We start from the raw sequence: 57,671 nt of genomic DNA on the forward strand, positions 1-57,671 counted from the left end.
CTAGACAGCTCCACCACACCGGAGGTCTTCGCCATGATCAAGCCCCACCGGTGTCAACAACGCTCGTGATCAATACACCTAGCCCAGCTCCAGCGTGGTGATGCCGAAGACGCGCTCCTCGGCGAACGGCCGCACGGGGCCGGTGTACATGCGGGCCGTCTCGAAGGAGGGCGTGAAGCCGGCCTCCTCGGCGAGGGCGACGGCCGCCGCGTTGGTCTGGGGGACGTCGACGGCGACCTGCCGGCCTGCCGCCCGAGCGGTCAGCGCGGCGAACAGGGCGCGCGCGTCGTCCGCGGTGTCGGCGAAGAGCGGGCCGATCCGGGGGCAGTCACGGCCGGGGCGGATCACGCCGTAGCCGGTGACGCGGCCCCCCGTGCGCCGGACGACGGCGTGATGCCCGGGGCCGGTGAGCCACTGCGCGAGGAAGCGGGGGCGGTCGGCCGGGGTGCAGCCGGAGTCGTAGGCCGTGATGTCGGCAAGGTCCTCGGGCCGTACGGCATGGACGTCCGCCGGGGCGTCGAAGGCGGGCGCGGTTCCGGTGAACCGGGCGGTGCGGTGGGCGAGTTCGAAGCCGGAGCGGCGGTAGTTGTCCTGTTGGGCGACGACGCCGTCGAGCCCGATCGTGCGGTTTCCGGCGTGGGCGAGGGCGGTCTTCCACGTGGTCAGGCCATGGCCGCGGCCCCGCAGGTCGGGGCGGACCAGGTAGTGGCCGAGGAAGGCGTAGTCGCTGTCGTAGGTGACGACCGAGATCGCCGAGACGGGCTCGCCGTCGATCCGGCCCACGAAGAACCCGTCGGGGTCCTGAGCGAAGAACGCCGGTGCGTCGGCGAGCCCGGGGTTCCAGCTCTCGTCCGCGGCCCATCCCGTGATCACCGACCAGTCGTCGAGTCCGGCTCGGGTGACGACGAGGTCCTCGGGGGCCGGAGAGGCCATGGGTGCGCTCCATTCGGGGGTGAAGGTCCGTGCGCGCGGTGATCGACCGCGCCCTCAGCATCCTTGCGGATCACCGGGAACGGCGTCACGGCGCGATCAAGCCGTTGCCGCGGCCCGGGGGGCAATGAGCGAACGAGTGTTCGCAAGCCGAGGGGCCCCACCATCCGCCGCCCGGTGGGGCCCCTCGTGCCGCACGCGAGGCGCGGTCAGCGCACCGCCTGAGGGCGGAAACGCCGGTACAGCACGGCCCCGCTCAGGACGAGCAGCGTGCCGCCCGCCACGCCGGCGAGCGCCTGGTCGGATCCCGTGTGGGCGAGGGTGGGCTCGGGACCGTGCGGAACGTACGCGGGCGGCTCCTCCCGCGGCCGGGGGTCGTGCGTCCTGGGCTCGGACGGCTTCGGGGCCGGCTTCGCGGCCGGGGGCTGCTCGCCGGGGCCGTTCACGGACTCGTTGCCGGTGGCGGGGTTGCCGACGCCGACCACGTTCACCGAGTTGCCGCTGACGTTCACGGGGACGTGGACCGGGAGCTGGATCGTGTTCCCGGAGACGATTCCGGGCGAATCCTTTCCGCTTCCCTCGGCGGAGGCCCCGCCGCGCGCGACGTCCTTCGACGTGGCCGCGCCGTCCTTCTTGGCCGCGCCGTCCCTGTTGGTGCAGCTGTTGCCGACGGCGGGGTTCAGGAGCCCCACCACGTTCACGGTGTTCCCGCACACGTTCACCGGCGCGTGCACCGGGAGCTGGATCGTGTTCCCGGAGAGCACCCCCGGCGAGTCGGCCGCGGCACCATCCGCCGCGGAATCGGCGAACGCCGGCATCGTCACGGCCATCGCGCCCGAGGCGGCGACAGCGATCACACCGTATCGGGTAACCCGTCTCATAGGTTCCCTGCCTTCCAGACATGGTCGCGGGCACTCACCCGCACCGGATAAAACGCAGGCGAACCATCCGAGTTATGGCTTATCGGCCATTCACCCCATCGAGCGTCAGGGTTGTCGAACTAGCGGTAAAAACATCCGAGCGTCACGCAAGGGGCGCAGGGTACGCCGCCCCGGACCGCCCCGGCATCTCGGGAGGCGGGCCTCCCGGGGCCCGCATATCGTGAGCGAGGGCGCCGATCCCGGTCCGCGACGGGCGTCCCTGGAGGCATCGATGCTGGCCAAGCTGTCTACGCGGCCCGCGCTGCGGCGCTGCGCGGTCACCGGTGCGGTCGGACTGGCCGTGCTCGGCACCGGCCTGCCCGGGGCCCGGGAGGACACCGAGCCCGGCCTCTCCCGTTTCTATGAGCAGAAGATCAGCTGGACGAAGTGTCCGGGTGAAGGGCTGCCCAAGGATCTCCAGTGCGGCAAGGTCACCGTCCCGCTCGACTACTCCCACCCCCGGGACGGCACTTTGGATCTTGCGCTCGCCCGCTACCGGGCCACGGGCGAGAAACAGGGCTCGGTGCTGCTGAACTTCGGGGGGCCGGGCGGCGCCGGGGTCCCCGAGTTCGCGGCCGGTGGCAAGGAGTTCATGGAGCTCACGGACGGCTACGACATCGTGACCTTCGATCCGCGCGGCGTCGGCAGGTCCTCGCCGGTCAGCTGCGGCGAGTTCGAGGAGAACGTCGATGTGGCGGACGACGGCACGGAACTCGGCCGCGATCCGCGCTCCGTCCTCGATCAGCTGAAGAAGGCGGCCGACGAGTGCACCCGGCACTCCGGGCCCGTACTCCCGCACATCGGCACGGTCAACGCCTCCCGCGACATGGATGTGATGCGCGCGGCCCTCGGCGACAAGAAGCTCAACTACCTCGGATTCTCCTACGGCACGCGCCTCGGCGCCGTGTACGCCGCCCAGTTCCCCGACAAGGTGGGCCGGCTGGTGCTCGACGGCGTGGACACGCTGACCGAACCGCTGACCGAACAGGGAGTCGCCGGCGCCAAGGGACAGCAGCAGGCGCTGGACGAGTTCATCGACTGGTGCGTGCAGGACATCGCCTGTCCGTTCGGGCAGGACGCACGGGTGGCGAGGAAGGAGGTCGTACGGCTGGTCGACTCGCTGGACGCCGATCCGGTGCCGTCGGCCTTCGGAGAGCCGTTCACCGGGCAGGACCTGGTGGGCGCCATCGGACAGGGCCTCTACAGCGAGGAGTTGTGGCCCTCCCTGGAGCGTGCCCTGGCCTCGCTGGTCGAGGACGGCGACACACACGCCATCGAGTCCTTCGCCACCGGCGGGGCCGCGCCCGGCCGCCGGGAGGAGACCGAGGATCCCGACGCCGGCCTCGTCGACGAGGAGGACGTCCCCCTCGACAACCTCCCGGCGGCACTGATGGCGATCAACTGCGCGGACGATCCCGACCGCCCCACCGCCGACGAGATCGTCGACAACCTGGACCGGCTGCGCGCCGAGTACGACGCGGCCTCGCCCGTCTTCGGCCCGTACCGGCTGACCGGGGTGCTGATGTGCTACGGCCGCCCCAAGGGCACGGACTTCATCCGCGACGACGTGAAGGACGTCCACACGCCGAAGATGCTGCTCGTGGGCACCCGCGGTGACCCGGCGACGCCGTACCGCTGGACCGTGCAGACGGCCGAGCGGCTCGGCTCCTCGGCCGTCGTCCTGGACAACAGGGGCAGCGGCCACACGGGATACGCCTCCTCCAAGTGCGTGCACCGCAAGGTCGACTCCTTCCTGCTGTACGGCACACTGCCGGCCGACGGCAGCTCGTGCGGTCCGGAGGAGGACCGGGACTAGATCCGGACCAGATCCCTGGGCGGGGTGATGGATTGCCCCTAATGCCCGATCGGTGAATCGGCCCTATCGTGCTGTTATGGAGCACGCACTCAGTCCCACGACCCTCTCCGAGCTGCGGCGCCCGCGCCCCTATCCGGCCGTGTCCGTACTGACGCCGACGCATCGCCGGGAGCCCTATCGAGCTCAGGACCAGGTCCGGCTGCGCAATGTCGTGGCCGAGGCCAAGAAGCAACTGGAGGCCGATCCGTCGGTCACCCGGGAGCGACGGGTGGATGTCGAGCGGCAGCTCGACCAGGCCCTCGCCGAGGTCGATCTCACGTACGCCGAGGACGGCCTGGCCATATTCGCCGCTCCGGGCGAGCACCAGGTGTGGTCGCTCGCGCGCACGGTGCCCGAGCGCGTCGTGCTCTCGGACACCTTCCTGACCCGCAACCTCGTCTCCGCGCACGCGGCCCAGCGGCCGTTCTGGGTGCTCTCGGTCTCGGCCGACCGCGTCACGCTGTGGAACGGCAGCCCGGACCGCGTCACCGAGGCCCGCGTCGGCGGCTTCCCGCTGACCCGGGGCATCGAGAACTTCGACGCGGAGCGCATGGAGCGGATCGGCGACAACCCGAGCACCTTCCGCGACGAGGGCACACGTCACTTCCTCAAGGACGCCGACTCCGCGATGACCACGATCCTGCGGGACGCGCCGCGCCCGCTCTACCTCACCGGTGAGCAGGCGGCGCTGTCCTTGATGGACGAGATCGGCGGCGTCAGCAAGGAGGCCACGCACGTCCCGCACGGCGGGCTCGCGCACGGCACCCGCGAGGCCGTGTGGCAGGCGATCCTGCCCAGGATCACCGCCGAGGACCGCAGGCACACCGATGCCGTGGCCCGTGAACTCGTCTCCGCACGTGGCCGCAAGGCGTTCGCCGCCGGTGTCGACGAGGTGTGGCACAGCGCCCGCGAGGGCCGGATCCGGCTGCTGGCGGTCGAGGAGAACTACCGCGTCACGGTGCGGGACGAGGGCGGCGATCATCTGATCCCGGCCGACAGCGGCGAGCTCGACTCCCGCGAGGACATCGTGGACGAGATCGTCGAGCAGTGCCTGGAGACCGGCGCCGAGGTCCGCTTCGTCCCGGACGGGACGCTGGACGACGCCCACGGGATCGCGGGCGTGCTGCGCTACTGACGCCGGGGCGGTGGACACAGGGCCGACGGGGCGGCGGCCGGCTGTCCGCGCACCGGTTCACACACCGGTTCCCACCCGATTCACACACCGTCGAAGAGCGCGCTCAGGCCGCGTTCGACCACCGCCCCCAGGTCCTCCTCCCCGGCCGCGACCACGGCGTACGTCCGCAGCAGGAAGCGGTCGAGGGCGGGGGTCTCGAACTGGAGCAGTGCCATGCCGTGGGGCGAGTGCAGCTCCACCGCCGTGCGCTCCGGGCCGCACGGCCAGATGTGCACGTCCCCGTCGCCGGCCGGCCCGCGCAGCCCCGTCTCCAGCAGACCGCGGGCGAACGTCCAGGTGGCACCGCGGCCGTCGAGGGAGACCGCCCCCGGGAAGTCGATGTGCACCGCCAGCGGGTCCGTGGAGGCGTACCGCAACCGGGCGGGAACGGGGAGTTCGCGTTCCTCACCGGTGATCAGACGGGCACGGGCGGGCTGCTCGAGGGCGATGTCCATGGGCGTCTCCCCTGCGGTTCGTCGGACGGTTTTGCCGCTGTGCCTGTTACGACCCCGCAGAAGCCGTTTGCATTACACCGAAGCACCCATCAATTGTGTGAGGTGCGTCACTTCGCGCGAGTGCAACCATCCGACGGCGAGCGGCTCGCGACGCCTGCCGCCTCACCTCTGGAACGTACGGTCGACGAACATGCGATTGAGCGCGGTGCGGCGACCTCGCCGGACCCTCAAATCACGTACTCTGCCTACGACTTGCCCTCTTCGGCGACGTACTGCATCGGCATGACCGAGACCCTCCCTGAAGACTCTGGCATATGCCGGACGCACCACCGTATCGGGTGTTGCCAAATCCCTTACAGGGCGTCGCGGGCTGTGCCAGAGTCGTAACGGTCCTTCCGTCAGCCTTGGTCGTACCGTCCTTGCATCGGAGTGCGTCATGCCGCCCCATCTCTCCGCGGACCGCCCCGCCGCGCAGCCGCCCGGACGCGGCTCGGTCGACGCCCTCATATCGCAGACCCGCCGTCTCAAAGGCGAGGTCGACGCCGTACGGCGGGACACGCAGAGCGACGACGCACACCCACGCGAACGATGGCAGCGAGCTCTCTACGACCTCGCCCTGCACCAGCTCGACGACCTCGACGAGCATCTCGCCCAGCTGCGCGACGGCCCCGCCCCCACACCCCCGCCCGCACCGGTCGAGCCCGCGCCTCCCGGTCCACGGCACGACTCGCTGCTCAGCCGGGTCGGCAGCGCGGAGTGGAACCTGCTGACGGACGAGGCCAGTTGGTCCGGCGAGCTCTATCAGATCCTCGGGCGGGAGCCCGCCACCGCCCCGCTCACCCTCGACGAGCTGCCGTCGGTGGTGGTCGACGAGGACCGGCCCGCGCTGACCGCGATGGTCACCGGCTGTCTGATCGACGCCAAGCCCATCGACGGGGAGTTCCGGATCGTACGGCCGGACGGCGAGGTCCGGACCGTGCACATGATGGGCGAACCCGTGCTCGACACTGACGGCAGCACCGCGTCGATGTGGGCCGTGCTGCGGGACGTCAGCGAACTGCGCCGATGCCGGCGGGCGGTGAGCGAGACCCGTGACTCGCTGCGGCGTCACCGGCACGAGGAGCAGACCGAGCACCGGCTCGCGGTCGAGTTGCAGGAGGCCGTGCTGCCGCCATGGCGCGGTTCCCTGCGGCTCCCGCACTCAGGCCCGGAGACGCTGGATCTCGCGGCCCGCCATCTGCCGTCCTCGACGAGCGCACTGATCGGCGGCGACTGGTACGACGTCCTCGAACTGACGGACGGTGAAACGTTGTTGAGCGTGGGCGGCCTCACGGGTCACGGCGTCGCCGTGGCCTCGGGCATGGCGACCCTCCTGGGTGCCGTCCGGGGCATGGCGATGGCCGGCACCCAGCCGGGTCAACTGATGTCCTGGCTCAACCAGTTGCTCGACGCCACCGTCCAGCCGGCCCTCGGCAGCGCCGTCTGCTGCCGCTACCGGCCCGAGGTCCGCACGCTGACCTGGGCACAGGCCGGACACCCCGCCCCGCTGCTGTTCCGCGACGGGACGGGGCGCAGGCTGGACTCACCGGACGGTGCCCTGCTGGGCGCCACCTCGGGTGCCGTCTACGCACAGGCCGAGGAGACCCTCGAGGTCGGCGACCTGCTGGTGCTGCATACCGACGGACTGGTGCCGGGGCACAGCGCCGCGGACTCGGTGCCCCACCTTCTCGACCTCGCCCCCCGTCTGAGCGAGGCAGGGACCGCACAGGACTGCGTACGGCTGGTCGTCGAGGCGGTCGGTGACAGCGAGCGCACGGACAGCGCCTGCGTGCTCGTGGCCAGGGTGACGTCCTAGCACTGGGACGCCCCAGCACCCATGCCCCCGTACTCAAGGCCCCCGTACTCAAGGGGAATCAATTACTCACAACGGTCGGGCAGGCGCACAGTCCCCTTACGCCTGTGCACTGTTGCCGCGGCCCGGCTTCCTCACCTTGGGCAGTGCCGACTCGATCTCCTCCCGTAGTTCGCTGATCTTCGGGTAGCTGGAGTACTCGGCGGTGAGCCGGTACATCTGGCGCAGCCGGTCCCAGGTGCGGCCGGACGAGTTCGAGCCCATCGACATCAGGGCCAGCCGGGCGTACCGGTCCGCCTGTTCGGGGTCGTCCGCGATGAAGCAGGCGGACGCCATGGACAGATGGTCGAAGATCTTCGACCGCTCCCGGCCGTCGTTGCGCAGGGACAGGGCCTTCTCCGCGTAGTGCTGGGCATGTACCGCCGCGCCCGGCTCGAACTCGGCCAGGGTGCGGTAGGCCAGGGCCTGCATGCCGTACAGATCCTCGTCCTTGAAGGTCTGCATCCAGCTCGGTGGCGGTACGTCACGCTTGTCGGAGACGAAGAGGTCCTCCGCCTGGCCGAGGGTGCGGCGCATGGCCTGGCCCTTGCCCATCGCCGCCTGCGCCCAGGCCTCGATGGTGTGGAACATGGCCTTGGTGCGCGGAAGCACCTTGTCGCCGGAGCCGGACTGGGCGAGTTTCATCAGGTCGAGTGCGTCGTCGGGCCGGCCGAGGTGCACCATCTGGCGAGCCGCCCGGGAGAGCGCCTCCCCGGCGCGCGGCCGGTCGCCGCCCTCCCGGGCCGCATGGGCGGCGATGACGAAGTACTTCTGGGCCGTGGGTTCCAGGCCGACGTCGTGCGACATCCAGCCCGCGAGGACGGCGAGGTTGGCGGCGACGCCCCACAGGCGCCGCTGGAGATGATCGGGGTGACGGTAGGCGAGCATGCCGCCCACTTCATTGAGCTGGCCTACGACTGCCTTGCGCTGAAGCCCGCCGCCGCGGGCCGCGTCCCAGGCCCGGAACACCTCGACCGAGCGCTCCAGTTCCTCGATCTCCTGCGACCCGATGGGGGCGGCCTCATAGCGGTCGAACCCGGCGGGGTCGGCGTGCAGGGGGTCGTCGAACTGGGGGGCGTCGGCCTTGAGGGCCGGATCGGTGTGCAGCCAGTCGTACATGGCGCTGCTGAGTGCGGATCCCGCGGCGAGCGCGGCACCCGCGCCCACCAAGCCGCGTCGGTTGAGCATGAGGTCCATTCCCGTGAATTCGGTGAGGACCGCGGCGGTCCGTTCGGGCGCCCACGGCACACCGTCGGGATGCTCCACATTCCCGGCGTCCTGCCGTTTCCCTGCACGCCCGTGCCGGACCAGACCGAGGTCCTCGATGGTCACGACACGGCCGAGACGCTCGGTGAACAGGGCCGCCAGCACCCTCGGCACCGGATCGCGCGGGATCTCTCCCATGTCGATCCACCGCCGCACGCGCGAGGTGTCGGTCGCCAGCTGGGGGTGGCCCATGGCCGCCGCCTGCCGGTTGACCAGCCTCGCGAGCTCACCCTTGGACCAGCCGGCCAGGCCGAACAGGTCCGAAAGGCGGGTGTTGGGTTCTCCGCTCACGTCAAGCCCCCAGGTTCTCGGCTGAGTTGACAGTAGCCCGGTGAGAGTTGCCTCGGGACTATTCGCCAGGGTTCGCCAGGGTGCGCCAGATGGTGTGCCACTGGGCATCGGGTGTCAGGTAGGAACGCGCCACCCCGACCCGGTCGCCCCCCAGCTACGGCTGACGCATTCCCCAGGGTGCACCCGGGCGGCCGGATCGGGCAGCGCTTTGTCGTCGCAGGCACACGAAGGGATCTGTCTCTCCCATGTACGCAGCATCGTCCTCCGTGTCCGCCCCGCCCCGGTCGCTGCACCCCCGCCCGGTGGGTGGCGGCCCCTACCTCGCCCCCGCGCGGCCGGCCGCCGCGCCCACGCTCGGTGCGGGCCGGACGCTGCGCCCCGCGGGGCTCGGCACCCAACCGCTCAGCGGGAGACTCGACTTGTCCGGTCCGCAGGGCACCCAGCTGCGCACGGCGATCGCGTCGGTGCACCGGATCTGCCCGGAGTTCGCCCCGGTGCAGGTGCTGCGCCGCAGCGGGCGGTCCGTGCTCCTGGTCGGCACGACCGGGCGCAGCACGGCCGTCGCCAAGTGCTTACTCGACCACTCCGCCGTCTGGGCCGAGCGCGTCCGGCACGAAATAGCGGCATACCGCTCGTTCGTCCGGCACCGCCCTCCGGTGCGCGTGCCGAGACTGATCGCAGCGGATCCGGACAACTGCACACTGGTCATCGAGCGGATGCCCGGCCGGGTGGCGGCACTTCAGCGACATCCGTTGGAGACACCGCCGCGCGCGGACATCAGAACGGCGCTCGGGGCGATCTGCCGGCTCAATGCCTGGCGTCCGCCGGCGGGCACCTTCGACGCGCCGCTCGACTACGCCGCCCGGATCTCCCGATACCACCAACTGGGGCTGCTCACCGACCGGGACATGGGCGATCTCCAGAAGCTGCTGCACGGCATCGCGGCGAGCGCGGGCCGCCAGGGCATGGGCCAGTTCTGCCATGGCGACGCACTGCTCTCGAACATCCTGCTCTCACCGGCCGGTCCAGTGCTGGTGGACTGGGAGCACGCGGGCTGGTATCTGCCGGGCTACGACCTGGCGACGCTGTGGTCGGTGCTCGGGGACGCACCGGTGGCCCGTCGTCAGATCAGCCAGATCGCCCAGTCGGCGGGCCCGGCCGCGCGGGACGCCTTCCTGGTGAACCTGATGCTGGTGCTGACCCGTGAGATCCGTACATATGAGACGGCCGTGCAGCGTTCGATGCACGACTCGACCCCGGCGGCACCGGGAGTGGCCCACCCGGGCGCTGCGCCGTCCGGCGAGGAACAGCGGCTGCTGCTGAGGCGGCTGCACGACGACTGCCAGCTGGCCCGGCGGGCCGTACGTGCGGCGGTCGGCACTCGCTGACGGGGACGGTGGTCCGCGGTGCGCAGCGCGCACCGCGGACCTTCGTATGTCCGACCGCCCATCGGCACACGCCCATTGGTGTACGCCACTGATGCCCCGCAGGCCCGGGCTGCACCACCGCGAAACTCCCGGGAACCCCGATTGACAAGGGATTTCACCAGCCTCTTGGCATGATTGACGGATCGTCGGACAGCCGGTACCACTGACGCACGCCCGGCCACCGCACGGCTCATCGCGACCGACCGTCCCAGGAGGCTGCCATGCGAGGATCCGTCACCGACCCCTGCAGAGCGGCCGGACACCCACATCGGCGGGCAACGGTGCGTACGGTGGCCACCGCGGCGCTGCTGCTGCCGCTGATCGGCGCGGCCCCCGCCGACTCGGGCTCCTCGACCACCGGCCTCCAGTCGGCCTTCGCCTCCGCCGCCGACCGGTACGACGTGCCGCAGAGTGTCCTGCTCGGCGTCTCCTATCTCCAGTCCCGCTGGGACACACACGCCGGAGCGCCCAGCGTGACCGGCGGCTATGGCCCCATGCACCTCACGGATGCCCGCACCGCGCTCGCGCAGGCGGCACCGCACCACAGCGAGGGCTCGGAGGATCCACGCGGCGACAGCGCCCGCCCGCCGCTGCTCCCCAAGGCCCGGCTGCCGGAGCTCTCCCGGCTGCCGGCGCGTCTGCGGACCTTGCCGAGGGCGGCTGAACTGACCGGACTGAGCACTCAGGAGCTGCGGACGGACCCGGCCGCCAATGTGGCCGGCGGCGCGGCTCTGCTCGCCGCCGCACAGCGGGAACTTGGCCGTCCGTTCAGCTCGGATCCGGCGGACTGGTACGGCGCGGTGGCCCGCTTCTCCGGTGCCGACGACCGAGCGACCGCGGTGGCGTACGCGAACGACGTGTTCGACGTGCTGCGCAGCGGACAGGAGCGCCGGACGGACGCGGGTCAACGGGTCGTCCTGGCCGCCCGGCCGGGCCTGGCCCCCGATCCGGGGCAGTTGCGGGGGGCGGGTCTGCGGGCGGCCCGCGCCGCCGGTACTCAGTGTCCGCCGACGGTGTCCTGCGAGTGGATCCCGGCGCCGTACGAGCAGTTCGGGGACGGCGACTACGGCAACCACGACCTGGGCAACCGCCCCGCCTCCCAGAGCATCGAGTACATCGTCGTGCATGACACGGAGGGTGCCTGGGAGGGCGTCCTGAAGATGGTGCAGGACCCGGCCTATGTGTCGTGGCAGTACTCGCTGCGCTCCACCGACGGGCACATCGCCCAGCATGTGAAGGCCAAGGACGTGGCCTGGCACGCGGGCAACTGGTTCGTCAACGCCAAGTCGATCGGCCTGGAGCACGAGGGCTTCCTGGCGCGGCCGGACGCCTGGTACACGGAGGCGATGTACCGGTCCTCGGCCCGCCTGGTCACCTATCTCGCCAAGAAGTACGGCATTGAGCTGGACCGGCAGCACATCCTCGGCCACGACACCGTGCCGGGCCCGACCGCGTCGACGATCAGGGGCATGCACACCGACCCCGGCCCGTACTGGGACTGGCGGCACTACTTCGAGCTGCTCGGCCGCCCCCTGGTGCCCGCGGCGGGGCGGAACGGTGGTCTGGTGACGATCCGCCCCGACTACGCCGCCAACCGGCCCGAATACACGGGCTGCGTCACCGCGGGCAAGCTCTGCGACGCCCATGGTTCGAGCGCGGTACGGCTGTATTCCGGGCCCGGTGAGTCCTACCCCCTGATCAAGGACATCGGCCTGGGCACGACCCCGACCACGGGGGTGAACGATCTGTCCTCGCGGGTGTCGACGGGCCAGCAGTACGCGGTCGCCGGCCGGGACGGCGACTGGACGGCGATCTGGTACCTCGGTCAGAAGGCGTGGTTCAGGAACCCGGCGAAGAGACCGGCCGCGGTGAACGCGACCGGTCTCGTGGTGACGCCCAAGGCGGGGCGCGCTTCCGTCCCGGTGTTCGGGCGCGCCTATCCCGAGGCCGCCGCCTATCCCGCCGACGTGCCCGTGCAGTCGGTGTCACCGCTGCCGTACAGCGTGCTCGCCGGTCAGCGTTACGCGGTGGGCGGCAGCACGCCTGGCGAGTACTACTACGCCGTGAGCTTCGACGAGGGCTCGCACCGGGTCGTGGTGGGCAAGGACGTGTACCACCAGATCCAGTTCGGCCACCGGGTGGCCTTCGTGCGGGCGGCGGATGTGCGACTGGTGCCGTCGCGCTCCTGACGGCACATCCGGGTGAGGGTCTCGGTGCCCTCCGCCCGGCCCAGAGATCCGCGCCATGAATCCGCGCCAGAGACCCGCGCCAGAGATCCGATGAGTCTGGCGCCAAGGGTCATGAACACAGCAAACGCCCCCCGTCCGGGGGGCGCGGCCTTCGCAGGGAGCGATTCAGCCCTGCTGGAACAGCTCCGCCGGCAGCGGCTTCAGGAGGGCGTACAGATCGTCGGTGATGGGGCGGTCCCAGGCGGCGATCGTCACCAGGACGTTGTCGCTGCGGTCGAACTGCACGCACGAGATCCGGCCCTCGGAGAGCTTCAGCCGCCGCACGATCAGGAGATTGTCGCCCTGCATCACCGGTACGTCCTCGCTGCCGACGACGGTGACCTCCTCGTCGTTCTCCAGTGCCAGCAGCAGCTGCGCGACCTCGAACGGGATCTCGCCCTCGGCGACCTCACGGGCCGGCGAGCCCTCGGGAAGGTTGCCGATGATCATCGCGGGGCCTCGGCCACCGAAGAGGTCGTAGCGCAGGAAGACGCCCTGGCAGCTGCCGTCGGGGGCGGGCAGCAGCCCGGCGCCCAGATTGCCGGGCCAGTCGCCCGGGTCCATGGCCAGTACGTCGAAGTCGGGCCCGGCGGGCGTGGCGCTGCGGCGGCGGAGGAACGACATGTCGCCATGGTACGTGGCCGTGCCCGTTCCGTGACGTGCGGGCATCGGTTCGAGGGCTGCCCCGGACCCGTCGGCGTGGGGCCCCGAACGCGCCCTCGTGCAGGCGCGCGGGAGGACGCCGGGGTGCCGAAATCGCGTTGCCCTCCCCGCACAGCCGTTCTACGGTCCCGATCATGCTGCCACCGGTGGAAACGGACGAGGAATGGGACGCCGTCGTCCCGGACGAAACGGTGATGAGGCCCGGGGCGCAGGACCTGTGCGCCCGCCTCGGGCTGGCCGGCGCCCCGCTGACCCGGTTCCCGGACGGGTCGCAGCCGGTGTACGCCGTGGGCGACGAGCACGTCCTCAAGCTGTTCCCGGGTGCCGCCGCTCTGGACGGCGAGGCGGAGGGCCGCGTCCTGTCGCACGTCCAGGGGCTCCTGCCGGTGCCGACGCCACGGGTGCGGGACGCCGGTGCGTACGAGAACGGCTGGCGGTACGTCCTGATGTCCCGGCTGCGGGGTGTGAACCTCGCAGCCGCCTGGGACCGCGTCCCGCGCGCCGACCGTGAGCGGCTCGTCGCCGAGATCGGTGCGGTCCTCGCCGCGCTGCACGCCGTGGATGTCACATCGCTCGATGACGTCCTCGGTCCCGGGGACTGGGGCGCCTTCGTGGACCGGCAGCGGGCGGGGGCCGTGGCGCAGCAGCGTGGACACGGTCTGCCGGCCGCCTGGCTGGAGCAGATCCCCCGGTTCCTCGCCTCGGTGCCGCTGCCGCGGGCGCCCCGTCCCGCCCTGCTGCACACCGAGGTCATGCAGCAGCATTTCCTCGTCGATCCCGACGGCTGGCGGCTGACCGGCCTCTTCGACTTCGAACCCGCCATGATCGGCGACCGGGCCTACGACTTCGTCGGCGTGGGCCTGTTCGTCACCCGCGGGGACCCACGGCTGCTGGCCCGCCTGACCAAGGAGTACGGCACCGCCGTCGACCCGGCCGAGGTGATGGCGTACACCTTGCTGCACGTGTACAGCAATCTCCCCTGGTATCTACGGGAGTTGGGGGCGCCGGCCGACGCTACGCCGGAGTCCCTGGCCGAAGCCTGGTTCGGTACCTGCTGACCCGCCTCGGCGCTGGACGACGGCACATGGCGTCCGCTCACTCCTCGGGCGGGGCGGGCGGGGCGGGCGGCACCACCGCCACGGGGCTCGCGGCGTGCAGCAGGACCGCCTGTGCGACCGAGCCCATCATGCGGGCGGGCGCCAGCAGTCGGCGCCGGTGCCGGCCGACGACGACGAGTTGCGCGTCCTTGGAGGCGGAGACGAGGAGACCGGCGGCGTCGCCCGGGGCGACATACGGCTCGGCCCGGACCTCCGGGTGCCGTTCGCGGTACGGGGCGAGGTGGCCCTCGGCGAGGGCGCGGGTGTCGCCCTCTACGGCGTCCTGGTCGACGGACGGCGGCAGGATCTGCGCGGGCGCCGCCGTCCAGATGTGGGCCGGCCATGAGTAGGCGGCGACGACCTGGAGCCGGGCGCCGTACGCCGTGGCCTGGGTGAAGGCGAAGGACAGCGTGGCGTCGTCGGGGCTGTCGACCTGGAGGCCGACGACGACTCTCGGTCCCGGTTCGACCTGCGTGTCCTCGACGACTCGGCTGCCCGGCTTGGGCACCACGACGACCGGGCATGCGGCGTCGCGTGCCACGGTCATGCCGGTGGAGCCGAGCAGCAGACCGGCGAAGCCGCCGCGGCCCCGGGATCCGAGCACCAACATCCGGGCCTCGGCGCCCAGTTCGGGCAGCAGCACACCGGCCGCGCCGTCCAGGGCGCGGTACTGCACCTCCGGCTGCTCCACCCGGCCGGCCAGATACCGGCGTACGTGGTCGAGCACCGGATCGTCCTCCGGTGCGGTCCGCCCGGCGGGCAGCATGCCGGGCCGGGCCCAGGCGGGGTACTGCTGCACATGGACCACGCGCAGCGGCGCTGCGTGCAGCAGGGCGGCGTCGAAGGCCCAGTCCAGGGCGACCAGGCTGTCGTCGGAGCCGTCGACCGCCACGACGACCGGCAGGGTGCTCATGGGTTCCTCACCTCCGGAGTACGACCTTCCCCCTCCCGGGGCCAGCCTGGCCCAGGCATCGGCTCCAGCGGCGTTGTCGACGTCGCGTGTCCGGAAAAACGGGCGGAACACACCCGGATCGGCTCGCAGGTGAGCCGGCGTGCGGAGAGACCCGCCCGCCGGCTCACCTGCGGCCTCGCATCACGTCAGGTCGAACTCGCCCTCCCTCGCGCCCGACACGAAGGCACCCCACTCGGCGGGGGTGAAGATCAGGGAAGGGCTCTCCGGGCGGCCGCTGTTGCGCATCGCGATGAAGCCCTCGACGAAGGCGATCTGCACATCGCCCTTGCCGCGGCTGCTCGAGTGCCACTCGGCGTTGCTGAGGTCCAGCTCCGGCTTGTCCCAGCCCGCGAGCCGCGGCTGCTGCTGGATCGTGCTCTCGGCCACGTCCGTGCTCCTCCCGATTCGTCGTCCGCGGCCAGCCTAGCGATCGGTTCCGGGTGCCGACAGGCCACGTGAGGGGGACCTTTGCGGAGAGGTCTTCACCACGGTGCGGCGGTTCCGTCAGGCGTCCGGGGGCTCCGCGCCCACGAGCCACATGGAGAAGAACTGCGATCCACCTCCGTAGGCGTGCCCGAGCACCTTGCGGGCCCGATCGATCTGGTGTTCCCCGGCCAGCCCGCGCACCTGGAGGGCGGCCTCCGCGAACCGGATCATGCCGGAGGCCCCGATGGGGTTGGTGGACAGCACACCGCCCGACATGTTGACGGGCAGGTCCCCGTCGAGTTCGGTGACCCCGGACTCGGTGAGCTTCCAGCCCTCGCCCTCGGCGGCGAAGCCGAGGTTCTCCAGCCACATGGGCTCGTACCAGGAGAACGGCACATAGATCTCCGCACCGTCGATCTCGCGGCGCGGGTCGGCGATACCGGCCTGCCGGTACACATCGGCCGCGCAGTCCTTGCCCGCCTGGGGCGAGACGAAGTCCTTGCCCGCGAACATGGTGGGTTCGCTGCGCATGGCGCCGCCGAGCATCCAGGCGGGCCGGCGGGGGGCGCGGGCAGCGCCGGCCCGGTCGGTGAGGACCATCGCGCAGGCGCCGTCGGAGGACGGGCAGGTCTCGGAGTAGCGGACGGGGTCCCAGAGCATGGGCGCGGCCTGGACCTTCTCCAGGCTGATGTCGTGCTCGTGGAGGTGCGCGAAGGGGTTCTTCAGCGCGTTGCGCCGGTCCTTGTACGCCACCAGGGAGCCGACCGTGTCCGGCGCGCCGCTGCGTCGCATGTACGCCCGTATGTGCGGCGCGAAGAACCCGCCGGCCCCGGCGAGCAGGGGTTGCTGGAACGGGATGGGCAGGGACAGTCCCCACATCGCGTTCGACTCGGACTGCTTCTCGAAGGCGAGCGTCAGCACGGTGCCGTGCACACGGGCCGCGACCAGGTTGGCGGCGACGAGGGCGGTGGAGCCGCCGACGGAACCGGCCGTGTGCACCCGGAGCATGGGCTTGCCCACCGCGCCGAGCGCGTCGGCGAGATACAGCTCCGGCATCATCACGCCCTCGAAGAAGTCCGGCGCCTTGCCGATGACGACGGCGTCGACGTCGGCCCAGCTCAACTCCGCGTCGTCGAGCGCCCTTCGCGCCGCCTCACGGACGAGTCCGGCGATCGACACGTCCCGGCGTGCCGCGACGTGCTTGGTCTGGCCGATGCCTACGACGGCCACGGGCTCCTTGCTCATCGCGGATCCCCTTCGAGTACGGCGACCAGGTTCTGCTGGAGACAGGGGCCGGACGTGGCGTGCGCGAGCGCCCGGTCGGACTCGCCGCGGTGGACGCGGGCGGCGGCCTCGCCGAGGCGGATGAGCCCGGCGGCCATGACCGGGTTGGCGGCGAGGGCCCCGCCGGACGGGTTGACACGCACGCCGCCGTCGAGTCGGAGCGCCTTGCGCAGGACGATCTCCTGGGAGCTGAAGGGCGCGTGCAACTCGGCGGTGTCGACGGGCCGTCGGAAGGCTCCGGCCCGCTCGGCGGCCAGGCGGGTGGAGGGTGAGTCGGTCAGGTCACGGACGCCCAGGCCGTGGGCTTCGATGCGGTGGTCGATGCCGCGGATCCAGGCGGGCCGTGCGCACAGCTCGCGAGCCCGCTCCCCGGCCGCCAGGATCACGGCGGCGGCCCCGTCGCCGATGGGCGGACAGTCACCGGTACGCAACGGTCGTACGGCGTACTCCCCCTGCGGCACCGAACCTCGCAGCTGGGCGTGGGGGTTGGCGGTGGCGGCGGCGCGGCTGCGGGCCGCGACGGCGGCGAGCGCGGGTTCGTCCGTGTCGCCGGCGTCTATGAGGGCCTGTGCCTGGAGTGCGGCCAGGGCGACGGAGTCGGGCCACAGGGGGGCGAGGTAGTACGGGTCGAGCTGGCGGGTGAGGACATCGCGCAGGGGGCCGGGTGAGGACTTGCCGTAGGAGTAGACGAGCGCGGTGTCGGCGTCCCCCGTCAGCAGCTTGGTCCACGCCTCGTACAGGGCCCATGCCCCGTCCATCTCCACATGCGACTCGGAGATCGGCGGCCAGGCTCCGACGCCGTCGAGGGCGAGGGTGAAGGAGAAGGCGCGGCCGGCCAGGTAGTCGCTGGAGCCGGAGCAGGTGAAGCCGATGTCGGCGGTCTTCAGGCCGGTCTGAGCGAGCACGTCGTGCAGGACGGGCATGAGCATCTCGACCTCGGACAGCTCCTCGCTGGTGCGCCGGTGGTCGGTCTGGGCGAAGGCGACGACGGCGATCTCGCGGTTCACAGCAGCTCCCGGTAGGTGTCGTAGTCCGCGTCGGGTTCGCCCGTGGGCCGGTAGTGGTCGGGGTAGCGGGCGCCTTGCGTCCACACCGGTTCGACGCGCAGGCCCATGCGCACCTGGTCGTAGGGGATGCCACCGATACGGCCGTGCAGGGCGAGATCGGCGCCGTCGAGGGCGATGTGGGCGTAGACGTACGGCACTTCGATGTCCAGGTTCTTCGCCTTGATGTTGACGATGCAGAACGTGGTGACTGTGCCGTGGGGACCTACTTCGACCTGTTCGGATGTGGCCACCCCACATGTGGGACACGCACCTCTCGGCGGGACGTACACCTTGCGGCAGGAGGGGCAGCGTTCGCCGACGTTGCGGTGTTCGGCGAGGGCGTTGATGTAGGCGGTCTGTGCGCGGCCGGGTGAGTAGGTGTAGTCGAGGCGGGCGGCGGCGATTATGCCGGTGACGGGGTCGGTGAACTCGCCGGTGTGGGCGATCGGTTCGGCCGGGCTGCCGACGTCGTGGCGGTCGCGGTCGGGACTGTTGCCGTCGAGGCTGTCGACGTCGGGACCATCGTCGTCGGGGCTGTCGTCGTACGGCTCGAAGCAGGCGATGTCGGTGATGGCCCCGGTGCGTTCCTCGGCCCAGCGGATGCGGACCCGCATGCCGGTGTGCACGGCGTCGGGGCCGGGGGCGTCGAGGGCGTGCAGGAGGGCGGTGTCGGCGCCGTCGAGGCGGACCAGTGCCCAGGCAAAGGGGGTGTCGAGGGGCTGGTCGCGGCGGGGGGCGTGGTTCCAGGCCCAGGTGGTGACCGTGCCGGTGGGGGCGACCTCGACCAGGTCGCGGATCTCCTCGGCGGTGACGGGGTCGTATTCGACGGGTGGGACGAGCGTGCGACCGTCGCCGGTGCGCACGCCGAGGACCACGCGTTCGCGCAGGCCGGTGAGGAAGGCGCTCTGGACGGGGCCGACGGAGCGGGTGAAGGGGAACTCGACGACCAGGGGGGCTTTGAGTACGTCCGGCACGGTGACTCCCTCGTCAGGCACGCTTGTAGTCGGGCGGCCGCTTCTCCGCGAAGGCGCGGGCGCCTTCCTTGGCGTCGGCGGTGTCGAACACCGGCCAGCCGCGCTTCAGTTCGGCGGCGAGGCCGTCGGTCTCGGTCATCTCGGCGGTCTCGTACACGGACGCCTTGACGGCCTCGACGGCCAGCGGGCCGCAGGCATTGATCTGTTCGGCGATCTCCAGGGCCTTGGCGAGGGCGGTGCCGTCGGGGACGACATGGCCGATGAGACCGATGCCGGCGGCTTCCCGGGCGCTGTAGGGACGGCCGGTGAGCAGCATCTCCAGGGCGTGGGTGCGCGGGATCTGGCGCTGGAGGCGGACGGTGGAGCCGCCGATGGGGAACAGTCCTCGTCGGACCTCGAACAGGCCGAACACGGCGGACTCGCCGGCGACGCGGATGTCGGTGCCCTGGAGCATCTCGGTGCCGCCCGCGACGCAGGCCCCCTCGACGGCGGCGATCACCGGCTTGCGGGGGCGATGGTGGCGCAGCATCGCCTTCCAGTGCAGGTCGGGATGGGCCGTGAGCCGGTGGCGGTACTGCTCCCCTTCCAAGCCGTTGCCGGCGAGGGCCTTGAGGTCCATCCCGGCACAGAAGCAGCCGCCCGCGCCCGTGAACACGATCGAGCGGATCGAGTCGTCGGCGTCGGCCTCGACCCAGCCGTCGTACAGGCCGACCAGCATCGGCAGCGAGAGCGCGTTCTTCGCCTCGGGCCGGTTGAGCGTGAGCACCAGTGTGGCGCCCTCGCGGCGCACAGTGAGGTGTTCGGTGCCACCCATGAGCCGTCTCCCCTCTGACAGAACGAGAACAGGTTGCAGTAGGTGGCAGAGCACTTCAAGAGTTTTCTGACAGCCAGTCAGATTCTTTTGCGCGCAGGCTTCACAGTTGTGCCGCCCTTTGCTCTGATGACCGGCGAACCGTCAACGAGCCAGGCCCTGCCGAGGTCAGGAGGAGCGGTGGAGTACAACCTTGCCGACCTGTTCGAATCGGTCGTCGACGCGGTGCCCGACCGCGAGGCGCTCGTGTACGTCGACCGCCCCGGGTCGGGCGCGGAACGCCGGCTGACCTACGCGCAGCTCGACGCGGCGGCCAACCGCATCGGCCACCACCTGATCGACAGCGGGATACGCCCCGGCGAGCACCTCGGACTGCACCTCTACAACGGCATCGAGTACCTGCAGACGGTGCTGGCCTGCCTGAAGGCACGGATCGTGCCGGTCAACGTCAACTACCGCTATGTCGAAGAGGAATTGGCGTACCTCTACCGGGACGCGGATCTGACCGCCCTGGTCTACGACGCGGAGTTCACGGACCGGGTGGCCGCGGCGCTGCCTCGGGTGCCGGGGCTGCGGCATCTGGTCCGGGTGGGCGGCGTGGCTCCGGATGCGTCCGGGGCGGCGGTCGTGCCCGCGGTGGCGTTCACGGACGCCGAGGCCGCCGGGTCGCCCGGGCGCGGGTTCCCGGCGAGGTCAGGTGACGACCAGTTCATCATCTACACCGGGGGCACCACGGGCATGCCCAAGGGCGTGATGTGGCGCCAGGAGGATCTGTTCTTCTCGGGGCTGGGCGGCGGGGCCCCGACGGGCGAGCCGGTGCAGAAGCCGGAGGAGCTCGCCGAACGGGTCGCGGCCGGCGGAGACGGGATCACGTTCTTCCCCACCGCTCCGCTGATGCACGGGACGTCCACACTGACGGCCTTCATAGGCTTCAACTTCGGCCAACGCGTCGTGATCCACCGCAAGTTCGTCCCGGAAGACGTCCTGCGGACGATCGAGAAGGAGAAGGTCACCAGCGTGTCGCTGGTGGGCGACGCGATGCTCCGGCCGCTGGTCGACGCCCTGAACGGGCCCATGAAGGGCACGGACTGCTCGTCGATGTTCAGCGTGTCGTCCTCCGGGGCGATCATGTCGGACACGGTGCGCAGGCAGTTCCAGGACCTGGTCCCGAACGTGCTGCTGCTGAACAACTTCGGCTCCTCGGAATCCGGCTTCAACGGGACGGCCACCGAGGACTCCGGGCCCCGGCGCGGCTTCCGCATCCGGGTGAACTCCCGTACGCAGGTCGTCGACCCGGCCACGCACGAACGGGTCTGTGTGGGCGAGGTGGGCCGCATCGCCCAGTGCGGCCATGTACCGCTCGGCTACTACAACGACCCTCGGAAAACCGATGAGACCTTCTTCGAGAAGGACGGCGAGCGGTGGGTGCTGCTCGGCGACATGGCCACCGTCGACGAGGAGGGCGTGGTCACGGTGCTCGGCCGTGGCTCGCAGTGCATCAACACCGGCGGCGAGAAGGTGTACCCCGAGGAGGTCGAGCAGGCCCTCAAGTCCCATCCCGACGTGTACGACGCGCTGGTGGCCGGGGTGCCGGACGCGAAGTGGGGACACCATGTGGCAGCCGTGGTGCAGCTGCGCGAGGGCGCGGTACGGCCCTCCCTGGAGGACATCCAGTCGCACTGCCGCTCCCAGCTCGCCGGGTACAAGATCCCCCGCCAGCTGGTGATCAAGGATTCGATCCGGCGCTCGCCCAGCGGCAAGGCGGACTACCGGTGGGCGAGGGAGGTGGCGGTGTCGGCGGACCGGTGAATTCCGGTCCGCCGCGATTGAACCTAAGGTGACGTGCGGACGTACTGGTGGTGGCAGCCCCCGTCACAGGGCGCTGTTCGCCATGCCATCGCAAGACCGCACGGAAGGACCGCCGGGTGTCGCTCTTCACTCGCTCCCACCAGCACACGAACGCCGCTGAGGGAGGAGCGGGAGCCGGGGACGCGGGTGCGGGGGGTGCGGGCGACGAGGACGCGGGCGGGGCGGGAACGGGCGGCGCGGCCGATGTCCCCACCGAGGAGGCCGACGCGGCGGACGTAGCCGGGGAAGCCGACTCGACCGACAGTCCCTCGGCCGACGCGAGCGGCGCAACCGACTCGACCGAGAGTCCCTCGGCCGACCCCGCTGCGGAGCAACGCCCCCCGGAGCCACCCGCTCCCCCGTCCCCGGGTTGGTTCGGCTGGCGGCGCCGCTGGCCCCGTACCGCTCGCGGCGTCACCGTGGGGACGACCGTGCTGGCTGCCGGGTTCGTGCTGTTCGCGCTGCTGGTACCCAACCGTCTCGAACGGCTCGGCCCCGAGTCGTTCTTCCGGCTGCCGGCCGAGGGAATCCTGCTGGCGGGCCTCCTGCTGGCGCTCCCGACCCGGTCACGGCGGCTGATGGCGGTCGTCTCCGGCGCACTGCTCGGCCTGCTCACGGTCCTGAAGTTCGTCGACATGGGCTTCTACCAGGTATTGGCCCGCCCCTTCGACCTCGTCCTGGACTGGATCCTGCTCGACGACGCGGCGGAGTTCGTGCGGGAGTCGTTCGGACGCAGCGGACAAGTGCTCGCGGTGGCCGGCGTGATCGTCCTGATCGTCGCCGTACTCGTCCTCATGACTCTGGCGATGGTGCGGATGACGAACCTGCTGGTCCGCCACCGTGCCGTCGCCACGCGCACGACGCTGATCCTGGGCACCGCGTGGATCACCTGCATGACGCTGAGCATCCAGATCGCCGGGGTCCCGCTGGCCACCAAGGGCAATGCCGAGTTCGTGAACAACCGGATCGACCAGGTGCAGGCGGGCCTGAAGGACGGACGCGTCTTCCAGAAGCAGGCAGCGGTGGACGCCTTCGCGAAGACGCCGCCGGACGAGCTGCTGACGGGGCTGCGCGGCAAGGACGTGCTGTTCACGTTCATCGAGAGCTACGGCCGGGTGGCGATCGACGACCCGGCGATGGCGCCGCAGATCGACGCGGTGCTGAAGGAAGGGACGAGCAACCTGAAGGCGGCCGGGTTCCAGTCGCGCAGCGCCTGGCTGAAGTCGCCGGTGACGGGGGCCGGCAGCTGGCTGGCGCACTCCACGTTCCTCTCCGGTCTCTGGATCAAGAACCAGCAGCGGTACCGGAGTCTGACCACCAGCGACCGCGCGACGCTGAACAGCTACTTCCGCAAGACCGGGGCATGGCGCACGGTCGGCGTCGTACCGGGCGTGCGGCGGGCCTGGCCGGAGGGCAAGTACTTCGCCCTCGACCACATCTACGACTCCGAGCATCTGGGCTACCACGGCCCGTACTTCAGCTGGACCCCCGTGCCCGACCAGTTCAGCCTGGAGGCCTTCCAGCGTCTGGAGCACGGCAAGAAGAACCGTGAGCCGATCATGGCGGAGATCATCCTGGCCTCCAGCCACAACCCCTGGTCCCCCATCGCCCGCATGATCGACTGGGACGACCTCGGCGACGGCTCGGTCTTCCACCGGATCAAGAAGGAGGGCACGGATCCCGCGGAGGTCTGGAAGGACCCCGAGCGCGTCCGCACCGAGTACCGCCGTGCCATCGAGTACTCACTGCGCAGCCTCACCGAATGGGTCGAGCGCTACGGCACCGACGACACGGTCCTCGTCTTCCTCGGCGACCACCAGCCCGTCCCGACCGTCACTGCAGGCAGCACCAGCAAGGACGTGCCCGTCACCATCGTCGCCCGCGACCAGAAGGTCCTGGACAGGATCGCCTCCTGGAACTGGACCGACGGCCTCAAGCCCGCCGAGAACGCCCCTACCTGGGGCATGGACCGCTTCCGTGACCGCTTCATGACGGCGTACGGACCCCGGAAGGGCTGAGCTGCGGTGAGCTGCGGTGAGCTGCGGTGAGCTGCGGAGGGTGCCGGCTCGGACGCGGGTCGGCTTCCCGAGGCGGCTTACCTAGCCGCCGCTATCAGTCGCTCAAGCCGATCGTCGGCGCGCCCGATCCGTCCGGTCCCTCGGCACCACCACCGCGGTTCGGCGAAGACTCGCCTCGAGGTCGTCGAGGGCCCAGGTCTGTCGTTTCCCTGCCGTCGGCCAGCTCGTTGGGCCGAACGAATGAAGCCGGGAGCGAGAAGGCCGGTGAACCGGAGCAACACCGCCGCCCGCGTCGCGACCACCCGCACCCTTCCATGGACGTGATCCAGGCGGGAGCATCCTGGTGACGGCGGACGGGGGCGGCAGGCCATGGGGCGTGGACGGGGTGCGTGGGCCGGGTCGGCGGTAGCGGGAGGGGCCGCATTGGTGGCGGCTGTGCTGGGGCCGGTGACCAACTACGCCAGTGCCGCGGTGCCTGGCTGGGCGGCGCAGGCGTGGGTGATCTGGTCGGTGTTCGCCGTGCTGGTGGCGGTCAGCATCGGGCTGTTGCTGTGGGGTCGGCATCTGGATGCCGCAGCAAGGCCCCCGGCGCGGCTGGCACCGGTGAGCCGACTGGCCCGAGGCCAGCAGGCTTCGTTACGCCCCCCGCATGTTCAGCGCGTGCGGGGGCGTGAGGGAGAACTCGCCGTGCTGGCAGGCATGCTTCGGCGGCCACAAGGCCGGTTCGCGGTGCTGTGCGCGGTCGGCGGGATGGGCAAGACGACGGTGGCCGCGCAACTGGCCGCCCAGGCCGAGGCGACGGGCTGGCGAGTGTTCTGGGTGCGCTGGCGCGACGGCGCCGAGCTGGCGCAGCAGATGGTGCAGGCGGCGCTGGCCTGCGGCCTGCCAGAGGCAGAGCTGGAGGCCGCGCGAGCGGGGCAGGCGAGCCTGCCGGATGTGGTCTGGCGACAGTTGGGCCGGGTGCGGCGGTGGCTGCTGGTGGTGGACAACGCCGACGAGCCGCACGAGATCGGCCCGGCAGGGGAGCCGGTGGCCGACTACCGCGGCTGGATCCGTCCGCACGGCCGGGGCCTGCTGGTGGTGACCAGCCGGGATGGCAGCGAGCAGACCTGGGGTCCGTGCGCACGGCTGCTGCCGCTGGAGCCGCTGCCGGTGCGACCTGCGGGGCAGGTCCTGCTGGACGCTGCTCCCGCGGCCGGCACCGCCGAGCAGGCCCGGGAGCTGGCGGCGCGACTCGGGGGGCTGCCACTGGCGTTGCACGCGGCCGGCACCTATCTGGCCGGACCCACCAGCCGCTACCGCACCTTTGCCGCCTACCGCCAGGCCCTGGAACAGGAACTGCGGTTCTTGTTGGGAGCGGCGCACCCGAACGCCTCCCATCCGCAGGTCGCCCGCGCCGTGGTGCGGCACACCTGGGAGGTGTCCTTGGACCAGCTCGCCGGGAAGGGCGACGCTTTGGCCCGCCCCTTGTTGCGACTGCTGGCCCTGCTGGCTCAGGCCCCCGTCCCACTGTCCCTGATCACCCCGGACCTGCTGTCGGTCGTCACTGGACACGACGTCACCGCGGTGGCCCTGGAGGCCGCGTTCGCCGGCCTGCACCGCTACGGTCTCCTCGGCCTGCCTGATTCTCCCGGCAGCACCGGCCCGGCGTCGGGCAGCAGTGAGGGGGCGCAGGTGGTGCTGCATCCCCTGATCCGAGAGATCAACGCTGTCGCCCTCACGGCCGAGACCTCCGAGCTCGCCGTGTGGCACCGGGCCCTTGCCGAGCGGCTGACCACGGCCGTGCACGAGGCCATCCAGCGCGGCCGCGCCGGTTGGCCCGCAGCCGTGCTCCTCGCCCCTCACCTGCCTCTGCTGCTCGACTACGCGGACCCGCGCACCGCCACACTCCACCGCACCACTCTCAACGTCCTGGCGCAGGTGCTGCAGAAGGCCGGCGCTTTCGGTGCGGCGCGCCTGCTGGATGAACGGGTCCTCGACGTCGCGACCCGCATGCTGGGCCCCGAGCACCCCGATACCTTGACCAGCCGCAACAACCTGGGCAATGCCTTGTTCGGACTGGGAGAGCCGGCCGCGGCAATACGCCTGCTGCGGCAGACGCTGGAGGACCGCGCCCGCATCCTGGGCCCCGTGCACCCCGATACCTTGACCAGCCGAAATGACCTCGCATGCGCTTTGGACGGGACGGGTGAGCATGCCGAGGCGGTGGGTCTGCTGCGGCAGACCCTCAACGACCGCACCCGCGTCCTGGGCCCCGAGCATCCGCACACGCTGGCCAGCCGTGACAGCCTCGGTCTCGCCCTGGACGGGATGGGCGAGCACGCACAAGCAGTGCGCATGCACCGGCGCACCCTGGAGGACCGCATCCGTGTCCTGGGCCCCGAGCACCACCTCACCCTGCTCAGCCGCCACAACCTCGCCGGCGCCCTGACCAGGGCGGGTGAGCAGACGGAAGCGATACAGCTGCTGCGGCAGGCGCTCGACGACCACGCCCGCATTCTGGGCGATGAGCATCCGCACACGCTGGCCGGCCGGGACAGCCTCGGTCTCGCCCTGGACGGGATGGGCGAGCACGCACAAGCAGTGCGCATGCACCGGCAGACCCTGGAGGACCGCACCCGCATCCTGGGCCCCGAGCACCCGGACACCCTTGGCAGTCGCCACAACCTCGCTCTCGCTTTGACCAGTGCAGGTGAGCAGGCCGAGGCGATACAGCTGCTGCGCCGAACCCTCGATGACCGCGTCCGCATCCTGGGCGAGGAGCACACGCATACCTTGAGCACTCGCAACGCGCTGGAGACAGCGCTGGCCATGTCCACCCAACGGCCACGGAGCCAGTGGCGGTTGAGGAGGCCAGAGCGATCTCGACGGTGAAGGCGGCCAGGCACAGATGCTCGGCGAGGCGCAGCCACTGGTGCCACTCCCCGACCAGACTCCGGTAGGTCTCCGCGCCCAGCAGTGCGGCGTTGGCCAGGATGAGGGTGAGGACCGCGAGGGCAAACCAGCGGGCCTCGGTGATGGCCGGGGCGCGTTTCGCGAGCGCCCGGCGGGCGGGGCTCGGTCCGTGGTCGATGCGCTTGTGCCGGCGGGCGGGCCTGGGCGTGCCGCCCGCGTGTTTGTGATGGTCGGTCATCGGGGGGAATCTGCTTCGACGGACCGCCGGGTATGCGGAGGGGCGCCCACCTCGCCCACCCGGCTGTCCGTTCGAAACCCCCGGCGTAGCTCAGGGCCGGCCCACCACGTCCTGCCCCTCGACCGCGTCGTGCGGTGCGTCCCCGGTGGGCCCCGCCTCGGTGCCGCCGCCCTCACCGACCGCCCGCTCCGCCGTCGCCGGGCGGCGCAGGCGCTGCGTCAGACGGGTCGCCAGGGGCTCGGTGTAGCGGGCGGTGAGCGGCCCGAGGATCACCAGGATGAGTACGTAGGCCGTGGCGAGCGGACCCAGCGACGGCTCGATGCCGGCGGTGACGGCGAGCCCGGCGATGACGATGGAGAACTCGCCGCGGGCGACGAGTGTGCCGCCCGCGCGCCAACGGCCCTTCGCCGAGATTCCGGCGCGCTTGGCGGCCCAGTAGCCGGTGGCGATCTTCGTCGAGGCCGTGACGAAGGCCAGGGCGAGGGCGGGCAGCAGCACCGGCGGGATGCTGGCGGGGTCGGTGTGCAGACCGAAGAAGACGAAGAACACCGCGGCGAACAGGTCCCGCAGCGGCGCCAGCAGGTTGTGGGCGCCCTCGGCCACCTCGCCGGACAGGGCGATGCCGACCAGGAACGCCCCCACCGCGGCGGAGACCTGGAGCTGCTGGGCGAGTCCGGCCACGACCAGGGTCAGACCGAGGACGACCAGCAGGAGTTTCTCCGGGTCGTCGCTGGAGACGAAGCGGGATATGTGACGGCCGTAGCGCACCGCGAGCAGCAGGACGAGGCCGGCGACGCCGAGGGCGACGGCGAGGGTGGCGCTTCCCGCGGCGAGTCCGGCGCCGGCGAGCAGCGCGGTGACGATCGGCAGGTAGACGGCCATGGAGAGGTCCTCGAGGACCAGGATGCTGAGCACGACGGGGGTCTCGCGGTTGCCGAGCCGCCCGAGGTCGCCGAGGACCTTGGCGATGACACCGGAGGACGAGATCCAGGTGACACCGGCCAGGACGACGGCCGCGACCGGGCCCCAGCCGAGCAGCAGGGCCATGGCGGCACCGGGCAGCGCGTTCAGGGTGGCGTCGACGAGTCCGGCCGGGTACTGGGACTTGAGGTTGGAGACGAGGTCGCTGGCCGTGTACTCGAGGCCGAGCATCAACAGCAGCAGGATCACCCCGATCTCGGCGCCGATGGCGACGAACTCCTCGCTGGTGCCGAGCGGCAGCAGGCCGCCCTCACCGAAGGCGAGCCCGGCCAGCAGGTACAGGGGGATCGGTGAGAACTGGAACCGCGCGGCGAACCGGCCGAGCAGGCCCAGGCCGAGGATGATCGCGCCGAACTCTATGAGGAAGACCGCGGAGGAGTGCATCGCGGTCACTCCCGTCCGAGTATGTCGGCGGCGGCGTCCACGCCTTCGCGCGTGCCGATCACGATCAGGGTGTCGCCGCCGGCCAGCCGGAAGTCCGGCGTCGGGGACGGGATCGCCTCGGCGCGACGCAGCACGGCCACGATGGACACACCGGTCTCGGTGCGCATCCGGGTCTCGCCGAGCAGCCGGCCGTTCCAGTGCGATGTGGCGGACAGCTCGACCCGCTCGGCCACCAGGCCCAGTTCGGTGGTGGACAGCAGGCTGGGGCTGTGGTGCGACGGCATGAGCGCGTCGATCAGGGTGTCCGCCTCACCCGGGCTGAGCCGTACCGACAGGGCACACGCGTCCGGGTCGTCCTTGCGGTAGGCGCTCAGCGTCCGCGATCCGTCCCGGTGGGCGACCACCGAAAGGCGGCGCTGTTCGCGGGTGGTGAGGTCGTAGCGGACTCCGATGCCGGGCAATGGTGTACTGCTCAGGCGTGGCGCGCTCACGGTCGTCCCCTGTCTCGTTCAGGCATCCGGTTTCTCACCGAACCCTAACTATCCCCAGTGCCCGAGCCCGTAGAGGCTCCTGTGGTCAGCGACCCGCGGGTGTCGCGTCTGGGCCTCGGCCCGGACGGTCGCGCTCCGACGCCCGCGGAAAAGTGCGCGCCACCCTCTTGCCTGATCAACCCCCGCCTGGATTACTGATCCCGAACACCTGGACCGAATGATCGGTCGCCCGAATTGACACGGTTGGCGAGGGAGAAGTTCCCATGGCGGACGCGACGGAGCTGCTGGACTCGGGGGAACGGCTCGACCCGGAGGAGTTGCGGGCGTTGCAGCTGGAGCGGCTGCGCACATCGCTGCGGCACGCGTACGACAACGTGCCCTTCTACCGGGCGTCCTTCGACAAGGCCGGCGTACGGCCCGACGACTGCCGTTCGCTCGCCGACCTGGCCCATTTCCCGTTCACGACCAAGGCGGACCTGCGCGAGAACTACCCGTACGGGATGTTCGCCGTGCCTCAGGATCGTGTTCGACGCATCCATGCCTCCAGCGGCACCACCGGCCGCCCCACGGTCGTCGGCTACACGGATGCCGACCTTTCGCTGTGGTCGGACATGGTGGCCCGCTCCCTGAGGGCAGCGGGCGCCCGTCCCGGGGACAAGGTGCATGTGGCGTACGGCTATGGGCTGTTCACCGGTGGGCTGGGCGCACACTATGGGGCCGAGCGGCTGGGCTGTACGGTCATCCCCGCCTCCGGCGGCATGACCGCGCGCCAGGTCCTGCTGATCCAGGACCTGCGGCCCGAGATCATCATGGTGACGCCGTCGTACATGCTCACCCTCCTCGACGAGTTCGAGCGGCAGGGCGTCGATCCGCGGAGCACCTCCCTGCGCGTCGGTGTGTTCGGCGCCGAGCCGTGGACCGAGCAGATGCGCCGGGAGATCGAGGAGCGGTTCGCGATCGAGGCGGTCGACATATACGGGCTGTCGGAGGTGATCGGGCCGGGGGTCGCACAGGAGTGTGTGGAGACCAAGGACGGGCTCCATGTGTGGGAGGACTACTTCTTTCCCGAGATCGTGGATCCGATCAGTGGTGAGGTGCTGCCCGAGGGTGAGAAGGGGGAGCTGGTCTTCACCTCCCTCACCAAGGAGGCGATGCCGGTGATCCGCTACCGGACCCGGGACCTGACGCGGCTGCTGCCGGGTACGGCGCGGGTGTTCCGGCGGATGGAGAAGGTGACCGGCCGCAGTGACGACATGGTGATCCTGCGCGGGGTGAACCTCTTCCCCACACAGATCGAGGAGATCGTGCTGCGCACTCCCGGGGTCGCCCCGCACTTCCAGCTGCGCCTCACCCGCGAGGGCCGCCTCGACGCGCTCACCGTGCGGGCCGAGGCCCGCCCCGACGCCTCTCCCGAAACGCGGGAGGCCGCGGCGCGAGCCATCGCGGCTGCGGTGAAGGACGGCATCGGGGTGTCGGTCGCCGTGGAGATCGTCGAACCGGACTCCCTGGAGCGCTCGGTGGGAAAGATCCGGCGGATCGAGGACCTCCGGCCGCGCTAGCGTCCGGCCGCGCTAGCCGCCGGGGGCACCGGCTTCGGGGGCCGGGTCCGGTCGACCGCCCGAGAACCGGTCCCGCAGCTCACGCTTCAGAATCTTCCCGCTGGCGTTGCGCGGAAGCTCGTCCACGAACACCACCCGCTTCGGCGCCTTGAAGGGGGCGAGCTTCTGGCGAGCGTGGTCGATCAGTTCGGCCTCGGTAGGCCGTCCGCGCGGTACGACGACCGCGGTGACCGCCTCGATCCAGCGCTCGTCGGGCAGGGCGATCACGGCGACTTCGGCGACGCCCTCGTGCGTGTACAGGGCGTCCTCGACCTGACGGGAGGCGACCAGTACGCCACCGGAGTTGATGACGTCCTTGACCCGGTCGACGACCGTGAAGTAGCCGTGTGCGTCCCGCACCGCGAGGTCGCCGGAGTGGAACCAGCCGCCCCGGAAGGCTTCGGCGGTCTCCTCGGGCTTGTCCCAGTAGCCCTCGCACAGTTGGGGGGAGCGGTAGACGATCTCGCCGGGTGTGCCGTCGGGGACCTCTTCGCCGTTCTCGTCCACCACCCGGGCGTCGACGAAGAGGACGGTGCGGCCGCAGGAGTCCATCCGGCCCTTGTGCTCGTCCGGTGCCAGCACGGTGGCGAGCGGGCCGATCTCGCTCTGCCCGAAGCAGTTGTAGAAGGCCAGCTTCGGCCATCGCTCACGCAACCGCTCCAGCACGGGCACCGGCATGATGGAGGCGCCGTAGTACGCCTTGCGCAGGCCGTCGAGGTCACGGGTCGTGAAGTCGGGACGGTTGGCCAGGCCGATCCATACCGTCGGCGGCGCGAACAGGCTGTCCGCACGGCCCGCTTCGATCAGGTCGAAGAGCCGGTCGCCGTCGGGCGCGTCCAGGACGACGTTGGTGGCCCCGACCGCCAGGTAGGGCATCAGGAACACGTGCATCTGCGCCGAGTGGTACAGCGGCAGTGAGTGGACGGGGCGGTCGCCGGCGCTCAGATCGAGGGCGGTGATCGCGCTCAGGTACTCGTGGACCAGGGCGCGGTGGGTCATCATCGCGCCCTTGGGCAGGGCCGTCGTGCCCGAGGTGTAGAGCAGCTGCGCCAGGTCCTCGCCGCGCGGCTCGGGGCCGTCGTACGCGGGTGCCGCGGCCTGCCGCGTCAGCAGTGAGTCGTCCCTGTCGCGCAGCGGCAGCGTCCGCACGCTGTCAGGGAGCCGTCCGGCCAGGTCGGGGTCGGCGAGGACGAGGGTGCTGCCGGACTGGTCGACGATGTAGGTGAGGTCGTCGCCGGTGAGGTTCTGGTTGACGGGGACATGGACGAGGCCCGCGCGGGCGCAGGCCAGGAAGGCGATCAGATAGGCGTCGGAGTTGTGGCCGTAGGCGCCGACCCGGTCGCCGGCGGTGAGGCCCTGTTCGAGCAGGACGCTCGCCGCGCGGGACACGGCCTCGTCGAGTTCCTCGTACGTCCAGGAGCGGTCGCGGTAGTCGATCGCGACGCGCGCCGGGGTGCGCCGGGCGCTGCGCCGCAGCACCCCTTCAACCGTGCTGCCGTGTGCAGGCGTCATGGCACATGATCCTCGGCCGCGTCGGACTCACAGGTCAAGCACCACATCACGCCGGACATCTCATGGGACACACCGAGCGGACATACATGTGGTGGCGTCTCCCATGGGGCGGGGCCACATGTGAGTGACAAATAGCGATCACCGCCTACCTACGGTGCATCACCCCATGTTCGCCGAATGCTTCTTGTTGCTTCTTGTTGCTTCTTTTTGCCGATTTCACTTCGACGTGCTTCTTTGCGCCCCTTTGGAGAAAGGTTTCGGGAAACCTGGCGCCGCCCGAACTGGGCAGGTGTGACTCGAGCGTCAAGTCCGTGGCACGTTCACCCATTTCGCGTGCCATGTCGACCGGTCGACCCGGAGGCTTTCATGAATCGTGCTGTTCCTGAACGCGAGCGAGTATGGCGGACAGGTACTGCTCCAGGCATATTCCCCATCCTCGGCCACGGTATCGCTTTGTTCCGTCAACCGCTTGTGTTTCTGAATTCTTTGCCTGCGTACGGGGATCTTGTCGAGATACGTCTGGGCCCACGGCGTGCCTGGATGGTGTGCCATCCGGAGTTGGCCCATGAAGTGCTCAGGGATGCACGCACCTTCGACAAGGGAGGCCCGCTGTTCGATCGGCTCGGCACCCTGATGGGCGACGGCCTCGTCACTTGTCCGCACGACCGGCACCGGGACAAGCGCAGGATACTCCAGCCGAGTTTCCGTCCCTCGCGCCTCGCCGCGCACACTGATCTGATCACCGAAGAGGCCGAGTCGGTGTGTCGGGCATGGTCGGCGGGAGGGGAAGTGCCCGTCAGTGAGTCGATGATGGCGTTCACCACACGGGTCATCAGCCGCGTCCTGCTCTCCGGCTCACTCGACGACGAGACCGCCGCCGACGTCCGGGACTGTCTCACCGTCATCGTCCGTGGCCTCTTCGTCCGCACGGTCGTTCCGATCGACGCCCCGTTCCAGCTCGCCACACCCGCCAACCGTCGCTACCGGCGCGCCGTCGCCCGCCTGCACGCGATCATCGGCGCGGCGATCGCGGAACGGCGCCGGGCCGCCTCTTCCCACGACGACGTGCTGGGTGTCCTGCTGGCCGCCGCGGCCGGCGAGGCAGAAGGGGCGGCCATCACCGATCAGGAGGTCCACGATCATCTGATCACGCTGCTGCTCACGGGCGTCGAGGCCCCGGCCCTGTGCCTGGCCGACGCGTTCAGCCTGCTGGCCCGTCACCCGGAGGCCGAGCGCCGGCTGCACGCCGAACTGGACGCCGTTCTCGCAGGCCGCAGTCCTGGCCCCGAGGATCTGCCGCACCTCGTGTACACCCGGTGCGTCGTGTCCGAGACGCTGCGCCACACCTCCCCCGGCTGGATCTTCACCCGCGTCACGACGTCGGAGACGGACATCGCCGGGTGCCGCCTGCCGCGCGGGGCCATCGTGCTGTACAGCCCCTACCTCCTGCACCACGATCCGAAGTGGTTCCCCGACCCTGAGCGCTTCCTGCCCGACCGCTGGCTGCCGGGCGCGGTCACGGCCGAACAGCGGCGCGCGACGATGCCGTTCTCCGCGGGCAGCCGTAAGTGCCTCGGCGACGAATTCACCATGGTGGAGGCCACGTCGGCGCTGGCCACGATCGCCGGCCGCCTGCGGCTGCGCCATCTGCCCGGGCACATCGAAGACACACCACGACCTGCGATCACTCTCGGACCGCGTTCTCTCGTCATGCGTTGCGAACCACGTTCGTCCGTGCGGACAACGGCAGTTCCCACCACCGATCCCCGGACGGCAGGTACCCACGGTGTCGACAACACATGAGGAAATCACGGCCCGCGTACAAGTCGGTGTACAAGTCGACGTACACATCGGTGTACAAGTCGACGTCCAGAACGAAGTGCCGGGCGGCGCCGAAGGAGGTGTGCCGGGTGATGTGCGGGGCGAGCGCCGGGTGTCGCCCAGCCTCAGGGATCTGATCGACGCCCGCCTGCACATGCCCTTTCCCGGCCGCCGCAACAGCCACGAACCGGCGGCCAGGGCCGGTGTCGACGCATGGCTGGCCGCGTGGGGACTGACCGACGAACCTGCGACGGCCACGATGATCGCCCGCACCCGTCCCGCCGAACTGGCCTCCCGTACCAGCCCCACCGTCGATGACGGTGTCCTCCAGATCGTGGCCCGTCAGATCGCCTATCAGTTCGTCTTCGACGACCGGGCGGAGTACATCGGCCGGCGCTCTCCGGGCGAGTTGCTGCCCATGCTGTGCGAGAGCATCGCGATCCTCCGGGACGACGATCCGCCCACCACACCACTGGGAGCGGCCCTGGCGGATCTCTACCGACAGGTCCGGGAACGCTGCACTCCCGCGCAGGCCGCGCGCTGGGCCGACAAGAGCCGTGAGTACGTGCACGGTCTGCTGTACGAAGCGGTGGCGCAGGCCCATCCCTGGGCGCTGCGGACCGGGGAGTGCACCTCCGTACGGTCGCTGACCGCGGGCGTCGAGCCGTTCCACCCGCTGTACGAGGCGGCCCAGCCGTGCGAGTTGACCGATGCCGAGCTGCACCACCCGGTGGTTCGGCGGCTGAGCCGGCTCTCGTGCGACGCCGCGGTGTGGACGGCCGACCTGTTCTCCGCGGTGAAGGAGCAGCGCTCGGGTGAAATGATCAACCTGGCCCTCGCGTATCAGCGGGAACGCCGTTGCTCGTTGCAGACCGCGGTGGTCCTGGCCGTCCAGCGGATCAACGACACGGTCGAGGAGGTCCAGAAGCTCTGTGCGGAGATCGAACCGGAGCTGAGTCCGGCGGGCGCCGGCTACGTGGAAGGGATGCTCGGCTGGATCCGTGGATGTTACGACTGGTCCCGTACCGTGCCTCGCTACGCGGATGTGACGTCCGTGCCGGCGGTGGTGTAGTGGCACCCGGCGTGCCCTCGCGACACAGCGACCGGGCGGTGTCCATCCGGACCTCATACCCGAGGGACGGGCCCTGTCCCCTCCCCGGTCGATGATTCACCCATAGGTGCCCAATCCGGCCGGCCGCCCGGTCACGAGGCGTACGCTCGGCTCTTCCGAGGCCGAACGACAGAAGGCGGTACGGCGCATGGCGAGGGAGCCCCGGCAGCCGATCACGGAGCAACGGCCGTTGATCGAGCGCCAACGGGAACTTCAGGCCCTGGACGCCGCGTTCAAGGAGTTGCGCCGAAGCACGGACGGTCTGCCGCGGGCGCGGCGCAGGGGCTTGCTCGCCTTCAGCGGGTCGGCCGGACTGGGCAAGACCGCGCTCATGGCGGAGGCCCGCGTCCGGGCCGCGGGGCACGGGCTCACGGTGTTCTCCGGCCGGGGCGGGGAGAAGGAGCAGGGGCTCGCGTTCCGCGTCGTGCGTCAGTTGGTGCAGCCGTCGCTGGCCAGGATGGACGGGCCGGAGCTCCGCGCGTTCCTGGGCAGTTGGTACGACGTCATGGCCGCCGTGCTGGGGATGGAGGCGCGGGGACCCGCCCCCGCGCCGGACCCGACGGGCGTGCGTGAGGGTCTCGACTGGGTCATGACGCGGCTGACGATGAAGAGGGCGCCGGTCGCCCTGCTCCTGGACGACCTGCATTGGGCGGACACCGAGTCCCTGAACTGGCTCGCCTCCTTCGCGCCGCGCGTCGACTCCCTGCCGCTGATGATCGTGATGGCGTACCGGCCCGACGAGCTGCCGCCCGAAGCGGGTGAACTGGCCACGCTCGTCGGGCGCCATGGAGGTCGCCCTCACGATCTGACGCGGCTCTCCGCCGACGCGGTGGCGCAGATCGTCAGGGACGAGATCGGCGAGAACGCTGAGGAACGATTCTGCAAGGAGTGCTGGTCGGCCACGGGAGGCAGCCCCTTCGAGTCGGTGGAGCTCGCCATCGGACTGGGTGAGCGAAAGGTGCGAGGCACCGAGGAGGACCTGCCGGCGATGCGTGAGCTCGCCGCGGCGGTCAAGGGGCCGGGACTGATCGAGCGGCTGGGGCGGCTCGACCCGGCCACCGTCCGCTTCGCGCACACCGCGGCCGTTCTCGGATCGCCCTTCTCACCGCAGCTCGCCGCGACCATCGCGGTGCTCGGCGACGAGGCCGTCACCGAGGCGACCCAGGAGCTGCGCTCCGCCCGCATCCTGGCGGAGGGCCAGGTGCACGGCGGTGAGCTCGAGTTCGTGCACCCGCTGATCGCCACGACGATCTACCGGTCCATCCGCACCGCGTTCCGCGCGGGTCTGCACAACGCCGCCGCGGTGGCGCTCCTGGACGCCGGGTACGGCCCCACCGCCGCCGCCAGGCATCTGCTGGAGGTTCCCTGCGAGGGCAGCGCCGAGACGGTCAGGTGTCTGCGCGAGGCCGCGCGCGAATATCTCGGGGCCGGGGCGACGGAGGCCGCGCGGCGGCTGCTGACCCGCGCCCTTCAGGAGCCGCCGCTGCCCGAGGAACGTGCCGAGGTACTGCACGAGCTGGCGGGCTCGACCTTCCTGATCGAGCCCACGGCCACGGTGCGGTATCTGCGCCAGGCGCTGGCCGAGCCCGACGTCGACCCCGAGCTGCGCGCCTGCATCGTCTACCGGCTGACGACGGCGCTGGCCCACACCGACCAGCTGGCCGAGGCCGTGGCAGTCGCCGCCGAGGAGGCACGGCAGGCCGGCGATCCGCGCGTCAAACTGCGTATGCAGGCGGACCAGTTCGTCTGGAGCATGGTCCGTTCCGAGGACCCCGACTCGGCCGCCCGCTCCCGGACACTGACGCGTCTGGCGGAGAAACTGCCCGGGCGCAGCCTGGAGGAGCGCTACATCCTGGGGCTGCGGGCCTGGGACGCCGCGAAGCGCGGCGAACCACGCACGACCGCCCTGGCCTATGCCGAGAAGGCCCTGCGCGGCGGAATGAGCTGGACGGACGAGAACCGCGGCTTCGAGGTACCGCTGTCCGTCGCGCTGGTCTTCGTGTACTGCGACCAGCCGCGGCGGGCCGAGGAGTTGTTCCACCGGGGCATCGCAGAATGCGTGGCCAAGGGCTGGCGGGGCTCCCATCTGGCGTTCGGCCAGACCATCGCCGCCTACATCCGCTACCGCCGCGGCTGTCTGGCCGAGGCCGAGGACCTCGTATGGGAAGGTCTGCGCATCGCCGACAAGGTCGAAGGGGTGGTGGCCGCCCAGTGGTTCGGCATCGGCATCCTCATCAAGACCCTGCTGGCCCGGGGGCGGTTCACCGAGGCACGCGCGCTGGCCGACGAGCACCACTTCGGTGAGACCAATCCGAGCGCGGTCATCTATCCGGACCCGCGCACGGTGTACGCGGAGCTCCTGCTGGCGGAGGGACGGCACGCCGAGGCGGCGGTGCTGTCGGCCGCGGTGGGCGACTGGCTGGACGGCCGGGGATGGCGCAACCCGGCCTGGTGCCCCTGGCAGCTGAGACTCGCCTCCGCGCTGGCTCCGACGGACCCGGAGGAGGCGGTCCGCCAGGCCCAGGACGCCGTCCGGCGCGCCCGCGACTTCGGCGCCGCCTCCACGCTCGGCCAGGCCCTGCACACCCTCGCCGAGGTGACCGGCCAACCGGCCTCGCTGGAGCTGTACGCGCAGGCCGTCGACCAGTTGGAGCAGTCGCCCTCGTCGTACGAGCTCGCCCGTGCCCTGGTGGGCCACGGTGCCGCGCTGTCCCGCGCCGGGCAGCTCCAGGAGGCCGCCGACCGGCTGTACCAGGGCCTGGAGGGCGCCGTCCACTGCGGAGCCGAGGCGCTGGCCGCCCGCGCCAGGGAGGAGCTCTCGGCGGCCGGGCTGCGCCCGCTTCCCCTGCGCTACGTCCAGGCGGACACACTGACCTTCCAGGAGCGCCGTACGGCGGAACTGACCGTCCAGGGCAGCCCGGTGGCGGTGATCGCCAAGGAGCTGCGCCTCACCGAGCAGGGGGTGCGGCTGCTGCTGTCCAGCGTCTACCGCAAGATCGGCACCGACGCGGCCGGGCTGGCCGGTGCCGTGGAGGCCCTCCCCCGTCTGCGGGCTTGATACGGACCCCCGCCTCTTCGGGCGTGCACCGGGTCATACGGACCGCGTGCGCCCCTCCCAATAGGGCTCCCGCAGCCGCCGTTTGTACAGCTTGCCGTTGGGGTCGCGGGGCATCTCGGCGATGAAGTCGACGCTCTTGGGCCGCTTGTATCCGGCGAGCCGTTCGGCGCAGTGGTCGAGGATCGTGGCGGCGAGGGCGGGGCCGGGCTGCCGGCCGGGGGCCGGTTCGACGACGGCCTTGACCTCCTCGCCCCAGTCGTCGTGCGGGATGCCGAAGACCGCGGCGTCGGCGACGGCCGGGTGGGCCAACAGGGCGGACTCGATCTCGGCCGGATAGATGTTGACCCCACCCGAGATGATCATGTCGATCTTGCGGTCGCGGAGGAAGAGATAGCCGTCCTCGTCCAGGAAGCCGAGATCGCCGACGGTGAAGAAGTCACCGATGCGGTTCTTCTTCGTCTTGGCCTCGTCCTTGTGGTAGGCGAACTGGCCGGAGTTCATCTTCAGGTAGACGGTGCCGAGTTCGCCGGGCGGAAGCCGGTTGCCGTCGTCGTCGAACACCGCGAGTTCGCTGATCGGCCAGGCCTTGCCGACGGTGCCGGGCTTCTTCAGCCAGTCCTCGGCGGTGGCGAACGCGCCGCCGCCCTCGCTCGCCGCGTAGTACTCCTCCACACACGGGCCCCACCAGTCGAGCATCGCCCGTTTCACATGGTCGGGGCAGGGGGCCGCGCCGTGGATGGCGTGCCGCATGGAGGACACGTCGTAGCGGGCCCGCACCTGATCCGGAAGCGCGAGCAGTCGGTGGAACTGGGTCGGGACCATATGGGTGTGGGTGCAGGCGTGGGTGTCGATGAGGCGGAGCATCTCCTCGGGCGTCCACTTGTCCATGAGGACCAGCCGATGGCCGATGTGCAGGGACGCGCCCGCGAACTGGAGGACGGCCGTGTGGTAGAGCGGTGAGCAGACGAGGTGCACGTTGTCGTCGAAGGGGCGGATGCCGAAGATGCCGAGGAAGCCGCCGAGATACGCCTCCTCGGGAGGCTTGCCGGACAGCGGGCGCCGGATGCCCCGGGGGCGGCCGGTGGTGCCGGAGGTGTAGTTCATGACCCAGCCGAGCGTGCGGTCGCCGGGGGCCGACTCCGGTTGCCCGTCGAGGAGTTCGGCGTACGGCCGGAAGCCGTCGACCGAGCCGATCGCGTACCGGTGGGTGGCGGGCAGGGCGGCCTCGTCGGCGGCCTGGCGTGCGCCGGCGGCGAAGCGTTCATGGGCGAGGAGCACCTTGGCGCCGGAGTCGGCGACGATCCAGGCGATCTCGGGGCCGACGAAGTGGTGGTTGATCGGCACCAGGTAGAACCCGGCCTGGCTGGCGGCCAGGTAGGCGATGAAGAATTCGGCGCTGTTGGGCAGGACGACCGCGAAGGCGTCGCCGCGTCGCAGGCCGGCCGCGCGCAGGCCGTGCACGAGTCGGTTGGTGTCGGCGTGCAGCCGGCCGGCGGTCCACTCCTCGCCGTCGGGGGCGATGAGGACCGTACGGTCGGGGTCGGCGGTGGCCTGGGCCCAGAAGCCCACGGGGGGTGTGCTCGTCACTGGCCGCTCCTTCCGGCGATGCGGTTGATGCGATCCACGGCTCGTTCGAAGCCGCGGGTGAGGTCGTCGAAGACGGCCTGGACGCTGCGTTCGCTGTTCATCCGGCCGACGATCTGGCCGACCGGGGTGCCCAGCAGCGGTTCCACCTCGTACTTCTGGATCCGTGAGACGGCGTCCGCGACGAGCAGTCCCTGGAGGGGCATGGGAAGCGCGCCCGGTCCCTGCGTGTCGTCCCAGGCGTCGGTCCACTCGGTGCGCAGCTGGCGGGCGGGTTTGCCGGTCAGGGCGCGGGAACGCACGGTGTCTCCGGATCCGGCGGCGAGGAGTTTGCGGGTCAGCGCGGGGGAATGCAGATCAGCCTCTGTGGTGGTCAGCCATATGGATCCCAGCCACACACCTTGGGCGCCGAGCGTGAGCGCGGCGGCCACTTGCCGGCCGCTTCCGATGCCGCCGGCCGCCAGCACGGGCAGCGGGTCGACGGCCTCCACCACCTCCGGAGTGAGCACCATGGAGGCGATCTCACCGGTGTGGCCGCCGGCCTCGTAGCCCTGGGCGACGACGATGTCGATGCCGGCCGCCTTGTGCTTCTCGGCGTGGCGGGCACTGCCGGCGAGGGCGGCGACGAGCACGCCCCGGTCATGGGCGCGCTCGATCACGTCCGCGGGCGGTGAGCCGAGGGCGTTGGCGAGCAGCTTGATGGGGTAGTCGAAGGCGACGTCGAGCTGGGTGCGGGCGACCTGCTCCATCCATCCGGTGATGCGCCAGCCGGACGCCTCGCCCTCGGCGAGTTCGGGTACGCCGTACTTGGCGAGGGTGTCCCGCACGAACTGCCGGTGCCCTTCGGGGATCATCGCCTCCACGTCGGCCTCGGTGACGCCTTCCACCTTCTTCGCGGGCATGACGACGTCCAGGCCGTAGGGCCGGCCGGCGACGTGGGCCTCGATCCAGTCGAGGTCGCGCTTGAGGTCGTCGGGGGCGGTGTAGCGGACCGCGCCGAGCACTCCGAAGCCGCCGGCCCGGCTGATGGCCGCGGCGACGGCGGGGAACGGCGTGAAGCCGAAGACGGCGTGCTCGACTCCCAGTTGCTTGCTCAGCTCCGTCTGCATGGGCGCAGGATGCCGCAGTCCTCCGGACGACGGAAGACCTTTTCTGATACACCGTCAGATCGCCTGGCCGCAACCTCAGGGCGACCGCCCCGTTGACGCGGCTTGGACCACACCTCGGGGCGAACACCCCGTTGACACACGGCCCGTCTGACACGAAAGTTTCATCACGCAAGGTGACCCCGGAAAGATACTTTCAGGCGGACCGGCGGGAGGACCTCGATGACCATCGACGGCGACGCGATGACCCGACGTCAACTGGGCCGCAGAGCCCTGACCCTGGGCAGCGCCCTCACCCTCGCCCCGCTCCCCGCAGGCCCGGCCGAGGCCGCGCACGGCACAAGGGGTCGGACCACGCTGCGCCACGGCTCCCCCGAGCGAGCCGGCCTCCTCGCCCCTCACCTTCGCCGACTGGTCAGCGACGCCGAGACGTTCCTGGACCCCTCCCCCCGGCACCCCTGGTACGCGGGGGCGGTCCTGCTCGCCGGCCGCGGCGGGACCGTGGCCCTGCACGAGCCCATCGGGACGGCCGTGCGCTACCGGGCGTACGACGAGAAGACCGACACCGGCGTCGAGTTCCCGGCGGACGAGCAGATCGCGACGGCCGAGGACACCGTCTTCGATCTGGCCTCGGTGTCGAAGCTGTTCACCTCCGTGCTCGCCGTGCAGCAGATCGAGCGGGGCGCGCTCGGCCTGGAGGCCACGGTCGCCTCCTACCTGCCGGAGTTCGGACGTGCGGGCAAGCAGGACATCACGGTCCGTCAACTCCTCACCCATACCTCCGGGTTCCGGGCGTGGATCCCGCTGTACGACGCGCCTACGTACGAGGAGAAGATCCAACTCATCTTCGACGAGGCGCCGCTGAACCCCCCGGGCACCGCATACCTCTACTCGGACCTGAACCTGATCTCCCTCCAGCTGGTCCTGGAGCAGATCACCGGCCGTACCCTCGACGCCCTGCTGCGCGAGGAGATCACCGCCCCGCTCGGCATGCGCAGCACCCGCTACAACCCGCCCGCCGCGTGGAAGCCGCGGATCGCGGCCACCGAGGACGCGCGCAAGCCGTGGTCCGGGCTGGACCGGGGGTTGGTGTGGGGCGAGGTGCACGACGAGAACGCCTTCAGCCTCGGCGGGGTCGCGGGCCACGCGGGCGTGTTCTCGAACGCGTGGGACCTCGCGGTCCTCGGCCGTACGCTGCTCAACGGCGGTGCCTACGGCCGGGCCCGCATCCTCACGCCGGAGTCGGTGGACCTGATGTTCACCGACTTCAACACGGCCTTCCCGGGTGACGAGCACGGCCTGGGCTTCGAGCTCTACCAGCACTGGTACATGGGAGCCATGGCCACCCCGCGCACCGCGGGTCACACCGGGTTCACCGGCACCTCGCTGGTCCTCGACCCGATGACCGACTCCTTCCTCGTGGTGCTCGGCAACTCCGTCCATCCGGTGCGCAGTTGGCGCTCCGGTTCCGCGCCCCGGGTCGCCGCCGCCACCCATCTGGCCCGCGCCGTTCCCGTCCGCCCACGACAGGGCCGTACCGCATGGTTCTCGGGCATGGCGAGCGCGACGACCGCGATCCTGGAGCTGCCCGCGCTGGACACCTGCGCGGATGACGCCCGGCTGCGGTGCGCCCTGTGGTGGGACACCGAACCCCGCTCGGACGTGCTCGTCCTGGAGACGACGACCGACGGGGGCGCCACCTGGCAGCCGCTGCCCTTCACCACGGCACGTCACGGCGAGCCCGCGCGGGAGCATCCCGCCGGTACGGTCACCGGCTGGTCGGGCCGCGTCTGGCACCGGCTCGCGGCCCGGCTGCCCGCGCACCGGCAGCTGATGCTCCGCTGGCGGTACACGACCGACCGGCTGTACGTGGGCCGCGGCGTGTACGTGGACGGGCTGTGCGTGGCGACCTCGGACACAGTCCTCTTCGACGAGGCCCGGCCGGCGGACGCGGCGCGGATCACGGCGACCGGGTGGAGCCGCTCCGCGAACTGACCTGCCGGGGCCCGGGATCGACACTGTTCAGGCGCGTTCTCGGCATCACGTTCCCTCCGCCAGCACCGCCATCGCCGCGTTGTGCCCCGGTACTCCGCTCACCCCACCACCCCTCACCGCGCCCGCCCCGCACAGCAGCACGTTCGCGTGCGGCGTCTCCACACCCCAACGTCCGGTGCCCTCCTGGGCGTACGGCCAGGCCAGCTCGCGATGGAAGATGTTGCCGCCGGGCAGACGCAGATCGTGCTCCAGGTCCAGCGGGGTCTTCGCCTCGATGCAGGGGCGTCCGTCGGCGTCGGTCGCCAGACAGTCGGCGAGCGGTTCCGCGAGCTGAGCGTCGAGCTGGGCCAGTGTCGACTTCAGCAGTTCCTCGCGTACGGCGTCGTTGTCGCGCGCGAAGAGCCGGGCCGGGGTGTGCAGACCGAAGAGGGTGAGGGTGTGGTAGCCCTTCTCGACGAGGTCGGGCGCGAGGATCGTGGGGTCCGTCAGCGAGTGGCAGTAGATCTCGGACGGCGGCGCGGCGGGGAGCTCCCCCGCGGCTGCCTGGGCATGGGCGGCGGCCAGCTGCTCATAGCCCTCGGCGATGTGGAAGGTGCCCGCGAACGCCTCGCGGGGGTCGACGGCGCCGTCACGCAGCCGGGGCAGGCGCTTGAGCAGCATGTTGACCTTGAGCTGGGCGCCCTCGGCGGGGGCCGGGGGCGTGTCACCGGTGAGGGCGGCGAGGTCCTGCGGGGAGGCGTTGACGAGGACGTGCCGGGCCGCTGCGACACCCTCGCCGTCCGCGGTCCGGTAGGTGATCTCGGCCGTACGGCCGTCCGTGTCGATACGGACGGCCTCGTGCCCGGTGGCGATGACGGCACCGGCCCCGCGCGCCGCCGCGGCCAGGGCGTCGGTGAGCGCGCCCATGCCGCCGACCGGGACGTCCCAGGCTCCGGTGCCGCCGCCGATGACGTGATAGAGGAAGCAGCGGTTCTGCTTCAGCGAGGCATCGTGGGCGTCGGCGAAGGTGCCGATCAGGGCGTCCGTGAGGACCACACCGCGCACCAGGTCGTCCGCGAACCGCTCCTCGATCGCGACGCCGATCGGCTCCTCGAACAGGGTCCGCCATGCCTCCTCGTCGGCCACCCGGCTGCGCAGCTCCTCGCGGCTCGGCAGCGGGTCCGTGAGGGTGGGGAACACCCGCTTGGCGACCTCGCCGGTCATGGCGTAGAAGCGCCGCCAGGCCGCGTACTCGGATTCGCTGCCGGTCAGCCGGGCGAACGCCTCCCGGGTGCGCCGCTCACCGCCGCCGACCAGCAGCCCGGTGGCCCGCCCGTCGCGTTCCACGGGCGTGTACGAGGAGACGTTGCGGGTGCGGACCCGGAAGTCCAGGCCGAGATCGCGGACGATCTTCCTGGGCAGCAGGCTGACGAGGTACGAGTAGCGCGACAGCCGTGCGTCGACACCGGCGAACGGCCGGGTGGACACGGCGGCTCCGCCGGTCCGGTCCAGTCGCTCCAGCACCAGCACGGACCGTCCGGACCGGGCCAGGTAGGCGGCGGCGACCAGGCCGTTGTGACCTCCGCCGACGATGATGGCGTCGTACGTACGGCTTCCCGGGAGTCCCTCGTGTGCAGGCATGGTTCTTCGTAACACGTGATGATCTAGGTCGGCCATAGGTGGGGCGCACCGGGGTCACGGGCCGCGGGTCGCATTCGGCCATGAGCGGTCTCCGGCCGCCACCGGGGCTCACTGACCTCCTGCCGGCCCCTGCCGGCGCAGCGCCGCCACCCTCCGGTACAGCTCGGCCGCCTCCGCGCCCCGGCCGAGCTGCTGGAGGCAGTGGGCCTCGTCGTTGCGGCTGGCGAGGGTGTCGGGGTGGTCGGCGCCGAGGACCCGCTCGCGGGCGCCGGCCACCCTGCGGTACTCGATGAGGGCGTCCGGCCAGCGTCCGAGCCAGCCGAGTCCGACGGCGACCTCGCGGCGGCTGACGAGGGTGTCCGGATGGTCGGGGCCGAGGACGCGCTCGCGGATCGCGCACACGTCGCGGGACTCGGCGAGTGCCTCTTCCCAGCGGCCGAGGCGGCCCAGGTTGACGCCGAGTCCATGGCGGGCGCGCAGCGTCTCGGGGTGGGCGGGGCCGTGGACCCGGGTGCGGTCGTCGATGAGGTCGCGGTAGAGCCGGAGCGCTTGTGTGCTGCGGCCGAGTCGACCGAGGCTGATGCCGACCTCGTAGCGGGCGGCGAGGGTGTCGGGGTGGTCCGGGCCGAGGGCCTGGGCGCGGGCGTCGGCGACTTCGCGGTAGGTCTGGAGGGCCTCGGTCCAGCGCCCCAACTGGCCGAGGGCGTAGGCGACTTCGTAGCGGGTGACCAGGGTGTCGGGGTGCTGTGGGCCGAGCACGCGGGCGCGGGCCGCGGCCACCTCGGCGGCCATGCGGTACGAGTCCTCCAGGCGGCCGAGCCTGCTGAGGTTGAAGGCGAGGTTGTGGCGGCAGCGCAGGGTGTCGGGGTGATCGGCGCCCATGGCGCGCTCCCGGGCGGTGAGCACGGAGAGGTAGACCTGGTGCGCGTCGAAGTGACGGCCCAACTGGCCCAGTACGTACGCCATTTCCTGCCGGGCGGCGAGGGTGTCGGGGTGGTCCGGGCCGAGGGCGAGGCTGCGGGCGCGGGCGACGTGCTTGTACTCGCGCAGGGCGTCGGCGGCGCGTCCGGTGCGGCTCAGGGTGAAGGCGACTTCGTAGCGGCTGGCGAGGGTGTCCGGGTGGTCGGGGCCGAGCAGGTGCTCGCGTTCGGCGGCGACGGCCCGGTGCACCTCGCCGGCCTCCGTCCAGCGGCCCAGCCGGCCGAGGCTGAGCCCGGCGTTGTGCCGTCCGGCCAGCGCGGAGAGGGCCGCCGCGGACGGGGCGGACGGTTCGGCGGGGCTGACGGTCCGCTCGGGCCCTCCGGCGGCCGGGCGGGGGATCCACTCGCCGGTGAGGCCGGCCGCGGCGTCGGGGGGTGTGCTGCGCAGCTGGGCGCCGGTGGCCTTGTGGCCGGTGGTCATGCCGCGTGTCCAGGACGGCATGCGTGGCTCGCGGGCCACGGGCTCCGGGGGCCGCAGATCCGGCCGTGGGGCGACGACGGTGGGCACATACGCCGGTGTCGTCCGGCCCAGATCGATCCGGCGCCCCAACTCCCTGCCGTCGTGCGGGCGTTCCTCGGGGCGCTTGGCGAGCAGGTCGAGGATGATCTTCTCGAAGTACTCGGGCAGCTCGGCGCGGTGGCTGCGTGGGGGCCGGGGCGGGGTGTCACGGTGGCCGACGAGGACGGCCCAGGGGTCGTCGAGGTCGAACGGCGGTACGCCGGTGGCGATCTCGTACAGCACACAGCCCAGCGAGTACAGGTCGCTGCGCTGGTCCACGTCCTCCCCGCCGATCTGCTCCGGCGACATGTAGTGCGGGGTGCCCATCGCGATGCCGGTACCGGTCAGCCGGGAGGTGAAGCCGATGTCGTGGCCGAGGCGCGCTATGCCGAAGTCGCAGATCTTCACCGCGCCGTCGGCGAGCCGCATGATGTTCGCGGGTTTGAGATCGCGGTGCACGATGCCCTGCTGGTGGGTGTAGGCGAGGGCGGCGGCCACCTGGGCGGCGATGTCGACGACGTCCGGGACGGGCAGCGGATGGTGCTTGTTGTCCTCCAGCAGCTGGCTGAGGTTGCGCCCCTGGAGCAGCTCCATCACCAGGAACAGGACGCCGTCGGACTCGCCGAAGTCGTGCACGACGGTCACGCCGCGGTGCTGGAGCGCGGCGGCCACCCGGGCCTCGCGCCGAAACCGCTCCCGCAGGACGCGGGTGAAGGACTGGTCGTGGTGCGGCCCCAGCGGCTTGAGGCACTTCACGGCGACCTGTCTGCCGAGCGACTCGTCGCGGGCGCGCCACACCTCGCCCATGCCGCCGCGCCCGATCGGATCCAGCAGCCGGTACCGGCCCTGGATCAGCCTGCTGTCCCCCATCTCCCGCGATCGCCCCCCGTCACGGTCCGCCCCACCCTCCCCCGTCTCGTCCAGTATGGCGAGCTATCGCCCGAGTTTGTACGGTGCCGGGCGCGAGCCCGGGCCGAGTCGCTCCATGGCGCGCAGGATGTGTTTGGGCGGGAGTTGCCAGCGCAGACGTGCGGGAACGCAGCGCAGCAGGGTGCCTGTGGCGCGCAACTGACGGGTGACGGCCGAGGGTTCGGGTGCCTTTCTGCCGTACAGCTCGTGGGCGTACGGCGGCAGAGCGGCGTACGCCAGGCGCGCCACGCGCCGCCAGAGCACCTCGCGCGCCGGGACGAGCAGGGGGTGTGTCGGGGGGCGCCGCAGAAAGTCGTCCACGGCACGCGCCTCGGGCCCGCAGGCCAACTGGGGGCGCACCTTGTCGAAGTAGTCCGCCATCTCCCGCTGGTTCGCGGGCACGGCGTCCGGGTCGAGTCCGACCAGACGGGCGCTGACCCGGTGTTCGGCGATATAGCGGTCGGCCTGAGCGTCGGTGAGGGGAAGGCCGGAGCGCCGGGCGACCCGCAGATACGAGTCGATCTCGGCGCAGTGCACCCACAGCAGCAGTCCGGGCTCGCCGACGCCGTACCGCTCCCCCGTGTCCGGGTCGGTGACGCTCAGCAGGCTGTGGATCCTGCGCACCCGGGCGCCGGCCCGCTCGGCGGCTTCCGAGGTGCCGTAGGTCGTCGTGCCGACGAAGTCGGCGGTACGCAGCAGGCGGCCCCAGGCGTCCTGGCGGAAGTCGGAGTTCTGCGTGACACCGCGTACGGCACGCGGGTGCAGGGCCTGGAGATAGAGCGCACGGACTCCGGCGACCCACATCATCGGGTCGCCGTGCATCTGCCAGGTCACGGAATCGGGGCCGAACAGCCCGGGGTCAGCGCTCTGTATGGCGTCCACCTGGGCAGTGTGACCGAGCCGTGCGGTGGACACCAGGCCGCCATCGCCCGCATCGGCGAGGCGGCCGGCATGAAGCGGACCGGCCGCCCGGACGCCACGGGTGCGCCTCGGCCTCGGCTACAGGCCCACGTCCCGGCGGCGGATGTCCTCCAGGGACTCCCGGCGGACCAGGAGGCGGGCCACACCCTCGCGTACGGCGGCCACGGGCGGACGGCCGACCAGGTTGTAGCCGGACGCCATGGACAGGTGGTACGCACCGGCCACCGGTACGGCGAGGAGATCGCCGGGGTGGACGTCGCCGGGGAGCCGCACGTCGGCGGCCAGGATGTCGCCGGCCTCGCAGTGGCGGCCCACCACGGTGGCCCGGGCCGGGGCCGCGGTGCTGTGCCGGCCGATCAGGCGCGGGGCGTACCGGACGCCGTACAGGGCCGGGCGCGGGTTGTCGCTCATGCCGCCGTCCACGGCCACGAACACGTTCTCACCGGTGTGCTTCACGGCCAGTACGCGGTACAGGGCGATGCCGGCGGGGCCCACGATCGCCCGCCCCGGCTCGATGATCAGGCGCGGTACCGGGATACCGGCCGTGGCGCAGGCGTGGGCGAGTTCGGTACGGACCCTGCGGGCCAGCGTGGTCAGGTCCAGGGCCGCTTCGCCCGGGCGGTAGGCGATGCCGTGGCCGCCTCCCAGGTCGAGTTCGGGCAGGACCAGGCCGTGCTGCTCGTACAGGCGGCTCATCAGGCCGACCATGCGGCGCACAGCGGCGAGATACGGCTTGACGCCGGTGATCTGGGAGCCCAAGTGGCAGTGCAGGCCGGTGAGTTCGAGCTGCGGCTGGTCGAGTATGCGGGCGATGGCGTGCTGGGCGTAGCCGTCCGCGATGGACAGGCCGAACTTCTGGTCGTCCGTCCCGGTGCGGATCTTCTCGTGTCCGCCCGCGTTGATCCCCGGGACGACGCGGACCATGACCTTCTGGTTGCCGTGCGGGCCGACGGCCGCGGCCAGGCGTGCGATCTCCGAGGGGCTGTCGATGACGATGCGTCCGACGCCCAGGCGCAGGGCGGTGTCCAGGTCGCGGGGGGACTTGGCGTTGCCGTGCAGCACGATCCGTTCGGGTGGGAAGCCCGTGGTGACGGCTAGTTCGAGTTCGCCGGCGGAGCAGACGTCGAGGCCGAGGCCCTCCTCGTCCATCCAGTGGGCCATGGCCCGGCACAGGAACGCCTTGGCCGCGTAGAGGACTTCGGCGTCGGGAAAGGCGTGCCGGTAGGTGCGGCAGCGGTCGCGGACCTCGGTCTCGTCGAGGACGTAGACGGGGGTGCCGAAGCGGTCGGCGATCTCGGCGAGCGACACACCGCCCACGGTGAGGTCGCCGCGCAGTGGTTCGGTCGTCGAGGCGGGCCACACCGACAGCTCGGCGGCCGTGCCGGTGGCGGTGGGTTCGTGAACCGTGGTCATCGTGTCTGCCCCTCTCGGACGGCCCGCGGCGCGGAGGTGGGCGCCGGTGCGGCAGCGGCGGACATGAGAGCCGTGACGGGCGCGGGGGCCGGAGCACTGAACTGCGGGTCCACGGTGACGGTGGTGATGCCGAGCGGCGAGGTCAGCGCGCGCAGGACGGGTTCGGCGAGGCGGATCCATGCCTGGTCGGGGCCGAGCGTGGCGGTGAGCCTCCCCTCGGAGGTGAAGCCGACGGCCGTCCGGTCGCCGAGCGGTGTGCGAAAGAGCCGGGCCGCACACCCGGAGGGGCCCGGCCGGACCGGGACGTACAGGGGTCCGGCCGGGAATCGATCGGAGGGTTCGGGGTCGTCGCCGTACAGGGGTTCTGCCATGGGGTGCCTCCGGAAGGCGCGTACGTGGTCCGGGCGGCCCCGGACGCGGGGAGGCGGGCCGGGGCTCACCCTCGACGTTGCCCTGTGCACCCGGCTGCCGGTCATGCCCTGACGAGACGCTGACGATGAATCGGGCGACCTTGACGGGATGCTGACGACCTAACGCCGTACCCGAGGCATCCCCAGCCCGATCCACGAGATGATCTCTCGCTGGATCTCGTTGTTGCCGCCGCCGAAGGTGAAGATGACGGCCGAGCGGTAGCCGCGCTCCAGTTCGCCGCGGAGCACCGCGCCCGCGGAACCCTCCTTGAGGGCGCCTGGCGCGGCGACGATCTCCATCAGCCAGGCGTAGGCGTCGCGGCGGGCCTCGGAGCCGTAGACCTTGACGGCGGAGGCGTCCTGCGGGGTGAGGGTGCCGTCCTGGACGGCGCCGACCATCTGCCAGTTGAGGAGCTTGAGGGCGTCGAGCCTGGTGTGGGTCTGGGCGAGGCGGCGGCGTACCCAGGGCAGGTCGATCACCCGGCGGCCGTCGGCGAGCTTGGTCTGAATCGCCCAGCGCTGGACGTCGTGCAGGGCGCGGATGGCCATGGTGCCGTGGGCGGCGAGGGTGACGCGCTCGTGGTTGAGCTGGTTGGTGATCAGACGCCAGCCCTGGTTCTCCTCGCCGACACGACGGGAGAGGGGGACGCGGATGTTCTCGTAGTAGCTGGCCGTGGTGTCGTGCGAGGCGAGGGTGTTGATCAGGGTGCAGGAGTAGCCGGGGTCGGTGGTCGGGACGAGGAGCATCGTGATGCCCTTGTGGGGCGGGGCCGCGGGGTCGGTGCGCGTCGCCAGCCACACCCAGTCGGCGGTGTCGCCGTTCGTCGTCCAGATCTTCTGGCCGTTGACGACGTACTCGTCGCCGTCCCGTACGGCACGCGTCCTCAGCGCGGCCAGATCGGTGCCCGCGTCGGGCTCGCTGTAGCCGATCGCGAGGTCGATCTCGCCGGAGAGGATCTTCGGCAGGAAGTACGCCTTCTGCTCGTCCGTGCCGTACTGCATGATCGTCGGGCCGACGGTGTTGAGCGCCATCAGGGGCAGCGGTACGCCCGCCTGGGCCGCCTCGTCGAAGAAGATGAACTGTTCCATCGCGGTCAGGCCGCGTCCGCCGTACTCCTTGGGCCAGCCGACGCCCAGCCAGCCGTCCGCGCCGAGCCGGCGGATCGTCTCGCGGTAGTGGCGTTTCTGGGCGGCCGGGTCGGTGACGGCGGGACCTCCCCTGCCCTTCGGGCCATGAGGGAGGGCCCGGTCCGGGTCCGGCACCAGCTCGGCGAAGTAGTCGCGCAGTTCGCTGCGCAGCCGCTGCTGCTCGGGCGTGTATTCGAGATGCACGGCGCCTCCAGGGTCCCCAAGGGCGGTCCTGACGGCGCACACCGTAGAACGTGTTCCAGAAATTGGGAATGGCCATGCCCCGACGACGTACGGAAGGCATGAGCGGGCACGGGTACGCGTGCGCGGTCGGCGCTGTTCGGCGTCGGCCGTCGCAGTGCACGGCAGTGGGTCGCGATCGCCGGCGGTCCCGCGCCGTCAGTCGAGCGTGGCCATGAACTCCGTGCAGGCCCGAGCGCAGTCCCGGCACCCCTGCGCGGCGTCCTCGGCGCCCGGATGCCGGTCGAAGGCATGGGCGCACTCCAGGCATACCGTCCGGGTCCACTCCAGCTGGACGCGCAGGGCCGCCTCGTCCAGCTGGTTCTGCTCGGCCAGCACCCGGCAGGTCGCGTCGCACACCTCGGCGCACAGGATGCCCTTGCGCCGCACCTGTTCCTGCTCCTCGGTCCCGTCCGGATCCACCAGGCTGGCCCGCAGGGCACAGGCCCGGGCGCAGTCGCTGCAGGCCTGCGCGCAGGTGAAGCGGTCCTCCAGGAACTGGACGAGCTGCTGCTGGGACGATGTCGATGTCACACCGGTCGGGTAGCCGGTCCGGATGACGCCAAACCCGGTGCTCCCAAGGGTTCGGGCGGCACGATCAAGGCGCTCGGGTTCACCCGGGGCGCCCGGGGTACTCGCGCAGCCATGAACGCAGCCATGAACCTCGCATCGACGAACATCGCCGCTGAAGGTGCCCTCGGTATCGGACTGGTCGTCGCCGGGCTGGTCGTCGTGGCGCTGCTCATCGGCGCCTTCGTACTGGGCGCCAGGGTCAGGCGCCGGGAGCCGGCACCGCCACGCCCCGACGAGCAGCCGCGACTGCCCGAGAGCGGCCCGGTCCACGAGACCCGGGAGATCCGCGAACCCAGCGAGATGCCCACGAGCGACCATCGGCTGACCCCGCACGAAATGCCTGCCCACGGCAACGTTCCCTCCCGTCCCAGCGAATCCGGGGAACGGCGCCGCTGGGAGGAGGGCGGCAGCGGGTCGTTCGGCAGCGGCGGCCCGGGCTGACCGAGACGCCCGCCCGGTGGTGACCGTACGTGACCGTCCGCCTCCCGACCGTCCGCCTCCCGGTGGCGGCGGGAGGGCGCCGCGATCCGCCCTGTGGCGCAGGAGGTGAACGCGGAAGGACCCGCGCGGTGCGCGGGTCCTTCCGCGTTCGCCCCTGGGACCTGTCGTCGCGGAGCCTCAGGCGTTCCAGGTCCACTCGGCGACCTCCGGCAGGTCGGTGCCGTGTTCGCGGATCCAGATGTGGTGGCGGATGCGGGCGTCGGCCATCTCCTGGCGTACGGCCGCGGCGCGCACGGCGAGGCCGGGGACACGGTCGATCACGTCCATGACCAGGCGGTAGCGGTCGAGGTCGTTGCGGACGACCATGTCGAACGGGGTGGTCGTGGTGCCGGACTCCTGGTAGCCGCGCACGTGCAGGTTCGGATGTCCGGTGCGGCGGTAGGCGAGGCGGTGGATCAGCCACGGGTAGCCGTGGTACGCGAAGACGACCGGCTTGTCGGCGGTGAACATGCCGTCGTACTCGTGGTCGCTCATGCCGTGCGGGTGGCGATCGCCCGGCATCAGCCGGGTCATGTCGACGACGTTGACCACGCGGACGGCGAGCTCGGGCAGATGGCGGCGGAGCAGCTGGGCCGCGGCCAGGACCTCCTGGGTGGGTACGTCGCCGGCGCAGGCGAGGACCACGTCCGGTTCGCCGCCGTTCTCGGAGCCCGCCCAGTCCCAGACGCCGGCGCCGCGCGCGCAGTGGGTGGCGGCCTGGTCCATGGAGAGCCAGTCGAAACAGGGCTGCTTGCCGGCGACGATCACGTTCACCTGGTCCCGGCTGCGCAGCGCGTGGTCGGCGACCGAGAGCAGGGTGTTGGTGTCCGGCGGCAGATAGACCCGGACGACCTCGGGGCTCTTGTTGAGGACGTGGTCGACGAAGCCGGGGTCCTGGTGGGAGAAGCCGTTGTGGTCCTGACGCCACACATGCGAGGTGAGCAGGTAGTTGAAGGACGCGATGGGTGCCCGCCACGACAGTTCCCGGGACGTCTTCAGCCACTTGATGTGCTGGTTGACCATCGAGTCGACGATGTGCACGAACGCCTCGTAGCTGGAGAACAGCCCGTGCCGTCCGGTCAGGAGGTAGCCCTCCAGCCAGCCCTGGCAGGTGTGCTCGGAGAGGATCTCCAGCACCCGGCCGTGCCGGTCGAGGTGCTCGTCGACCGGGAGCGTCTCGGCCTGCCATGCCTTGCCGCTCGCTCCGAAGACGGCCTGGAGTCGGTTGGAGGCGGTCTCGTCCGGGCCGACGAGCCGGAAGTCCCGGCGCGCCGAGGTGTTCCGCATGACCTGTTCGAGGAGGTCGCCGAGGACCCGGGTCGGCTCGTGCAGGGTCACCCCGGGCTTGTCGACCTGGACGGCGAAGCGGTCGAGGGACGGCAGCGGCAACTCGCGTACGAGCAGACCGCCGTTGGCGTGCGGGGTGGCGCCGAGCCGCCGGGCGCCCTCGGGCAGGCAGGCGAGGACGTCGCCGGTGGGGCGGCCGTCGGCGTCGAACAGTTCCTCGGGGCGGTACGACCGCAGCCACGCCTCCAACTGCCGTAGATGCTCCGGGTTCTCACGGACCCCGGCCAGGGGGACCTGGTGGGAGCGCCAGGTCCCCTCGACGGGCAGGCCGTCGACCTCGGCGGGTCCGGTCCAGCCCTTGGGGGTGCGCAGGACGATGACGGGCCACTCGGGCCGTTGTGCTCCGCCCCCCTCGCGGGCCGTGCCCTGGTACCGGGCGATGCGGTCGAGGGCGGTGTCGAGGGCGCGGGCCATGGCGCGGTGGACGGTGGCCGGGTCGTCGCCGGCGACATGGATCGGTTCGTGGCCGTAGCCGCGCAGCAGGGCGTCGAGTTCGGGTCCGGGGAGGCGGGACAGCACGGTCGGGTTGGCGATCTTGTAGCCGTTGAGATGCAGGATGGGCAGCACGGCGCCGTCGTGGACGGGGTCGAGGAACTTGTTGGAGTGCCAGGACGCGGCCAGCGGGCCGGTCTCCGCCTCGCCGTCGCCGATCACACAGGCGACCACCAGACCGGGATTGTCGAAGGCGGCACCGTAGGCGTGCGACAGCGCGTACCCGAGCTCACCGCCCTCGTGGATCGACCCCGGAGTCTCCGGCGCCACATGGCTCGGCACACCGCCGGGGAAGGAGAACTGCCGTAAGAGACGTGCCATGCCGGCCGCGTCCCGGCCGACGTCCGGGTAGATCTCGCCGTACGAGCCCTCCAGCCAGGAATTGGCCAGCACGGAGGGGCCGCCGTGCCCCGGCCCCCATACGCACAGGGCGTCCAGACCGCGCGCCTTGATCACCCGGTTGAGGTGGGTGTACACGAGGTTCAGCCCGGGTGAGGTGCCCCAGTGGCCGAGCAGCCGCGGTTTGATGTGCTCCACGCGCAGGGGTTCGCGCAGCAGGGGGTTGGCCAGCAGGTAGATCTGTCCGGCGGCCAGATAGTTCGCGGCCCGCCAGTGGGCGTCCAGGGTGCGCAGCTCGTCGTCGGTCAGTACGGTGCTGTCCTGGTGTTCGAGCTCGGGCATCGGTGACTCCGTAGGTCGTCGAGTGGTTCGTCGGCGGGGTCTTCGGGCGGCGGGAGGCGGCATGGCCGGCAACAAGACGGAGAAGCTGCCACGCAAGACGTACGAGAAGGAACTGCTGCGTCTGCAGATGGAGTTGGCGAAACTCCAGGAGTGGGTGCGTGCGGAGGGCGCCCGGCTGGTGGTGGTCTTCGAGGGACGGGACGCGGCGGGCAAGGGCGGCACCATCAAACGGGTCACCGAGCACCTCAACCCGCGTGTGGCGCGCATCGCGGCCCTGCCCAAGCCGACCGAGCGGGAGCGGACGCAGTGGTACTTCCAGCGTTACATCGGGCATCTGCCGGCCGCCGGGGAGATCGTGCTGTTCGACCGCAGCTGGTACAACCGGGCCGGCGTCGAGCATGTCATGGGGTTCTGCACCAGGGAGGAGTACCAACTCTTCCTGCGTCAATGCCCGATTTTCGAGCGGATGCTGGTGGAGGACGGGATCCTTTTGCGCAAGTACTGGTTCTCGGTGAGCGACGAGGAGCAGCAGGAGCGCTTCCGACGGCGTCTGGAGGACCCCGTGCGGCGCTGGAAGCTGTCCCCGATGGACCTGGAGTCGATCACCCACTGGGAGGAGTACTCCCGGGCCAAGGACGAGATGATGGTGCACACCGACATCGCCGAGGCGCCCTGGTACGTCGTCGAGAGCGACGACAAGCGCCGGGCCCGGCTGAACATGATCGCCCATCTGCTGGACTCGGTGCCGTACGAGGATGTGCTGCCCCCGGTGCTGGAGCTTCCCGCACGTCCGAAGGCGTCGGGCTACCAGCGTCCGCCGCGCGATCTGCAGACTTTCGTCAGGGATTACGCGGCCGACCTCTGAGCCCGCGAGGCCGTCGACGTGGGGGCCACTGGTCCCCGGCCCGGGGCCGGGTGGCCCATGGTCCGGGCTCCGCCGGGTGGGCACGCTGGAGGTGACACTCGCGCACACCCGATCCGGAGGCATCCCATGAACGCTCCCGCGCCCCTGAGCATGCCGAGGGCGCTGCCCGCGCAGCACCGGGACCTGTTGATGCGGATCGGCCGTGAGGCGGCGTTCCCGATGGGTGCCCGGCTGTTCGAGGAAGGCGGACGGGCCGCCCGGTTCTGGATCGTCCGCACCGGCACGGTCGACCTGGACATGCGGGTGCCCGGCCGCCGCCCCGTGGTCATCGAGTCCCTCGGGCACAACGAACTGGTCGGCTGGTCGTGGCTGTATCCGCCGCACACCTGGCATCTGGGCGCCGAGGCGGCCTCCCCACTGCGGGCGTACGAGTTCGACGCGACCGCGGTGCGCGCGCTGTGCCAGGCGGATCCGGCGTTCGGCCGGAGCGTCGCCCGCTGGGTGGGTGGAGTCGTGGCACACCGGTTGCAGGCGGCCCGGACACGGCTGCTGGATCTGTACGCGCCGTACGGCAGCGGTGGCACGCGCTGACCGGGCCGGGTCCGCGGCCCCGGGGGTCGTGGGGGGCGCGGAGGTCGCGGGGGTCGCTGCCGGGGCTCGCACCGGTCGGTTCCGGTCGCCGCTGCCCACGTACGTGATGATCGTCTCCGGTGCGGCCCGCGTACCGGTCGCGAATGGCGGGCGCGCTGGTCCGCCATGACCGAGGCACGGACCTGCATGGCGCAGAACTCCACAGGTGCCGGAGCGTCGGCCCGGCTGCTGCGGCCCCCATGTGAGATCGCGGTGCCCGCCTCCCGGCCGAGCCACCGGGACTCCTCCGCAAGCCGTCCCGCCCCCTGCTGCCACCCCCTCGGCGAAGGCTCGGGGCGCGGCGGCGGCCCGGCCGGCACATGAGGTCCGTCCGTTCCCGGCCGCCGTCACTCCTTGCCCGTCCTGACGACGGCGACCGGGCACCGCGCATGGTGCAGCAGGGCCTGGCTGACCGAGCCCAGCAGCAGGCCGGCGAAACCGCCCCGGCCCCGGGCACCGGCCACGACGAGACCGGCGTCGGCACTCGCCTCGATGAGGGTGTGCCGGACTCGGCCGCGCACGAGGCTGCGGCGGACGTCGACATCCGGGTACCGCTCCCCCAGTCCGCCCAGCGCCTCGGCGAGCACCCGCTGCTCCTCGTCGCGCAGCCGGTGCTCGTCGTAGGTCACGAAGGGCGGGTCGGAGGGGCCGTCGTAGGCGCGGTCGGTCCGGGCGTTCCAGGCGTGCAGCGCGATCAGGTCCGTGCCGTGCAGCGACGCCTGGGCGAAGGCGAACTCGACGGCGCCCCTCGACGCGGGCGAGCCGTCCACGGCCAGCAGGACCGGCCCGCTCGGGTTCGGCCGGTCACGCACCACCAGCACCGGGCAGGCGGCGTGGGCGGCGAGATGCCCGGCGGTGGAGCCGAGCAGCAGGGCGCCGAACCGGCTCAGGCCCCGGCTGCCGACGACCACCAGCGACGCCGTGCGCGACTCGATCTCCAGCACCATCACCGGTTCGCCGACGACGACATCGCGCATGATCTCGGTCCCGGCCGCGCTCTCGTGTGCGCGCCGCTCGGCCTCGGCGAGGGTGCCGTCGACCAGCTCGCGCATCCCGGCGCTGCCCGACGGCCAGGGCCGGCCGCCCGGCGGCACATGCGCGGCCGGCCAGCCGAACGCGTGCACCAGCCGGAGGCCCACGCCCCGCAGACCGGCCTCACGCGCGGCGACCTCCACGGCCGCCAGGCTCGACGGCGAGCCGTCCACCCCTACGACAACCGGGCCGTTCATCGCGCTCCCCTTTCCGGGCAGGTCCCCCGCCGGGCTCCCGGCGGGCGGCGAGGGCGGCACCGTGTTCTCCCAGCCTCACCCCGCCGACCGGATCCCGCACAGGGCCGTACGGGCCACTCGGGTACCCATCCGGCCCTGGTATCCCGGGCGCCGAGCTCGCAAGCTGTAAGGGGGCGCAGGACGAGCGCGGCGTCCTGGGTACTCGGTGTCGCGCGACATCGGAGGTGCGTCATGTCCGGACCAGTCGTCGTCGGACTCGACGGTTCACCCGCGAGCGTGACGGCCGCCTGGTGGGCCGCCCGGGAGGCGGCTGACCGGCGCCTGCCCGTGGTGCTGCTCCACTCGTGGTGCACCCAGCCGCTGGACCTGCCCTCCCGGCAGGAGGCGCACGCCCGCCGGGACTACGGCGAGGAAGCGCTCGGCCGTACGTCCGCCGAGCTGCTGCAACGACATCCTGCCCTGTCCCTGACCACCGAGCTCGTCCGCTCCCCGGCCGCCCAGGTCCTGCTGGAACGGGGCGAGAACGCGTCGATGCTGGTGCTCGGCTCGCGCGGGCACGATTCGGTGGCGGGGTTCCTGGTCGGTTCCATCAGCCTGCACGTGCTGGGCCTCGCGCCCTGCCCGGCCGTCGCCGTCCGGGCGGGCGACCCCGCCGTCGAGGCCGGCCGGGACCATCCCGCGGCGGCGGACCGTGACGAGGTCGTGGTCGGGGTGCAGGAGCCCGGAGCCGCCTCCGATCCGCTGCTGGAGTTCGCGTTCACCGAGGCCGGGGCGCACGGTGCCCGACTGCGTGCGGTGCGTGCCCTGCCCGTGTGCTCGATGACCGGCCCGGCCGGTACGGACCCGGAGGCCGAGGAGCGGACGCGGCTCGCCGAGACCATGGCGCCGTGGCGGGACAAGTTCCCGGACGTGTCGGTCGCCGAG

Annotated in this window: 43 protein-coding genes (1 of these 43 running past the window's edge); 18 read left to right on the forward strand and 25 right to left on the reverse strand. The window is 71.4% G+C overall.

Going from position 1 to position 57,671, the window contains the following annotated elements; genetic code table 11:
• Positions 1-78: 78 nt before the first annotated feature.
• Both ACHBTE_RS11850 and ACHBTE_RS11855 read right to left on the reverse strand, forming a co-directional pair.
• Positions 79-933, reverse strand: a complete 855-nt coding sequence (locus ACHBTE_RS11850) for a GNAT family N-acetyltransferase (protein ID WP_394723638.1) — start codon at positions 931-933, stop codon at positions 79-81.
• 206 nt (positions 934-1,139) lie between these two features.
• The gene (locus tag ACHBTE_RS11855; protein WP_394723639.1) at positions 1,140-1,811 is read right to left on the reverse strand and encodes a chaplin; all 672 of its coding nucleotides are present in this window, start codon (positions 1,809-1,811) and stop codon (positions 1,140-1,142) included.
• 271 nt (positions 1,812-2,082) lie between these two features.
• On the opposite strand from ACHBTE_RS11855, the gene ACHBTE_RS11860 reads away from it, so the two are divergent.
• Together ACHBTE_RS11860 and ACHBTE_RS11865 are read left to right on the forward strand one after the other, a co-directional pair.
• Positions 2,083-3,666: an alpha/beta fold hydrolase gene (locus tag ACHBTE_RS11860; protein ID WP_394723640.1), complete on the forward strand. Its 1,584-nt coding sequence runs from the start codon at positions 2,083-2,085 to the stop codon at positions 3,664-3,666.
• 76 nt (positions 3,667-3,742) lie between these two features.
• Complete coding sequence (locus ACHBTE_RS11865; RefSeq protein ID WP_394723641.1) at positions 3,743-4,840, forward strand: chemotaxis protein; 1,098 nt, start codon at positions 3,743-3,745, stop codon at positions 4,838-4,840.
• Positions 4,841-4,920: 80 nt separating this feature from the next.
• Here the strand turns inward: ACHBTE_RS11865 and ACHBTE_RS11870 are convergent, their stop codons facing one another.
• Positions 4,921-5,334 carry an SsgA family sporulation/cell division regulator gene (locus ACHBTE_RS11870; protein ID WP_394723642.1) on the reverse strand — a complete coding sequence of 138 codons (414 nt, stop codon included), beginning with the start codon at positions 5,332-5,334 and terminating at the stop codon, positions 4,921-4,923.
• 436 nt (positions 5,335-5,770) lie between these two features.
• Here ACHBTE_RS11870 and ACHBTE_RS11875 point away from each other — a divergent pair, with 436 nt between their 5' ends.
• A complete protein-coding gene (locus ACHBTE_RS11875) occupies positions 5,771-7,189 on the forward strand; it encodes a PP2C family protein-serine/threonine phosphatase (protein WP_394723643.1) in 1,419 nt (472 codons plus the stop codon).
• A gap of 96 nt (positions 7,190-7,285) precedes the next feature.
• Here the strand turns inward: ACHBTE_RS11875 and ACHBTE_RS11880 are convergent, their stop codons facing one another.
• Positions 7,286-8,782, reverse strand: coding sequence for a hypothetical protein (locus ACHBTE_RS11880; protein ID WP_394723644.1), 1,497 nt, complete (start codon positions 8,780-8,782; stop codon positions 7,286-7,288).
• Positions 8,783-9,027: 245 nt separating this feature from the next.
• On the opposite strand from ACHBTE_RS11880, the gene ACHBTE_RS11885 reads away from it, so the two are divergent.
• Positions 9,028-10,170: an aminoglycoside phosphotransferase family protein gene (locus ACHBTE_RS11885; RefSeq protein ID WP_394723645.1), complete on the forward strand. Its 1,143-nt coding sequence runs from the start codon at positions 9,028-9,030 to the stop codon at positions 10,168-10,170.
• 260 nt (positions 10,171-10,430) lie between these two features.
• Positions 10,431-12,398 carry an N-acetylmuramoyl-L-alanine amidase gene (locus ACHBTE_RS11890; RefSeq protein WP_394723646.1) on the forward strand — a complete coding sequence of 656 codons (1,968 nt, stop codon included), beginning with the start codon at positions 10,431-10,433 and terminating at the stop codon, positions 12,396-12,398.
• A gap of 165 nt (positions 12,399-12,563) precedes the next feature.
• Here ACHBTE_RS11890 and ACHBTE_RS11895 read toward each other — a convergent pair whose 3' ends face one another.
• Positions 12,564-13,061: a hypothetical protein gene (locus ACHBTE_RS11895; protein ID WP_394723647.1), complete on the reverse strand. Its 498-nt coding sequence runs from the start codon at positions 13,059-13,061 to the stop codon at positions 12,564-12,566.
• A 173-nt stretch (positions 13,062-13,234) separates the two neighbouring features.
• On the opposite strand from ACHBTE_RS11895, the gene ACHBTE_RS11900 reads away from it, so the two are divergent.
• Positions 13,235-14,158, forward strand: a complete 924-nt coding sequence (locus tag ACHBTE_RS11900) for a phosphotransferase family protein (RefSeq protein WP_394723648.1) — start codon at positions 13,235-13,237, stop codon at positions 14,156-14,158.
• Between the two features lie 37 nt (positions 14,159-14,195).
• Here the strand turns inward: ACHBTE_RS11900 and ACHBTE_RS11905 are convergent, their stop codons facing one another.
• The 6 genes from ACHBTE_RS11905 to ACHBTE_RS11930 form a co-directional block, all read right to left on the reverse strand.
• Positions 14,196-15,110, reverse strand: coding sequence for a universal stress protein (locus ACHBTE_RS11905; RefSeq protein WP_394723649.1), 915 nt, complete (start codon positions 15,108-15,110; stop codon positions 14,196-14,198).
• 180 nt (positions 15,111-15,290) lie between these two features.
• Complete coding sequence (locus ACHBTE_RS11910) at positions 15,291-15,536, reverse strand: DUF397 domain-containing protein (RefSeq protein ID WP_394723650.1); 246 nt, start codon at positions 15,534-15,536, stop codon at positions 15,291-15,293.
• 117 nt (positions 15,537-15,653) lie between these two features.
• Positions 15,654-16,820, reverse strand: a complete 1,167-nt coding sequence (locus tag ACHBTE_RS11915; RefSeq protein WP_394723651.1) for a thiolase domain-containing protein — start codon at positions 16,818-16,820, stop codon at positions 15,654-15,656.
• The gene (locus tag ACHBTE_RS11920; protein WP_394723652.1) at positions 16,817-17,866 is read right to left on the reverse strand and encodes a thiolase domain-containing protein; all 1,050 of its coding nucleotides are present in this window, start codon (positions 17,864-17,866) and stop codon (positions 16,817-16,819) included. Before ACHBTE_RS11920 ends, ACHBTE_RS11915 begins: the two co-directional genes overlap by 4 nt.
• Positions 17,863-18,879, reverse strand: a complete 1,017-nt coding sequence (locus tag ACHBTE_RS11925) for a Zn-ribbon domain-containing OB-fold protein (RefSeq protein ID WP_394723653.1) — start codon at positions 18,877-18,879, stop codon at positions 17,863-17,865. Before ACHBTE_RS11925 ends, ACHBTE_RS11920 begins: the two co-directional genes overlap by 4 nt.
• 13 nt (positions 18,880-18,892) lie before the next feature.
• Positions 18,893-19,693, reverse strand: a complete 801-nt coding sequence (locus ACHBTE_RS11930; RefSeq protein ID WP_394723654.1) for a crotonase/enoyl-CoA hydratase family protein — start codon at positions 19,691-19,693, stop codon at positions 18,893-18,895.
• 177 nt (positions 19,694-19,870) lie between these two features.
• Here ACHBTE_RS11930 and ACHBTE_RS11935 point away from each other — a divergent pair, with 177 nt between their 5' ends.
• From ACHBTE_RS11935 to ACHBTE_RS11945, 3 genes are all read left to right on the forward strand, one after another.
• A complete protein-coding gene (locus ACHBTE_RS11935) occupies positions 19,871-21,499 on the forward strand; it encodes an acyl-CoA synthetase (RefSeq protein ID WP_394723655.1) in 1,629 nt (542 codons plus the stop codon).
• Positions 21,500-21,615: 116 nt separating this feature from the next.
• Positions 21,616-23,556, forward strand: coding sequence for a sulfatase (locus tag ACHBTE_RS11940; RefSeq protein ID WP_394723656.1), 1,941 nt, complete (start codon positions 21,616-21,618; stop codon positions 23,554-23,556).
• A gap of 426 nt (positions 23,557-23,982) precedes the next feature.
• A complete protein-coding gene (locus ACHBTE_RS11945; RefSeq protein WP_394723657.1) occupies positions 23,983-26,430 on the forward strand; it encodes a tetratricopeptide repeat protein in 2,448 nt (815 codons plus the stop codon).
• A gap of 349 nt (positions 26,431-26,779) precedes the next feature.
• Here the strand turns inward: ACHBTE_RS11945 and ACHBTE_RS11950 are convergent, their stop codons facing one another.
• Together ACHBTE_RS11950 and ACHBTE_RS11955 are read right to left on the reverse strand one after the other, a co-directional pair.
• Positions 26,780-28,054: a cation:proton antiporter gene (locus tag ACHBTE_RS11950; RefSeq protein WP_394723658.1), complete on the reverse strand. Its 1,275-nt coding sequence runs from the start codon at positions 28,052-28,054 to the stop codon at positions 26,780-26,782.
• A 5-nt stretch (positions 28,055-28,059) separates the two neighbouring features.
• Positions 28,060-28,545, reverse strand: a complete 486-nt coding sequence (locus ACHBTE_RS11955; RefSeq protein ID WP_394723659.1) for a cation:proton antiporter regulatory subunit — start codon at positions 28,543-28,545, stop codon at positions 28,060-28,062.
• 263 nt (positions 28,546-28,808) lie between these two features.
• Between ACHBTE_RS11955 and paaK the strand changes: the two genes are divergently transcribed.
• Entirely contained in the window at positions 28,809-30,104 is a 1,296-nt protein-coding gene (paaK, locus tag ACHBTE_RS11960; protein ID WP_394723660.1) for a phenylacetate--CoA ligase PaaK, read from the forward strand.
• Positions 30,105-30,116: 12 nt separating this feature from the next.
• Here paaK and ACHBTE_RS11965 read toward each other — a convergent pair whose 3' ends face one another.
• Positions 30,117-31,655, reverse strand: a complete 1,539-nt coding sequence (locus ACHBTE_RS11965; RefSeq protein WP_394723661.1) for an acyl-CoA synthetase — start codon at positions 31,653-31,655, stop codon at positions 30,117-30,119.
• A gap of 366 nt (positions 31,656-32,021) precedes the next feature.
• Between ACHBTE_RS11965 and ACHBTE_RS11970 the strand changes: the two genes are divergently transcribed.
• From ACHBTE_RS11970 to ACHBTE_RS11980, 3 genes are all read left to right on the forward strand, one after another.
• Positions 32,022-33,458, forward strand: coding sequence for a cytochrome P450 (locus ACHBTE_RS11970; protein WP_394723931.1), 1,437 nt, complete (start codon positions 32,022-32,024; stop codon positions 33,456-33,458).
• A gap of 100 nt (positions 33,459-33,558) precedes the next feature.
• Positions 33,559-34,548, forward strand: coding sequence for a (-)-alpha-amorphene synthase (locus ACHBTE_RS11975; protein WP_394723662.1), 990 nt, complete (start codon positions 33,559-33,561; stop codon positions 34,546-34,548).
• Positions 34,549-34,735: 187 nt separating this feature from the next.
• Positions 34,736-37,645 (forward strand): ATP-binding protein, encoded by a 2,910-nt coding sequence (locus tag ACHBTE_RS11980; RefSeq protein WP_394723663.1) that lies wholly within the window; start codon positions 34,736-34,738, stop codon positions 37,643-37,645.
• Between the two features lie 33 nt (positions 37,646-37,678).
• On the opposite strand, the gene ACHBTE_RS11985 is transcribed toward ACHBTE_RS11980, so the two are convergent.
• Both ACHBTE_RS11985 and ACHBTE_RS11990 read right to left on the reverse strand, forming a co-directional pair.
• Complete coding sequence (locus tag ACHBTE_RS11985) at positions 37,679-39,232, reverse strand: acyl-CoA synthetase (RefSeq protein WP_394723664.1); 1,554 nt, start codon at positions 39,230-39,232, stop codon at positions 37,679-37,681.
• Complete coding sequence (locus tag ACHBTE_RS11990) at positions 39,229-40,338, reverse strand: NAD(P)H-dependent flavin oxidoreductase (RefSeq protein ID WP_394723665.1); 1,110 nt, start codon at positions 40,336-40,338, stop codon at positions 39,229-39,231. Before ACHBTE_RS11990 ends, ACHBTE_RS11985 begins: the two co-directional genes overlap by 4 nt.
• Positions 40,339-40,557: 219 nt before the next feature.
• On the opposite strand from ACHBTE_RS11990, the gene ACHBTE_RS11995 reads away from it, so the two are divergent.
• Positions 40,558-42,330 carry a serine hydrolase gene (locus ACHBTE_RS11995; RefSeq protein WP_394723666.1) on the forward strand — a complete coding sequence of 591 codons (1,773 nt, stop codon included), beginning with the start codon at positions 40,558-40,560 and terminating at the stop codon, positions 42,328-42,330.
• A gap of 45 nt (positions 42,331-42,375) precedes the next feature.
• Here ACHBTE_RS11995 and ACHBTE_RS12000 read toward each other — a convergent pair whose 3' ends face one another.
• The 7 genes from ACHBTE_RS12000 to ACHBTE_RS12030 form a co-directional block, all read right to left on the reverse strand.
• Positions 42,376-43,950 (reverse strand): phytoene desaturase family protein, encoded by a 1,575-nt coding sequence (locus ACHBTE_RS12000; protein WP_394723667.1) that lies wholly within the window; start codon positions 43,948-43,950, stop codon positions 42,376-42,378.
• Between the two features lie 108 nt (positions 43,951-44,058).
• Positions 44,059-46,299: a tetratricopeptide repeat protein gene (locus tag ACHBTE_RS12005; RefSeq protein WP_394723668.1), complete on the reverse strand. Its 2,241-nt coding sequence runs from the start codon at positions 46,297-46,299 to the stop codon at positions 44,059-44,061.
• 63 nt (positions 46,300-46,362) lie between these two features.
• Complete coding sequence (locus ACHBTE_RS12010) at positions 46,363-47,160, reverse strand: oxygenase MpaB family protein (protein ID WP_394723932.1); 798 nt, start codon at positions 47,158-47,160, stop codon at positions 46,363-46,365.
• Positions 47,161-47,337: 177 nt separating this feature from the next.
• A complete protein-coding gene (gene lysA, locus ACHBTE_RS12015; protein WP_394723669.1) occupies positions 47,338-48,672 on the reverse strand; it encodes a diaminopimelate decarboxylase in 1,335 nt (444 codons plus the stop codon).
• On the reverse strand, positions 48,669-49,043 hold the full coding sequence (locus ACHBTE_RS12020) for an SAV_915 family protein (protein ID WP_394723670.1): 375 nt from the start codon (positions 49,041-49,043) through the stop codon (positions 48,669-48,671). Before ACHBTE_RS12020 ends, lysA begins: the two co-directional genes overlap by 4 nt.
• Positions 49,044-49,202: 159 nt before the next feature.
• On the reverse strand, positions 49,203-50,414 hold the full coding sequence (locus ACHBTE_RS12025; protein WP_394723671.1) for an acyl-CoA dehydrogenase family protein: 1,212 nt from the start codon (positions 50,412-50,414) through the stop codon (positions 49,203-49,205).
• Between the two features lie 195 nt (positions 50,415-50,609).
• Positions 50,610-50,984 (reverse strand): ferredoxin, encoded by a 375-nt coding sequence (locus ACHBTE_RS12030; RefSeq protein ID WP_394723672.1) that lies wholly within the window; start codon positions 50,982-50,984, stop codon positions 50,610-50,612.
• A gap of 123 nt (positions 50,985-51,107) precedes the next feature.
• Between ACHBTE_RS12030 and ACHBTE_RS12035 the strand changes: the two genes are divergently transcribed.
• Complete coding sequence (locus ACHBTE_RS12035; RefSeq protein ID WP_394723933.1) at positions 51,108-51,464, forward strand: DUF6479 family protein; 357 nt, start codon at positions 51,108-51,110, stop codon at positions 51,462-51,464.
• 177 nt (positions 51,465-51,641) lie between these two features.
• Here the strand turns inward: ACHBTE_RS12035 and ACHBTE_RS12040 are convergent, their stop codons facing one another.
• Positions 51,642-54,023 carry a phosphoketolase gene (locus ACHBTE_RS12040; RefSeq protein ID WP_394723673.1) on the reverse strand — a complete coding sequence of 794 codons (2,382 nt, stop codon included), beginning with the start codon at positions 54,021-54,023 and terminating at the stop codon, positions 51,642-51,644.
• A 61-nt stretch (positions 54,024-54,084) separates the two neighbouring features.
• Here ACHBTE_RS12040 and ppk2 point away from each other — a divergent pair, with 61 nt between their 5' ends.
• Positions 54,085-54,888: a polyphosphate kinase 2 gene (gene ppk2 / locus ACHBTE_RS12045; protein WP_394723674.1), complete on the forward strand. Its 804-nt coding sequence runs from the start codon at positions 54,085-54,087 to the stop codon at positions 54,886-54,888.
• A gap of 126 nt (positions 54,889-55,014) precedes the next feature.
• Entirely contained in the window at positions 55,015-55,479 is a 465-nt protein-coding gene (locus ACHBTE_RS12050) for a cyclic nucleotide-binding domain-containing protein (RefSeq protein ID WP_394723675.1), read from the forward strand.
• 386 nt (positions 55,480-55,865) lie between these two features.
• On the opposite strand, the gene ACHBTE_RS12055 is transcribed toward ACHBTE_RS12050, so the two are convergent.
• On the reverse strand, positions 55,866-56,747 hold the full coding sequence (locus tag ACHBTE_RS12055; protein WP_394723676.1) for a universal stress protein: 882 nt from the start codon (positions 56,745-56,747) through the stop codon (positions 55,866-55,868).
• Positions 56,748-56,978: 231 nt separating this feature from the next.
• Between ACHBTE_RS12055 and ACHBTE_RS12060 the strand changes: the two genes are divergently transcribed.
• Positions 56,979-57,671 carry the 5' portion of a universal stress protein gene (locus ACHBTE_RS12060; RefSeq protein WP_394723677.1) on the forward strand. It continues 174 nt past the right edge of the window, so 693 of the gene's 867 nt are visible here — the first part of the coding sequence; it begins with the start codon at positions 56,979-56,981; the stop codon falls past the right edge of the window.

It is taken from the genome of Streptomyces sp. M41, assembly GCF_043673425.1.
Lineage (GTDB): Bacteria > Actinomycetota > Actinomycetes > Streptomycetales > Streptomycetaceae > Streptomyces.

What these genes read in the sequence shown, in the direction of transcription:
- ACHBTE_RS11850 (WP_394723638.1), bottom strand. Translation starts at nt 933, where the DNA reads ATGGCCTCTCCGGCCCCCGAGGACCTCGTCGTCACCCGAGCCGGACTC.
- ACHBTE_RS11855 (WP_394723639.1), bottom strand. Translation starts at nt 1,811, where the DNA reads ATGAGACGGGTTACCCGATACGGTGTGATCGCTGTCGCCGCCTCGGGC.
- ACHBTE_RS11860 (WP_394723640.1), top strand. Translation starts at nt 2,083, where the DNA reads ATGCTGGCCAAGCTGTCTACGCGGCCCGCGCTGCGGCGCTGCGCGGTC.
- ACHBTE_RS11865 (WP_394723641.1), top strand. Translation starts at nt 3,743, where the DNA reads ATGGAGCACGCACTCAGTCCCACGACCCTCTCCGAGCTGCGGCGCCCG.
- ACHBTE_RS11870 (WP_394723642.1), bottom strand. Translation starts at nt 5,334, where the DNA reads ATGGACATCGCCCTCGAGCAGCCCGCCCGTGCCCGTCTGATCACCGGT.
- ACHBTE_RS11875 (WP_394723643.1), top strand. Translation starts at nt 5,771, where the DNA reads ATGCCGCCCCATCTCTCCGCGGACCGCCCCGCCGCGCAGCCGCCCGGA.
- ACHBTE_RS11885 (WP_394723645.1), top strand. Translation starts at nt 9,028, where the DNA reads ATGTACGCAGCATCGTCCTCCGTGTCCGCCCCGCCCCGGTCGCTGCAC.
- ACHBTE_RS11890 (WP_394723646.1), top strand. Translation starts at nt 10,431, where the DNA reads ATGCGAGGATCCGTCACCGACCCCTGCAGAGCGGCCGGACACCCACAT.
- ACHBTE_RS11895 (WP_394723647.1), bottom strand. Translation starts at nt 13,061, where the DNA reads ATGTCGTTCCTCCGCCGCCGCAGCGCCACGCCCGCCGGGCCCGACTTC.
- ACHBTE_RS11900 (WP_394723648.1), top strand. Translation starts at nt 13,235, where the DNA reads ATGCTGCCACCGGTGGAAACGGACGAGGAATGGGACGCCGTCGTCCCG.
- ACHBTE_RS11905 (WP_394723649.1), bottom strand. Translation starts at nt 15,110, where the DNA reads ATGAGCACCCTGCCGGTCGTCGTGGCGGTCGACGGCTCCGACGACAGC.
- ACHBTE_RS11915 (WP_394723651.1), bottom strand. Translation starts at nt 16,820, where the DNA reads ATGAGCAAGGAGCCCGTGGCCGTCGTAGGCATCGGCCAGACCAAGCAC.
- ACHBTE_RS11930 (WP_394723654.1), bottom strand. Translation starts at nt 19,693, where the DNA reads ATGGGTGGCACCGAACACCTCACTGTGCGCCGCGAGGGCGCCACACTG.
- ACHBTE_RS11950 (WP_394723658.1), bottom strand. Translation starts at nt 28,054, where the DNA reads ATGCACTCCTCCGCGGTCTTCCTCATAGAGTTCGGCGCGATCATCCTC.
- paaK (WP_394723660.1), top strand. Translation starts at nt 28,809, where the DNA reads ATGGCGGACGCGACGGAGCTGCTGGACTCGGGGGAACGGCTCGACCCG.
- ACHBTE_RS11965 (WP_394723661.1), bottom strand. Translation starts at nt 31,655, where the DNA reads ATGACGCCTGCACACGGCAGCACGGTTGAAGGGGTGCTGCGGCGCAGC.
- ACHBTE_RS11970 (WP_394723931.1), top strand. Translation starts at nt 32,022, where the DNA reads ATGAATCGTGCTGTTCCTGAACGCGAGCGAGTATGGCGGACAGGTACT.
- ACHBTE_RS11980 (WP_394723663.1), top strand. Translation starts at nt 34,736, where the DNA reads ATGGCGAGGGAGCCCCGGCAGCCGATCACGGAGCAACGGCCGTTGATC.
- ACHBTE_RS11990 (WP_394723665.1), bottom strand. Translation starts at nt 40,338, where the DNA reads ATGCAGACGGAGCTGAGCAAGCAACTGGGAGTCGAGCACGCCGTCTTC.
- ACHBTE_RS11995 (WP_394723666.1), top strand. Translation starts at nt 40,558, where the DNA reads ATGACCATCGACGGCGACGCGATGACCCGACGTCAACTGGGCCGCAGA.
- ACHBTE_RS12000 (WP_394723667.1), bottom strand. Translation starts at nt 43,950, where the DNA reads ATGCCTGCACACGAGGGACTCCCGGGAAGCCGTACGTACGACGCCATC.
- ACHBTE_RS12005 (WP_394723668.1), bottom strand. Translation starts at nt 46,299, where the DNA reads ATGGGGGACAGCAGGCTGATCCAGGGCCGGTACCGGCTGCTGGATCCG.
- ACHBTE_RS12010 (WP_394723932.1), bottom strand. Translation starts at nt 47,160, where the DNA reads ATGCACGGCGACCCGATGATGTGGGTCGCCGGAGTCCGTGCGCTCTAT.
- lysA (WP_394723669.1), bottom strand. Translation starts at nt 48,672, where the DNA reads ATGACCACGGTTCACGAACCCACCGCCACCGGCACGGCCGCCGAGCTG.
- ACHBTE_RS12020 (WP_394723670.1), bottom strand. Translation starts at nt 49,043, where the DNA reads ATGGCAGAACCCCTGTACGGCGACGACCCCGAACCCTCCGATCGATTC.
- ACHBTE_RS12035 (WP_394723933.1), top strand. Translation starts at nt 51,108, where the DNA reads ATGAACCTCGCATCGACGAACATCGCCGCTGAAGGTGCCCTCGGTATC.
- ACHBTE_RS12040 (WP_394723673.1), bottom strand. Translation starts at nt 54,023, where the DNA reads ATGCCCGAGCTCGAACACCAGGACAGCACCGTACTGACCGACGACGAG.
- ppk2 (WP_394723674.1), top strand. Translation starts at nt 54,085, where the DNA reads ATGGCCGGCAACAAGACGGAGAAGCTGCCACGCAAGACGTACGAGAAG.
- ACHBTE_RS12050 (WP_394723675.1), top strand. Translation starts at nt 55,015, where the DNA reads ATGAACGCTCCCGCGCCCCTGAGCATGCCGAGGGCGCTGCCCGCGCAG.
- ACHBTE_RS12055 (WP_394723676.1), bottom strand. Translation starts at nt 56,747, where the DNA reads ATGAACGGCCCGGTTGTCGTAGGGGTGGACGGCTCGCCGTCGAGCCTG.